This is a genomic window from Streptomyces sp. NPDC093109, from assembly GCF_040701725.1.
Classification (GTDB): Bacteria; Actinomycetota; Actinomycetes; order Streptomycetales; family Streptomycetaceae; genus Streptomyces.
Genome location: NZ_JBFBEZ010000007.1, coordinates 1 through 57,671, shown reverse-complemented (window position 1 = coordinate 57,671; position 57,671 = coordinate 1). Strand labels below are relative to the sequence as shown.

Here is a 57,671-nt window from a genome sequence, read left to right as displayed (position 1 = left end):
GAGCGGGGGAGTACGGGACAATGAGAAAAGCCCAGTTCAGACCGGGCTGGGCCTCGGCTCGCTGCGTGAGCGGTGCGTGAGCGGAGGTCCCGGCGAGTCCCGGAATTGCCGGAGTGAGCCAGAGTGGGTGCCTATGAAACCCCAGGCGAACGGGAGTAACTCGCGGCTCCCGGAGTGAGCCAGAGCGAAAACTATGGACTCATAATCCGTCGGTCGTGGGTTCGAGTCCCACCCGCCCCACCAGATATAGGCGCGCAGGAACGTTCTGACCTGCACGTTAACCGACGTACTGGGAGACCTCCGGGATCCTGACGGCCCGGCGTGTCACCGCTTCACGACTGTCGGGACGGATTCGGGACGCAGGTCACGCGGCGGGACCGAGGTCCGCGTCATGACCGGTCGAATTCGCGTTCGGGTCCGGCGGTGACTGCTCGGGCGACAGGAACTCCTCCTCGGTGTATCCCTCTGGCCGGGCGATGAGGAACCGGAGAAGCGCGACGTCCGTTCGCCGGTCTTCCGGGTACCGCTCGTGCAGGTTCTCCGTCCGCAGGATCTCGTAGTCGTTGGCGGCGCAGTGCTCGCGGATCCACTTCGCCGCGGCTTCGGCGGCCTGCTCCCGGCTCTCGCAGACGGTCCGGATCCGGCCGAGGGGATCACTGTCCCGCCGGATCTCCGCGTTGGCGTTCCAGACGCCTCCGGCGCTGTGGGATCCACGGACGTGGAGTACGGCGACCCCGTGGTGGAAGGCGCCGTCGGGTATGCCCAGCGGGTGGTGGACATCGAAGGGTACGTCGCGCGGGACCACGGCCAGGGTGGACTCGGCTTCCGTGCGCATCAACTCGGGCAGGACGCTCGTATACGTGTCCGAGGTGATCTGGCGCGAGGAGTGCCCCAGGCGTTCCTGGACGACTTTGATGTCGTTCTTCGCGAGCAGTGACAGGGTCGCGGAGATGTGGCGCAGGTCGTGGAGGCGGACCGGGGGCAGGCCGGAGAGTTTCACCAGCCGTTTGAAGCGTCTGCTGACCCAGTCGGGGTGGCACTGCTCCCCGTTCTCCCGGGTGAAGGCCCGGCCGGACTCGACCCATGCCTCCTCGCCGGACCACTTCTCGCGTTCCCGCTCCTGCTGGATCCGCCACGCGGCCAGGGCCCTGCCCGTCTCCTCGTTCAGGGTGTTGGTGCGCACACTGTCGGCCTTGGGGGTTTCCCCGTACAGCCGGTAGGCGACTTCTACGATCTGTGCGGAGATCCGGAGCCAGAGCGCGGTGACGCTGATCTCCGTCCATGGCAGCGCGCACATCTCGCCGCGCCGGGGGCCGTTGAAGATGAAGGTGTGCCACATCGCGTACAGCCGGTCGTTCCGGGTGTGGTCGAGGAAGGCTCCGGTCTGCTCGGGTGTCCAGACCATGACCGGTCCGGGTTTCTTGCCGGTGCGCTTCCACTCCTCGACCCGTTCCGGTGTCCAGACGAGGGGTTTGGGACGCCTGACCGCCGGAAGCTCAACGAACCGGGCCCAGTTCGTCGGGTACTCGCCCCGCTTGATGCCGCCGGTCAGGAAGGAGCCGAGAGTGGCGTTGACGCGGTGCATCGTCGCGGCGCTGGTGATCTTCCGCCTGCCCCTGCTGCCCGTGCGCAGGGCGGCGTTGGCGTCCAGCCAGGCCCGGCGCGTGACACGGCGTTCCTCCTTCTTGCCGGCGGCTCGTACCCAGGAGGTGTGGGCGGCGTCGCGTACCTCCTGCAGTTCGACCACCTTGGCGTGGTGGATGAGCCGTTCGGCGTTCTCCCTTTCGATCGCGTCGTACATGGCCTCGAGGTGGCGCAACTTGAGGTCGCGCCGCTTGATATGGCCGAGGTGGGGCTCGAGGTAGAGGGCGATGTGTTCCTGGTACCCGTGCCGGGTCGTACGGGCCAGCGCCTTCTTGCGCTTCAGCCAGTGCCGCAGGTCCTCTCCTACGGTGGCGTTGCTGAGTACGTCGGTTCCGCCGATGATCTCGCGGTAGACCTTGTCGGCCGCGGCTTTGGCGTTGTCCTTCGTCGTGTGGCCGCCGCGCCGGATTTGTCGACGACTGCAGTCCGGCAGGCGCATTGCCGCTGAAGCTGGGATCGAACACGAGTGTCTCCTTCGTGGGCTTGGCCCACGGACCGGCGGTGCCGGTCCGTGTCGAAGTGCACAAGGCATACAAGTTGATCAAGGTGGGGGCATTCCCTGTGCGGACACTCACTCTGGGCAGCACGGTGAGAGTCCCTACCGCCGCGCTGTGGCGAGTGCTGGGGGTGACGCCGCCGGTGCGGTGATCTCTGTAGCCCGTGGCGCACTGATCAGCCTGGACGGCGGTCCGGCGGTTTTGGCCGTGGCCTAGGATCGGTCGGCTACGGGGGCGCAAGAGAGAAGAACGGACGGGACCGCATGCCACGGCTCTTCGGGTTCGACGACCAGTCACGTCGTCGGCTGCGTGACGACGAAGTGGACCGCCTTCGGCTGATGGCCGGCCGGGCCCTGGCGGGGCAGTCCAACGCGGACATCGCGGGGTGGGCGAACGGTGAGGGGTACCGGGGCACGCTCGGTGGCGAGTGGAAGGACGCATCCGTCGGCCGGCTCTTCCGCAATCCGGCGATCGCCGGACTCGTCTACGACGAGAAGGGTGAGCTCGTCGACGCCGGGCATCCCGGCATCATCGAACGCGAGGAGTTCGAAGCCCTTCGGGAGCGTGAGCAGAGCCGGAAGACGGCCGACGCGGACCCGCCCTACGACTACCTTCTGGTGGCGGGCGCGAGCACGTGCGGCAAGTGCTCACAGGCGCTGCAAGGGGCTCGTACCGACGCGGGGACCCCCGGCTACCGCTGCCGTCCGAAGGACAAGAACGGCCGGGGCGGCTGCGGCGAGGTCCGCATGGACGCCGAACTCCTGGAGAACCACGTGGGCGAGTACGTGGTGGCCGAACTCCTCAAGCCGGGCATCAGGGACCAGATCCTCAAGGCCCAAGCCACCGTGAAGGCCCAGGTCAAGGAGCTGACGGCGATTATCGCCGACCTGGAGGAGCGCCGGACGGACGCGGCGAGCCTCTACGCCAACCGCCGGATCAGCAGTGACGCGTTCGCGACCGCCGACCGTGAGATCACGGCCAACATCAAGGACACCCGCTCGCGCCTACGATACGCGGAGCAGATGACGAACTTCTCTCTGGGAAGCGCCAAGAACCTGGTCCGATGGTGGAACACCGCGCCGCAGGCATCGAAGAGGGCTCTCGCGGTGCTGCTTCTGGAGAAGGTGGAGGTGTTCCCCGCGAGCGCGCGTGGTGTGCGCACCGTGGAGCCGGGCCGGGTGGTCCTGCGCTGGCGCAAGAGGCTCGCGGTGTCAGACGGGAGCTGAGGCGCTCGTCTTGTGGGCCGCGACCCGCTTGCCGACCATCGCCATGGTCAGCCCCGTGATGAGTGCGATCACGGCGAGCCCGGCCAGCAGGGGCGAGGCGATCTCTTCGTAGTGCAGGGGCCAGGGGTGTCCCAGGTAGTGGGTGACCAGGTACGACCCCTTGCTGGCCGCGTAGGCGACGCCGAGCGACCGGCTCGCCTACCCGCAGGGGTACGGCGTCGAGCGGTACGCCAAGGAGCAGGACCCGCCGGCCGATGATGCCCTGATCCGGGCCGCCTGCAAGGATGTCCGCGAAGCCCTGAAGGAACGTACCGTCGCGTTGGAAGCGGAGGCCGACGAGCTTCGCTCCGTCGAAGCCGAGCGACTGGACCGGCTGTTCTTCGTCGCCTACCGAAAGGCCGTACGGGATGGCGAACTCCCCGCCATCGACCGTGCGCTGAGGATCATGGAGCGTCGAGCCCGTCTCCTCGGCCTTGACCGGCCCGCGAAGACTGAGATCACCGGTGCTGCCGGTGGCCCCCTCCAGGTGGAGGCGGTCGACCTTGCCGAGCTGGAGGCGTTGATCGCCGTCACGGAGGGAGCCGCCCGTGGCAGCGTCGGCGAGTGATCGCGAACGCGCGGTGCTGGCCCGGTACCGCACGCTCAGCGGGGAGCAGCGCCGGCAGCTCGCGGCCCGAGCGAGTGCCCGGATGCGTGCTCAACTTCTCGGCGTCGAGCGGCATATCGCCATGGACCGCTCACCCGGCGCGTTGGCCGCGGTGCTCACCGAGCGCCGGGAGATGCAGGCCCGCCACCTGAACCTGATCGACACGGCCTGGATCGACATGGCCGAAGGACGGCAGGACCGCGTCATGTTGACGATGCCCCCGAGGCACGGAAAATCCCGGCGGGCCTCGTGCTGGGCGCCGCTCTGGTACCTGCGGAAGTATCCAGACCGGCGCATCATGATCGCCTCCTACAGCGCAGACCTCGCCGACGACCACGGCCGCTGGATCCGCGACGCCATCGACTCCTGGGGCGATCAGCTCGGCGTCCACCTCAGCCCGGGCAGCAAGGCGGCCAACCGGTTCGACATCGCGGGGCACGAGGGTGGGCTCCTCGCCGCGGGCATCGGCGGTGGCCTCACGGGGCGCGGTGCCACGATCGCGCTGGTCGACGACCCGGTGAAGGACATGACCGATGCCGGCTCTCCGACGATGCGCAAGAGGGCCTGGGACTGGTGGCAGTCCGTCCTCCAGACCCGTATGGAACCGGACGGTGCCATCTGCGTCATCCAGACCCGGTGGCACGAGGACGACCTTGCCGGACGGATCATCGCCGACGCCGAGGCGAACGAGTCTGGTCCGCTCTCTACCAGCCGAAGCCCCGCCCGCCGGAGGGAGGGGTGTGGGCTCGCGCCTGGATCGACGAGAACCGTACGAGCGTCGTCACGTTCGGCGGACTCGACATGGCCCGCATCGTCGTCGCCGTAGACCCCGCCGGCGGCGAATCCGCCGTGGGCGACGAGACCGGCATCATCGGCGCCGCCCGCGGCTATGACGGACACCTGTACGTCCTCGACGACCGCTCAGGCAGCATGGGCGCGAACGACTGGGGCTTGGCGGCCTGCCGCCTCGCCCTGGAGCTGCGCGCCGACGCGATCGTGGTGGAGAAGAACTACGGCGGAGACATGGCGCGCCAGATCGTCCGCCAGGCGTGGGAGCAGCTCCAGCGCCAGGGCGTCACCAAGGGTCTCCTCATGCCCATGGTCCTGGAGGTCACCGCCAAGGTCGGCAAGAGGCTCCGCGCCGAGCCGATGGCGCAGCTGTACGAGCAGGACCTCGTCCACCATGTTGGCCAGTACCCCGTGCTGGAGGACCAGATGGTCACCTGGGTAGCGGGCATGGACTCACCGGACCGTATGGACGCCTGCGTTCACGGTCTCACCGAACTCGCGGACCCGGATCAGCTCGACACCGGCGTCTACCCCGTTAACGACAGGAGGCTCGACGGACGACGTTGATCGCAAGCAGCGGCACCCGGACGGTGTGGCGCTCCGCAGGCTGTCGGATTGCGTGGTGATGCGCTGGGGCCCTATCGCGCGCTTGGCCGGCAGCCGGTTGCGGTGGACTGGTCGTGAAGGTAGCGGGACTGCTCCAGAGCGGTGAGGGTGGTATCGATGGCCTCGCAGATGTCGCGGATCGCGCGGGCCGGGTCGGGCAGGTCTACGTTTCTCAGCTGGACGGAGCTGCCCGTGCTGATCGCCAGGGTCCGTCCGTCCGGGCTGAACGCCAGTGCTGCGGGTGAGCGGGTCGGCAGGGTGATTCTCGGGCGGCTGGTGGCGAGGTCCCACAGCTGGATTCCTCTTACGCTGCTCGCCGCCAGGGTGTGTCCGTCGGGGCTGAAGGCCAGCGACGCGACTTCAGCGCTGACACTGAAGCCGCCCTGGAGCTGACCGGTGCGCACGTTCCATGTCTTTACGACTCCGTTTCTGCTGCTCACGGTCGCCAGGGTGTGCCCGTCCTGGCTGAACGCGAGGGACAGCGGGCTCCGGGTGTTCGGGTTGATGGTGCGCTGTGTGCGGCCTGTCGCGGCGTCGAGCAGGGTGATCTGTTCGCCGTCGGCCTCGATGTCCACGACGGCGAGTGCGCGGCTGTCCGGGGTGAACGCGATGGTCCTTACGGATTGGCCGTGGCCAGTGTGGGTGGTGTGCAGCGCGCCGGTGGAGAGGTGCCAGATCTGTACCGATCCCTTCATGCCGACAATGGCGAGCCGTGTTCCGTCGGGACTGAAGACCGCCGTGTCGACGGAGTCGAGGGCACGGCTTCGGCGCAATCGGCCCGTGGTGATATCCCGGACCTCGATCACCCCGTCCTTGACGACCCGGGCAGCCATGGCGCGCCCGGTCGGGCTGAACCCCACAGCCCCAAAGCGGGTCACCGGGAAGGGCGGCTGCTCCTCCCGGGGTGCCTGGTGGGAGTCGAGCGTCAGTGTGGCTTCGCCATCACCGGTCCTGACGTCCCAGAGCTGTGCCGACCCACGGCCGGGCGGTCCTTGGCGAACCGTGGCCATCGTGCGGCCGTCCGGACTGAACGCCATGTCGGCGACAATAGTGCCGGTTTGGCCCGGCGGAGTGGTCTGCGGGTCATCGGCGGACAGGTCGAGGACGCGGATGGTGGCGTCCAGGTTGCTGCTGGTAACGAGGGTGCGGCCATCCGCGCGGAAGGCCACTTTCATGATCCCCCGTCCGTGGTGGCCGGCGGTCACGGTGGCCCGTGCCGTGCCGGTGGCGGTGTCCCACAGTCGTACGGTGTCCCCAGGGCCCGTGACGGCGAGGGTCCGGCTGTCCGGGGCGAAGGTCACCTCGTTCATTCCGACGGGACCGTCCCTGATGGTGCGTCGGACCATGCCGGTGGCGACCTCCCGCAGTTGCACCAGACCGTCGGTGCGGTTCACCACGTAGGTCCGGCCGTCGGGGCTCAAGGCCACTGTCCTGCACTCGATTTCGCGGTCGTGAGCGGTCCGGGTGCGGCCGGTGGCCATGTCCCATACCCGTACCTGTCCGCCGAGGCCCACTGCGGCGACAGTACGTCCGGCAGGGCCGAAGGCGACCGCCTGCGGGTCGGGGTGGCTGGTGAAGCTGTGCAGGTTGCGACCGGTGGTCACGTCCCACACCCGTACAGTCGCGACGGAGGCGGCGGCTACGGTACGACCGTCCGGGCTGAAGGCCAGGTCGCGTACCGAACCGTCGGGGACGGTGAAGCTTCTGAGCTTTCTGCCGGTGACCGGATCCCACAGGGCTACTGCCCAGTCGGTGTCACCGAGGGTGGCTACAGCCAGGGTGCGTCCGTCGGGGCTGAACGCCGCGGCATGGCTGCTGCTGCCGGCGGTGGACGTGTGTCGGAGCCGGCCTCCGGGCAGATCCCAGATCCGTACCTGGCCGTCTCCGCTGTGGGTGGCAAGGGTGTGCCCGTCCGGGCTGAGGGCGATGGAATCCACGGGTTTGGTGCCGTTGATCAGGCTTTTGCGCAGCGGTAGCGCCGCGGCGGCATACAGGGCGGCGGTGGCTTCGTGGGTCGGGCTCGTTCGGTAGGCGTGGACAGCGAGCAGTGAGGCGAGATCGGGCTCGGAGTCCAGCAGGGCGCCGGACTGGGCGGCCAGTTGCCGGGACTGGGCCAGGTGCTGGGCGGTGACCGCGCTCCGCCACTGCCCCACGGCCAGGCCGGCGGCGATGAGGGCGAGACACAGGGCGGTGGTGACCGCGGTGAGCACCAGCCGGGATCGGCGACGGCCTTTCTGCTCGTGGTCGCGGCTGGCGTCGAGGAAAGCGTGCTCCCTGTCGGTCAGGTCCTCGCGCGGTGCGCCGCCGAAGTGTTCCTGGGCGGCGGCGAGCCGGCTTCCCCGGTACAAAGCTTCCTTTTCGTGTCCCAGTTCCTGCCAGGCGTGGGCGGCTTCTGTCAGATTCCGGTGCACACGCAGGCGTTCACGGTCTTCTTCTGTCCACCCGCGCAGCCGGGGCCAGGCCGTGAGCAGCGCCTCGTGGGCCATCTCGACGGTGTCGCCGTCCAGGGCGAGGAGCCGTGCCCCGGCGAGTGCCTCCATCACCTGGACGGTGTCATCCCTGCCGGTACCGGGTAGTTCCGCGCGCTTGACGGGACGGCGGGTGTCGGGGGTGCCGTCACCGGGGGCGACCAGGCGGAGCAATACCCGGCGGGCAGCCGCCGCCTGGTCCTCGCTGAATCGGCCGTAGACCTCCTCGGCGGTCTTGGCGATCGCGCCGTCCAGGCATCCGGCGGCCTCGTACCCCGCCAGGGTCAGCGTCTTGCCGCGGCGGCGGCGCCAGGTCTCCAGCAGCGCGTGGGACAGCAGCGGCAGCCCGCCAGGCGCGTCGGCGACTTCCTTGACCAGCCGGGTGGTGAGGGCGCGTTCCACGGTCAGTCCGGCGGCCGTGGCCGGTTTGACGACGGCGTCGCGCAGTTCCGCCCGGCTCATCGCGCCGGCCAGCAGGTTGGCATCGCGCAGTGCGTCGGCCAGGTCGGGGTGTTCGGCGCAGCGGCCGTAGAAGTCGCCGCGCACCGCCAGCAGCACCCGCAGGCGGCTCTCGGGCCGCCGGGCTGTCAGCAGCAGGTCGATGAAGCGAGCGCGCTCGGCCGCGTCGTGGCAGAGGGTGAAGACCTCCTCGAACTGGTCGATGATCACGAAGGTGTCCGCTCCGGTGCTGCCGTCGCGGGGAATCGCGGGCGTGAGGAGGGACGCGTGGCTGCGGGCGGGGCGTTCGCCCGGTGTCAGGATCCGGATCGCGGCCGGGCGCAGGTCCGGCTCCTGAGCGCCGCGGAGTACGGGTATCAGGCCGGCCCGCAGCAGGGAGGACTTGCCGCTGCCGGAGGGGCCGAAGACCGCGGCGAACCGCCGACGGCGCAGCAGATCGACCAGGTCGGCGGTGAGTTGTTCCCGTCCGAAGAACAGGCCGCTGTCCCCGGTCTCGAACCGTGTCAGCCCCCTGTACGGCGTGAGTGATCCGCCGTCGTCCCGAGCGCTGTTGCCGACGGACTCCTCCATCGCCTCCGTCCAACGGGCCTGCCATTCCGCCAGGTCTCCACCGCACGCTCCCGCATAGGCCAGGGCCACCGGCAGGGTCGGCAACTGCTCGCCCGCCGCGGCCTGCGACAGCGTGGTCACCGAGTAGCCCGCCCGCTGGGCCAGCGACCGGTAGGTGATTCCGTCCGCCTCCGCCCGCAGCTTGCGCAAGTCGAACGCGAACCGCTGCACCGGACCCGCTGTGGGATCCACCGGCACCTCACGACGCCCCGCCACACCTTCACCCCCTCCGGCCGCCCTGCGTCTCAGCGGGCAGCCAATCCACACATATCTATGACACGCGAAGGGGCGCGGCCCGTTTCATTGTTCGGCCGCCGGGACGGTGGTGCCGAACAATGCTCCGGCCGCTGAAATCGGTGATGTGAGCGGCGCGGGGAACCGCCGCGCCCCTACGGCCCCACTTGCGTCTCGCCGGATCGAAGGCTTGGCGATCTCCCCGGCGATCTTGCCGCCCATTGCGGATCGCGCCGGTGTGCCCCTCACGGCAAGCCCGACGAACACCTCACCGAAGAGGACTCTGGGGCACCGACAGAACTCGCTGATCAGGGCGTACGTGGATGCCGCTGGAGATCGTTTCCCACGCTGTGTCACCGGTTTTCCCACGACCCAGGCCAGAGACCTCGTGCAGGAGTGACGACGGATCGGCGATGCGCTTCCCTCGCCGCCGCAGAGTCTCCGCGACCAGGGTTGTGGGAAACGATCACGGAGAAACCGACGAAACGGGTCTCCACCGGCGACGGAAGTCATGGTGGGGCCCGTTTCTCGTTGTAGTGATGGGCTGCGGCCCGGACGGTGACGCGGCAGGGCCCCGGCGGTGAGGTATCTCACGGTCGGGGCCCTGCTCTTGGTGCTGCTGGTTGTCTTCCGGGGTGGTGCTGGGGTGGTGGTCGGATCAGGCGGTTGCCGCCAGATGACCAGTTGGTGTCCAGGTCCCGGGCTCCTTGGTTTTCCGCCTGTGGTGGGTGCGGCGGCGAGGGCGCTCGCCGCCGAGGGCGAGTGTCTCAAGCCATCTTTTGATCTTGCGGCGGTTGGCGTGAGCGAGTTGGAAGGCCAGCAGGATCGTCTGGGCGGCGATGCCGCGGATGCGGCGGGAGCCCGCCGCCTCGATGCCCTCGGCCAGAGGGTTCTTGGCGTAGCCGTTGTAGCCCTCGACGCTGTTGCGCAGCCGGAAGTAGACCTTCTGCCATTCCGGGCCGCCGTACTCCAGAGCCTGCCACTGTTTGGCGCCGGCTTCCGGGCTCACGGTGATGGCGTTCTGGCGGCAGACCTTGACCGGGCCGGTTGGGCTGGGCTCCGGGTCGATGAGGGGGAGGTGGATGCAGCGGCCCAGGGTGTGGGGCTTGATGAGGCACTGGGCCTTGCCCGCTTCGGCGGGGCACATCATCCGCTGGTAGCCGTCGGTGTCGGGGTTCTGTTTCGGCATGAGGCGGTAGCCGCGGCGGGTGGCGATCAGCCGGACCCACGTTTACCGGTCGATGCGTTCGGCGTACAGGTCGATGGTGGCGTTGATCAGGGGTTTGGCATGGACGGGGATCTGCCACTCCGTGGGCTCCGACCTGGCGGCGGTGAGAGCCGCACTGGTCGGACATCTCCTTGGGCGCCCCGGCGATGTCGAGTCGGGGCTTGGGCGAGGGTTCCCTGCCTTGGTGGCTGGTTTGGCGGAGTGGAAACAGAAATGCAGGAACGCGTGCACACAGTCGCTCGTTGGTCCGTGTGCCCATGGTGAAGTGACGGAGTCTGCCGCAGCTGACAGGTATCTAGCGGCGTCCGGTCACCTGCGCGGGGGCCCGCTCGCGGACGGGGGAGGTGTGCTGTGGTCGTTGTGCGGCCCGATGGTCATGATGCCTTCCTCTGTTATGCGTGGGAGGACAAGGCTCAGGCGGACGCCCTGCGCGCTGCGTTGACCGGGTTCGGCCTGAGGGTCTTCCAGGACCACGACGGCATGCGGGACTACGACTGCATTCCCGACCGCATCGATGCCGCGCTCCGTGGGAGCCATGTCCTTCTGGCCCTCTACTCGCCCGCCTTTCTGGCCAGCGAGTACTGTCGGCAGGAGCTGCACTTCGCGCTCCTGAGCTCTTATCACCTGCACCGCAGCCGGGCCCGGGTCCTCGCCCTCAGCCAGCACCTCGACATCGAGGAGGTCAGGCCGGAAAGGCTGAAGCACTGGCGACTACCGGCGCTCGACCAGTCGTTCGACCGCTTGGCGGCGTCCGTCACGGCTCAGGTGCGCCGACTCGGCGAGCAGGACCGGCGTCGACTCGGTGACGCGCCGAATCCGCCGCCACCGAAGTGGTACTCGGAGCCGATGCCGGACGTCCTGGAAACCTACGGCCGGGAACTGGACCTGTGGAGGCTCCACGACGCCTTCTTCCCCGACGACGCTCCCCATCACGGCGGCCAGGTGGTGGCAGTCACCGGCGTTGGTGGTCAGGGCAAGACGCAACTCGTGCGGCACTACGCCCGGACCTTCGCCGCCGATTTCCCGGCGGGGGTGTTCTCGCTGCGCGGCTCCGAGGGCCACGGGACGGACGGGGGCGGTGACATGGCAGTGCGGCGGGTGGTGGAGTCCCACCTGGCACGTATCGCCGAGGAACTGCCTGCAGGTGACAGTCGGCCGCGCTCTGGTCCCTTCGAGGACATCGCTCGCTGGGTGCGCCGCCAACTGGCCGATCTGGGACCGTACCTGTGGATCGTGGACGACGTACCGGAGGGCGTCAGCCGCCCCGAGTTCAACTCGCTGCTGGCTCCGACGAGCAATGGCCGTACTCTCCTGACGGCCGGGTACGACCTGGGCGGCTGGGTCCACCCCGACCGCCGGCTGGTGCTCCCGCCCCTGGAGCGTGGCGCCTCCGTGGCCCTGCTGACGAGCCAGTGGCCGGACGGCAGACCCAGGCCGGTGACACGCCGTCTGGAAGATCTGCGGGGCGAACGCGATCAGTACGCCGCCGTTCGCCGGATTGTGGACGCGCTCGGCGCGCACCCGCTGGCCCTCGCTCTCGCGGCCGGCCTGAGCGGCTCACCGGAGGCTACCGGGATCGCCGACTTCACAGCCCTGGAGAAGCTGCTCACCGACCCCGACCGTGACGCGCTGGCCCTTGCCGAGCAGCTACGCCCCAAACTGCCCACCGATCACATCACAGGGGTCGCCGCCACCCTGTCGCGTAGCATCACCGCCCTCCCGGAGGAAGGCCTCGACGTACTGCTGCTGTCCAGTGTGCTCGGCGCGGCGCCGCTTCCCGCGGCGCTGGTCTCCCTCGTTCTTGCCGAGGCCGATGGACTGTCCCGTGCGGAGGCGGACGACAGGGCTCGGAAAGGCCTCCGCCAGACCGAAGCGGGCTACCTCAGCCGACGGCACGGTACGGCGACCAGTGATCTCGGCGCCGCGGCGGGGCTGTCGTGGAGTGTCCACCCCCTGGTCAACCAAGCTGTCCGCCGGTCGGAACGCTCACCACACCGCCGTCAGGAATTGCGACTGGCCGCCGTCGCCGCCTTTACCCGCGAGATGGACGACGCCCGCGACAGCCAGCGGTATCCGCTCCTGTCCGGCCATCTGTCCCATATCGAGCGACTGGCCGCCGACATGCTGGACATCGACGAGTGGCACCTCCTCAACGAGGCCGGACGGCTGCACGCCGAACTCGGCGACAGCCGGGCTGCACTGGACCTGTACGGAAGGCTCCACGCACTGTGCCGGTCCCGGCTGGGGGACGATCACCTCACCACGCTCGCCTTCCAGCTCGGTCTGGGAGTCGCCCATGGTCTGCACGGAGACCATGGAACGGCCCGGACTCTGCTGGATACGACGCACACAGCGCTCTGCCGACGGCTCGGTGCACAGCACCCCGACACCCTCACCGCGTGGAACGATCTCGCCGTGGTCTGCGGCGCCGCGGGTGACCACGAACACGCCAGGGGCACCTTCCGGTCGGTGCACGAGATCCGCGTCCGGCTGCTCGGACTGCAGCATCCCGACACTCTGGACGCCCTCACCAACTACGCCATCCACGTGGGCCGGTGCGGGGACCACGCCGAGGCGCACGAGCTCAAGACCGGCCTGTACCGGACGTTCCGCTCCCTGTACGGCGAGGACCATGCCCGTACCCTCGACGCGCTGAACAACCTGGCGGCCACGACACTGCGGCTGTCGGACCCCGCCGGTGCCCGGCGGATGCTGCGCACGGTGCACGAAACGCGGCGGCGTCTGCTCGGGCCGCTTCCGCACACCGCGGACGCGGCGGAGAACCTGGCCGGCGTCGTGGAGGACCCGGACGAGGCCGCCGATCTCCTCACCGAGGCCTACCGCATCCGGTTGCACACCCAGGGACCGCCGCATCCCTCGACCCTGCGCACCCTGCACCACCTCCTTGCCGCGCTGCTCGAACGGGACGGCGAGCAGGCCCCTCCCCTCCAGCACGGCCACCCCGGGACCGTGTCAACGAGGTTTGCGACGACCGACGTGGCCGAGACCCTCCCGGCCGGTCTGACGCCGGGACAGATCCGCCTCGACGACGAGCGCATGGACGAACGGATCGCGGTGCTGGAGGCGGCGATCCGCGTCTACGACGCCCGGCTGGCAGCCCTCGGCCCGGACGACGTCGCGACGATGACCGCCGTCGGTCACCTGGCGCACGCACACGCGGCGCTGGACCAGTTCGACGGCCAGTACGAGGAGGCCTGGGTACTCATCGACGACGCCACCACCGGCTTGGAACTGACCCTGGGCACGGGCGATGCCGCCACGGTCGCGGCCGACGGGGTACGCATCTGGATAGCCGGTCTCGGCTCCGGCTGGGACGCGACCGAGGTGGACAGCCGGTGAATGCGTACGACGTCTTTCTCTCCTTCGGCGGTCATGACAGGGCCAAGGCCGAGCGGATCACCCAGGCACTGCGCGACAGAAAACTGACCGTCTTCCTCGACGAGAGCATCCGCACCGGTGAGGGCGTCACCGAGACTATCGAGCGGGCGCTGGCCTCGTCACGGACGCTGCTCGTGTACTACTCGGCGGGTTACCCGAGCCGGTACGCCTGCCAGTTCGAGCTGACGGCGGCGCTCCTGGCCGGGCAGCGGGAGGGCGACCCCACCGGCCGTATCGTCGTGATCAACCCGGAGCCGGGCGAGGAGCACCTGTTCCCCGTGGAACTGGCGGACGCCTCGTTCGCCCGTGCCCCCAGGTACGGCGACAAGGCCGGCCTCGACGACCTGGAAGCCGCGATTCGACGGCGTCTCGGCTCGGTGCCGGGCACCATCGGCGAGCCCCGGTTCACCGAGCGGCCACGCTGGATCGCCGATCGCGTGGCCGGCGCGCACGGCTTCGTCGGCCGGTACCGCGAACAGTGGCAACTGCACTCGCAGCTCCGTCAGGGTGCCTACCCGATGGTCAGGCAGGTGATGGCAGGCCCGGTGGTGGCGCTGCTCGGCGTGGCCGGCGTCGGCAAGTCCGCTCTCGCCGCCGCCTACGCCTGGCAGTTCGGCGCGGCGTATCCGGGCGGAGTCCACTGGCTGGACCTGAGCGGCGCGACGGCGTCCGACGTAGCGGCCCGATACGCCCACGAGTTGCGCCGGGTCGCCCGCACCCTTCGTCTCGGTCCCGCTGTCGGCCGGGCCGACGCGGCGGAGCTGAGCGCCGCCGTGTCCGATCACCTCTTCACCGCTGCCCGACCTGCCCTGTGGGTGGTCGACGACCTGCCGCCCGACCTGGACCCCAGCGAGGTCCAACGTCTGCTCCTGCCCGCCGGTCCGCTCATGCACACCATCCTGATCAGCCGTCGCGGCCCCTTCGCCGAGTTGATGCCCGTTGTGGAACTGGGCTCGATGAGCGCCGAGGACGCCCAAATTCTTCTGCGCGAACACTGCCCGGTGGACAGCGAGGACGAACGGCAGGCCCTCGGTGCCTTGGCCGAGCGGCTCGGCGGCCACCCCCTGAGCCTGCAACTGGCCGGGCGTCAGCTGCGGGATCGTCAGGGGCTGTGCTCCGTCAGCGACCATGTCCGCCGGCTCATCAAGGATCCGGTGGTCCTCGACCCCGCCATCGGTCTGGTTCGTACGAGTCTCAACCCGCTCACCGCGCAACAGCGGCTGATTCTCCAGCTCGCCACGATGGGTGCGGGCGCCCCTCTGCCCGCCGGGTTCATCGCCGATGTGGTGACTGCGCTGCAACCCCGCGAGGGTGACCTGGGCGACGCGCTGGCCGGCCTGCACGAGCTCATGCTGGCGACCCGGATCGAGGACCGTTGGGAGGTCCACGCCATTGTCCGCGAAGCCGCGCAGCGCTATCTGGCCCCTGTCGTCCCCGAAGCCGAACTCGCCCGGCTCGTCGCGGAGAGGTTGCTGGAGCAGAGGGGAGAACAGGGCACGGAGTCCGACCGGCTCATGCCGTTCGCTGCCGCACTCGCCCGCCATTCCCTCGTCCCCCCGGATGCCTGTCACGCGCTGCACCGCATGCTGAGCGTTTTCCACCAGGACCGTGGCGAGCCGGTCGAAGCCGCCCGGTACTGGGACCGGGCTCTCGCGTCCGGCGTCCCGGCAGTACCCGATCTGCTGCGGAGCGCCCGAGCCCACCTGGACGCGGGCCACTACGAGCAGGCCGAGGAGTACGCCTCGCGCGCGTGGGAAGCCACAGCGCCCCACGATCCGGGCGGGCTGTCCGCCGTCGGCTTGTTGGCTCAGGCCCTCGACGCGCTCGGCCGTCCCGAGGCGGCGGACGCCCACTGGGCGACCGTGAGGGCCACCTTTCCGTCATCGGCCGTCACCGGGCACGGCGGCGCGGACACTCCGGGGAACGATCCGGGCCTCGACCAGGCCCGGATCGAGCTGCGGCTGGGCTATCTGAAAAGCCGCCGGCTCCGCGGCGACATGCACGCGGCTCTGGCCCACGCCGACGCACTCGTGAACCTCCTCGCCCACGAGCCGCCCGAACGCGCGGGGCACCACCTGCAGGCCGCACGGATCGAACTGGCCATTCTCCAGCTCTCCACGAACGCCCAGCGCGAGGCGCGGCTGACGGCCGAGTCCGTCCAACGCTGGTACCACGACCACGGATTGCCCGATCACATGAACGCCGTGACGGCACAAACCGTCCTCGCGCAAGCCTGGCTGACCCTGCATCTGCTGGAACTCCGCCCGGACCCGGCGAACTGGCGGGAGGCCGCCGAGACTCTCGGGCAGCAGCGAGAGCAGCTGCGCCGGAGCCACGGGCCGATGAACGACCGGACGTTGAGCACCGATGTGGAGTACGGCAATGCCCTCCTGTGCCTCGGCCGTCCTACGGCGGCCCGGGAACACCTCACGGAGACGATCTCGCGGCTTGACCGGCGGCACGGCGCGCGGCACCCGATGACGCTGCGCGCCCGGCTGCTGCTGGCCCGCTCACACGCACAACTGCGTAAGTACGACACGGCGAAGGAGCTGAGTGAGCAGGCCTATACGGGGTTGCTGGCCACGCTTGGCCCCTGTCACCCCGACACCCTCCACGCCCAGTACGACCTTGGCGTGGCGTTGGTACTCACCGGATCACATCGCTCGGGCCTTGGCATGCTGTCGGCCGTGCGTCGTACCGCGCCGTCGGCCATGGGCCGCAAGAACGACCTGTACGCACAGAGCGTGGCGGCGACGGCCCTGGGCGTCCTGCCGGGTGCCGTGTGGCGGTTGGTCGACCGCCTGACCAATGACCGACCCCATACCGACGAAACCCCATAAACACCGCGTGGCAGGGTAGACCCCTGGCAGCGGGGGACCGTCGGCTCTGCCAGATCGTTTCTCCTGCTGCGAAATGCGCGTTCTTGATGACCGCGTTCTTGATGATGTCGATGACATGGATGGGTGGGGACATGGATCCGGTGTCGGTGGGATTACTGGTCGCGCTTGCTGGCGGGGCCGGAGGCGAGCTCGGACGAAACGCGTGGGCGGCGTTCTCCGCACTGGTGCGACGCCCCTTCCGCCGTGATGGCGGCGGCGAAGACGGCCCGGCAACCGGTTCGGGCGAGGCGGAACTGGCACGGCTCGCCCAGAACCCCGCCGACCAGGGCACCGCGCAGGCACTCAGCACGACGCTGGCGGTACGGGCCGCTCTGGACGCGGAGTTCCGCACCGTACTTGCAGTCTGGCAGGACCAGGCGCAGCGGATCCCCCTCGACGACCGTGCGGTGCACAACACCATCAGCGGCGGTGTCCAGCACGGTCCGGTACTGCAGGGGCGGGATTTCTCCGACCTCACCTTCACCACGGCCGCTCCGGGGTCAGACAGGCCGGGCGGCTCTGACCGCGGCGGGCAGGGTGGTACGGCGGGCTGAATCCGTCAGAGGCCGTCAGTGAGCTGCTGCATCTGGTCCACGATGCGATTCCACAGCTCCTCGAAGAGCTGCTCCTTCGAAAGGGACCTGGTGCTCGGAACGCTCCCGAACACCGACAGGTCGTGCAATTCCAGCCGGGGCGTTCCGGTGGCGCGGTCGAACACCGGTGTGGCGGTGCCGTTGCTCCTGTTACGGCCGTCCTGCAGACGGTGCCCGACGACGAAGTTGAGCACGTCGTCCCGTCCCATGCCGCCAACGTGGATGTCGATCCCGTACAGGGTCCGGCCGCGCCGCTCGACGCGTACCTGAAGTTCCGAGTCGGAGTTGCGGACCGTGCAGACGAGGCCGGACTCGGACATCCGCGGGGCGGCCCTCTTGAACTGCTCGGTGAGATAACGGAACGAGGACTCCAGCTCCGCGTATCTGCTGAAGCTCTCGGGCGTCGTCCTGGGAGTCCGCAGAACCTGCGCCGTGCTCTCGCTCCGCGTCGGTGTTCCTGCCAGGGGCGCGGAGCCGGAGTCGGGGATTCGCCGGCGGAACGCGCGGGCCAGTTCCTGCGGTGTGTAGTCCTCTGCCCGGAGAAAAGCGACGGCGGGGCTGAGGAGCTCCGCGGGGACGGTCACATCCCCGACCAGCACGGGGAGGATGTACTCGTCCGGGTTGTCCAGGGCGGGCACCAGCATGGCCCTGTACTCGTCCATCGGATAGGGCGTCGACAGGTATGCGTGCGACAGGAAGGGCGCGACGTAACGTGCCCTCTTGCCACCGTAGATACTCCGGAATCCCATGATGAGGTTGCGGCCCCAGAACTCGACGCTGAGATCACGGTCGTAAAGCACGGACAGGCCGTACTCCTTGCAAGCCTCGACGACTTGTTCGACGTACGGCCGCTGTTCGCCGGCGAACGAGACGGCGAGATCGTGGACCTGGATCGGCTCTCCCATGAGGGGAGCTTAAGGCGCGCACGCGACGGACGTGTGGTGTGTGTCCAGGACGGGGAGGAACACTCCGCCGGGCGCCCTGTGCCGGCCCGGCGTCCGCCGTCCGAGCCAGATCGGTGAGAGGTGAGCGAGGTTGACAGGTATGCCTCCCGACCGTCCGGCGCCGCCCGTTCCCAGGGCGGGGACCGCATGACGGAGCCACCTGTGTCCCGCACCGACAACAGCATCAGCGGGGGGAAGTACTACGGCCCGGTGGTCCAGGCCGGCAGCGTCACCATGAACCTCCCGCCGACTCCCGCGCCGCCCCTCGGGATTCTTCCCATGCCCTCCTCCGTCTTCGTGGGCCGCGACTACGAGGTGCAGGGCTTATTGGACGTGCTTGCCCCGGACGGCGGGAACGGGCCGCGCTCCCGCGTCGGGCTGGTGACCGGTCCCGCGGGGATCGGCAAGAGCGAACTGTTCCTGCAGGCCGCTCATCGTGCCGTAGACCGCGGCTGGTTCCCCGGCGGGGTGCTCTCGATCGACCTCGACGGGTACGCGTTGGGCCTGCCACCGCTCAAGCCCGCGGACGCCCTCAGGCGACTGCTGCAACGGCTCGGACTGCCGCCGGACGCGATCCCTGAGCATGCGGAGGACCGGGCCGCGGTTTACCGCGAGTGCCTCAGGGACCGCTCGGTGCTCGTGCTCCTCGACAACAGCCGGGACAGCGCGCAGGTTCAGGCATTGTTGCCGCCGCACGGATGTGCGGCTCTGATCTCCAGTCGCAACCTGCTGCCCGCGCTGGACGACGCACGGCGGTTCTCGCTCTCCGACCTGTCGCCCGACGAGTCCTGTGAACTGTTCCTCGCGGCGGCCGACCCCCACACCGAGACGGACGCCGAAGGAGCCGCCGCCCGCTCTTACGCGCAACGGATCGCCGCCAGTTGCGTCGGACTTCCCCTCGCCCTTCGCGTCGCGGCCGCACAGGTACGGGGGGAAACGACCGACCACCTCGCCGAACTTGCGACATTGCTGGACGACAAACGGAAAAGACTAGTGGAACTGGACGACGGCGACCGCGCCGTGGCCGCCTCGATCGGGGCCTCCTACGACACCCTCGACGAGGGTGAACGACTGCTGTTCGCCCTGTGCGGTCTGCATCCCGGCCCCCGCGTGGGCGTCCATGCCGTCGCAGCCCTGGCCGGCCTGCCGGTGCGCGACGTCCGGCGCCGGATGCAGAGACTGCGGAACATCAACCTGGTCGAGACGGACGGCGTCGGCCACTACAAGTTGCACGATCTGCTCCACGTCTACGCCTGGGAACGGGCACACGAGGACGTGCCCGAGGCCGGTACCCGGGCCGCCATGGACAGGCTGATCGACTGCTACCTGTACACCGCCGACCGCGCGGACTCGGCCGTGGCACCAGGGCGCTACCGTCTGCCCCACACCGTGGCCCACCCGCCGCACAGCATCCCCGACGTCGGGGAACGAGCCGCCGCACTCGCCTGGTTCGCCGAGGAGATGCCCCAACTGTCCGCCCTCCTCAGAGTGGCGGTCACCACCTCGGATCCCTCGCGGTGCTGGATCCTGGCCGACGCGATGCGCGGCTTCTTCTTCCACACCAAGGCCTGGGACAGCTGGCTGGAGACGCTTCAGGTCGCGCTCGACGCGGCCACCGACGCCGGTGAAGTCCGCGTACAGAGCGTCCTGCACAACAGCATGGGAGTCGCGCTCATCGAGCAGGACCGCTCCCAGGACGCGGCACGCCACTACGAGGCGGCGAGGGCCGGATTCGAGGCGGTGGGCGACGCGCACGGGGTGGCGACCGCGGTAGAGAACCGCGCCTGGGTGCACCAGTACGCCGGAGACCACGTGGCGGCCCTGGCCGATCACCAGCAGGCGCTCGACGTTTACGGCGCCCTCGGCGCCCGGCGCAACACGGCGATCGTCCAACGGGGCATGGCGCTGGCCGAGACCGAACTCGGGCGGTACAAGGACGCCACGGCGCATCTGACGCAGGCACTGGACATCTTCGTGGAACTCGGGCTCGACCTCGATTCTGCCATGGCTCTGAACGGTCTGGGCGAGGCGTATGCCAGCGCCGGCCGGGCGGAACCGGCCCGGCGCCATTTCCTGCGGGCCCTGCGGCGGAGCCGGGCTTGCGGCAGTATCTTCGAGGAGGCCCGGGCCCGCGAAGGGCTCGCGGCCCTGCTGGCCGCCACCGATCCCCGGCGCGCCGCGCACCATGGGAAGCGTGCGCTGGCGCACTACCAGACCCTGCGCTCCCCGAAGGCCGAGCAGGTGCGCTCCCGGCTGACCGCACTGGGGGTGCCGACGCCCGAGGCGGACACCGCGCGGAGCTGAGACGGGGGCCGACCGGTCAGTCAGTCGGCCGGGTGGCGGTACGCCACGATCCTCTCGGCGACCGCGGGCGAACACCCGCGCCGCAAGAGGGTGTCGAGGTGTGGGGACGCGGCCCGGCGCACGTCATGGCTCATGACCAACTCCACGGTGACGAGCTGGTTGTCCGGTATCCACGCGGCGCATTCGTCGATTACCTGTCCAAGGTCGAGAACACCTGCCTCGACCAGGTGACCGAGCGCTTCGCGCGCCCACACCGTCGCGTCCTTGTGCAGATTCACATCGACCTGGCGCAGGGTACGGAACAGCCATCCGGCCGCCCGGAGCCGGAGCCGGTGGCCTTGCAGCACGCACAACGTCTTGAGCAGGGCGACCAGTTGGCGGACGACCGGAGTCTCCGCAGGCGCGGTGTACCGAGTCGCCCGCTCCAGGAGACCGATGATTGCGTCCTCGGCCGTCACGACCGAGGCGGCCTCGTCGTAGCAGAAGTTGTTCGCCAGCTGCAGCAGCAGCCGGAGCTCCTCGGTGTCCCTGATCCCCCCGGCAGCCCGTCGGGCGGCTTCGTGCAACCAGGTGAGCACCACATCGGCTGCCTGTCGCCGGTGTGTGCGGACGAGGGGAACGACGATGCCCAGGGCTCGGCGCCGGATCAGCGGATCACGGCAGGAGGCCAGCGGGGTCAGCAACTCCGCGTAGAGCCATGCCCTGCTTCTGTCCGCGGCACCTTCCAACTGATGCAGCGCCTGGTCAGAGGCATTGCGCGAGTTTCCCGTGACGAGCTCGACGAGGCGCTCGCGCGCGTACGGTTCGCTCTCGGCGACCAGACCGTACAAGCGGGCCTCGATCGCGGGAGACAACGGCAGCGAGGGACCACCAGCGTTCGTCCGGGTGACGCTGAGGATCGTCAGGACGATGTCCTTGGCGATCCCGTCACCGTCCCGCGCCAGATTGGCGATCGTCCTCTCCTGCTCGCTCGCCGACAGCTCGGTCAGCTTGCCGAGGGCCCTGGACAGCAGCCCGGGATCGTCGTGCACCAGCCGGAGATACGCGTCCACGGCTGTTCTGGACCAGTCGGTGATCTGTTCCTCCAACCACTCGGCCAGGGGAATCCGGATCGGCCGCGGTGCCTCGGCGAACGCGGTCAGTACTCCGCAGACCTGCCGGATTCCCGCTGAGCGCACCGGTATCGAGGCCGCCTGCAACGCCTCGGCCACCCATGCGGCACCGCCGATACGCGCGGCCTGCTGAAGGCACAGCAGCATGTGGTGGGCCGCGCCATTGTCGTCCGTGGTGAGAAAGGCGTCGGTCAGCAGGGCCGCGATGGTCGGTTTCTCGTTGGCGGCCCGGGCCAGGGCCGTGTATCTCACAGACGTGTTCTGTTTGCGGCCTGTGGTCAGGAAGACCAGCGGATCGTCGAGGTTTGGTAGGCCGGTCGTCGCGCCGTGCGCCCACGGGACGACTTGCAGCACCAGTTCCTCGTCCACCGGACGCAGCTCCCGGTAGGAGCCGCGGGCCAGCATCGAGACGAGCATGAGTACCCGCTCGTCGTGGGGCGTGCCCGGAACGAGGAAGGCGCGGGCCAGTTCACGTACTGCGGGCGCTCCGAACTCCTGCGGCCGAAGCATGTCCCGTGCCGCGCTCAGCGCGTCCGGGGGCAGCGCGCGGCCGCGATCGACGAACGGGGCCAGGAGGTACTTCACCACGTCGCCGACGAGCATGTACTCCAGGGCCGAGGACGGATCGGACATCCGGCTCCGCAGTCCCTCCAGGAGGGTGACGAGCCAGGGCCCGGTCTGCTCGCCGCCGCGCACCACCAGTCGGGCCGCCGACCGCCCGACGGCGCACACCTGGCCCGGGGGGACTTCCTGGAGGAGACGAGAGGCGGTCCGCACCGCCTCCTCCAGCCCGCTGTCCGGCACCGACGGCAGTGCCGCGATCAACTGCTTGCCGAAGACCTCGCCGGCCTGGCGTACGTGCTCGGCCAGGGCCAGGAGCAATCCCTTGCGATGTTCCTCGACAGCGCCGAAGACGACGGAGCGAAAGGCGACGATCTGGTCCAGGTCCAGTCGGCCGAGGAGGTCCTCGGCCTCCTCGGCATCGGCCATCGCCACCAGGTGTCGGACCATCTGCCAGGCGAACCAGCGTTCGTGCGGATGATCACGCAGTTCCTCCAGCAGCGCGTCGCGTTCGGTGCGGGACTGGTGCAGGTGCATCGCGATGAAGTACTCGGTCAGGGCCTGGTGGCGGAAACCGACCTGCTCACCGGCGAGGCTCTCGCGCTGCACCAGGACCGTCTCGCTGAGCAGGTCCTGGTACGCCGGTAATCCGATGCCGTCCAGCGGCAGCGAGTTCTCCGGGGTCCACAGCGACAGAGTGTCCCGCGAGGCCGCCCACAGCAGGCGCGAGAGGGCGGAGACCAGCCGCTGCTTGGCGAAGGACTCCTCGGTGGTGCGTGGATAGCGACGGCTGGCGGTGACCTTCTCCCGGAAGTACCGGCGCATGAGGCGGGTGGCACTGAGATCCGGCGGGAAGCTGTCGGCTCCGGCGAAGAGTTCGCAGAACATGAACAGGTGCAGGGGGTTGGCGATCAGTTCCCTCAGGGCACTCTGGTCCGGGTCGTCGTACGCCGTGACGATCCGCCCCACGAAGTCCCGCCTCGTGTCCTGGAGGCCGTGGGATTCGAGGTAGCCCTGGACGACGAGGACGACTTCCTTCCTGGTGAGCGGCGGTACGCTCATGTCCTCCGCGCGTGACGCCGCCAGGCGGGCGTACCCCGGCGCCAGCCAGGTGTCGAAGTCGTGCTGTCGGCAGGTGAGGACGACCAGGACGCCCTGGGCGTGGAGGGTGTGGAGCAACCCCAGGACCGAGGGGGCCGTCTCGGCGTTGAGCAGGTAGTCCACGGTGTCCAGGACCAGCACGACCTGGCGGTCCTCGTGACCGGTGCACGCCGCGGCGACCGCGGTCAGTGACACGGGCTCGGTCGAGGCGGGGGCGAGCACCGCACCGAGGGCCCGGTCGAGTTCGGCCTGGCTGTGGGCGGCGGCCACCGCGTACTCGCAGTTGACCAGCAGGGCGGTGACGTCCTGGTCCTCGTCGAGGGCCTGGAAGATCTGGGCGCTCAGCACCGACTTGCCGATCCCCGCCTCCCCCAGCAGAGGGACCGGAAGAACGTGGGAGGAGGCGATACGGCGCTGGATGCGCGGCAGGTGACGGCCCTCCAGGGTGGCCCGGGGAACGATCGCTGTCGCGGCCTTGCGCCTGGCGTCCGCACACATCCGTCGGGAGGCGTCGAGTGCGGCCTGCGGTACCGCGTGCTGCCCCTTCGGTACGGCGGGCGGGTACGGCGGCAGGTCAGGTCGGGGCCCCAACGCGGGGCGTACGTAGGGAGGTTGGTTTGTCAACCTCCGCAGGAGGTCTTCCGCGCCCGTGGTATCGAAGTCGGTGACGAGGTAGTGATCGCTGCCAGTGGGCTGGAGAAACAGCGGAATGTCGCTGGTCGAGCCCCCGGGAAGCACCACCGGGAGAATTTTGTCCGTCCAGACTCCGACGCCGACGTTGAGCAGTTCGCGCAGCACGCGCATCTCGGACTGCAGCCCTCGGCGTTCATGTGACTCGACCTCGCCGTTGCCGACCCGTCTGCACTCGGGTGACGCCACCACGATGACGAAATCGGCCTTCGGAATCGCACGGATGGCCCACAAGGGCCAGTCACGTCGCTTGTCCAGATTCCATACGTCCGCCTCCACGTCGATGCTGTTCGCGACGAGGAACTCGCAGAACGCGCGGACGTTCTCCTTGTGCTCCGGCGAGTCATGGGCGTACGAAACGAAGACCTGTGGCGCTCGGGCGGACGCGGGCCCGTCCGAGGACGTCGGCGCGGGCTGCCCGCGGCGAGCGGCCTGCGGCTCGGCCGTACCCGCGCCGTTCTCCGGTCCGAGCAGCAGGGCCGCTGGCAGGTGCGGGTCCGAGAGCAGCAGGCGGAATCCGCGCCCGGTGTCGCGGGCGCGGACGCGGAAACCGTCCGGTCCCACGACCGCGAGGCGGGCCCGCAGCAGACGTTCGACCACATCGGCGAACTCCATGAGGCTCAGCTCCGCACGGACGTCTGCGGGCAGCGTGCCGTAGAGCTCGTCCAGCCGGTGGGCGTCGCCGTCGGCGACCGGGCTGAGCCGCGCGTGGATTACGGCGTCGGACGGCCGGAGTTCGACCCTCCTGATCTCGAACACCAGCGGCGCCACCATGTCGGCCACGGCGACGGGGACCGCGTCGGCGCCCAGCAACTGGAACACGCTCGTGGCTACCACTCCCACGAGTACGGATTTCGCGATCGCCACGGGCAGATCGATGCGCCACGTGTTGGTGCGCATCTCGAACGCCGACACGTCGACGCCGTGCTCGCGTACCAGGGAGCGGACGGTGACCGACACCTCCCCCGGCTCCATGTCGGGCAGGGCCGCCAACCGCTCCAGCACGGCCGCGTCAAGGATTAGCCGGTCCTCCGTGACTTCGGGGAACAGCGAATCGAAACCCGCCGGCCATCGCAGGCTGTCCGTGTCCGTCACGACACCGCATCCTGGTCGAGGACGTGCCAGGCGCCGACGACATGGTTGAGCACCAGGTTGAAGGCCGTGGCGTCGTCCCGGAGGAGGGTTCCGTCCACCTCGACGTGTCCGCCGCGGTCGCCCCTCACGCCGTGCCGCCGGCGCAACTGCTCCGTGAGCATGGACATCCCGACCTTCCCGCCGATACAGATGAACCGGAACGTCGGCTGCCGGTCAAGGGTGAACGCCGCCATCAACAGGTCTCCGGACGCGAGCCCCTCCAGCGGTACCAGACCCATCCGGACGTGCGTACCCTGCCCGCACCAGTCGTCCACATGCCATGCGACCGGCAGGTCCATGAGGACGAAGACCGGCTCCACACGCCCCAGCACGTCGACCGCCGACGGGTCCGTCAGTGTCAGGTGCGAGGTCAGCACCAGCAACGGCGTCTTGCCCAGGAGGGTCTGACACTTCCGTGGAGTGGTCGTCGACGGCAGCAGTCCCAGACGCACGACCTGTCGGCCGTCCGCCGTCCGCGCCACGGCCAGCAGCGCGACGATCAATTCCGGCAACTCCGCTCCTTCGGGGAAGGAGAACTGCTTCCGCGCGACCTCGCGGCTCAGCCAGACGCCGCAGACATGCCTGTGATCGTCCGAGTCACCCACCGTGAAGGCGTCGAGGAGTCCGGGAGTGTGCGTGCTGTCCACCATCTCGACGGGCAGCCGGTCCCGCAGCACGATCTTCTGCCGGTCGTACTCCAGCCCGTCATCGAGTACGGGCCGCCGTTCCGTGACCACGTTCAGGCGTTCCGACAGCTCACCGTCGACCTCTGCCACCGCAGCCTTCAGCGCATGGGCGACGCGGGCCTGGTCCTCCCAGGCCACCGAGGGCATTCCGGCGCCGACGAGGACCTCGCTGACGTACTCGTAGCACCTGCGGAGTACGACCTCCTCCTCGAACCGGCGCAGGCTCTCCAACTCCTCGTCGTCGGGAACGTCCCGGCGATCGGCGTCTCCGCGACGGACACCGCGATCGGGGTGAGCGGAGGCCAGCTCCGACAGGACAGCGCCCCAGCCGTCCGGTCCGCCGGCCGCCTCGAACGCCTTCAGCCGCCGGTCGGGCCGGGCGGCTTCGGTGAGATCGGTCCTCCTCATGGGCGAACCCCGTCTCCAAGATGTCGAAGACGTGCACCGGCGCCATCGAGCAACGCAACACGGAGGCCGCTGCGGTCTCCCGGAAATGCCATGCGATCACACCGGTGCCAGCCAGGCCGAGACCTCGCTCCAGGTATCCCAGGTAGGTAGCGTTGCCGTCGAGCATGGAACGGGTCTGCCGGACGCCTGCCAGCGACGCCGACAAGGTGGTGGCGAACACCTCGTGCGTCTGACGCGAACCCCCCACCATCACATCGAACAACTCCGGAAGCACCAGTGGCCTGAATCCGCGTTTGGACAGCAGCAGCGCCATCGCCGAAATGAGCCCGTACCCGGTGGACGCCTGGAGTTCGTGATGCAGCCCCTCGTGTGTCTCCACCATGAGCTGTTCATCGCCGTCACGGAGGTTGTCCAGTGCCAGCAACCACGCACCGGCACCGTCGTAGCCACCCAGGAGCCCGCTCCGCAGCGTCGCGGCCAACCCGTCTCTCGCGCAGGGGAAAGCCACGGAATTCAGCACGACGTTCGCCCCCCTCGGCCGGCCACGGCGATGCCCCGAGCTTACTGATCTGATTCGGTGACGGGTGAGCGGTTGGGGTAGATGCGGTCAACCACCTGGTCTCGGCTGTATGTCAGTGCCGGGCCGCACCTTCTGGCGACAAGCTCTCGCAGCGGCCGCGCGGCACCGCTTCCCAAGCGTGTGGTCTCGTTGGAGCGGCTCTGATCAGGACTGTGGGAAATGATCATCTAGGTTGCGGGAAACGATCTCCAAGAACCCCGGCATCCTGCCTGACCAGAACATTCCGTCGGTTCCCCACAACTCTGTCCACGCATGGAATCTCCACCCCTCGTCCCTGTTCCACCGGCACATTCAAAATCCGCCGCACCACGATTGCTGTCCGCTGTCGCGACGGCTGGTCCGTCGCGGTTGCCTGGCTGGACGCGTTGCGCGGTATCGCCGCGCTCGTCGTGGTGTTCGACCACTCGGCATACACCTTCATGCCGGACTTCCGGCGGGAACTGATGCCGCAGTTCAACACCAGCCGCTACGGCATCATGGTGTTCTTCCTGGTGAGCGGCTACATCATCCCCGCGTCGCTGGAGCGCCGGGGCTGCGTCCAGACGTTCTGGATCGGACGGATCTTCCGTCTGTACCCACTGTGGGCGGCTGTCGTCACGATGTTCCTCGCCGCCACCCTTCTCGGTGTTGCGGAGTTACGTGACTTCGGTCAGCAGAGCGCGGCCACCGTGGCTGTCGCCCACGCCACCATGCTCCAGGAGTTGCTGGGGACACCCAATCTCCTGCTCATCCTGTGGACGCTCTCCTATGAGATGTCCTTCTACCTGCTGTGCGTTGCCCTCTTCACGGTCCGCCTCCACCAGCGGTCAGCGGCGGTCGCGGTCATCCTGGCCGTGCTCGCCGTCGTGAGCGTGATGGCAGGGGTAGTGCTGCCTGCGTCTGCTCTGTCCGGCCTGGTCGGCACCGGTCCGCTGATCGCGGTTGCCTCGATCGTCATGGTGGTCGCGATCTGCTGCGCGAGCGCCAGGTCGCCCGTACTCCGGGGGTTCGGGGGTGTGCTGGGCGGGGTGCTGGCGCTCGCCCTGGTGCCGCTCAACGGCACGGTTCCGTTGTGGGAGGGCATGGTGATCCTCGCCGTGGTGTTCCTCGGCACGGCCGTCTACCGTGCCGAGAACGGTCAGAACACCTGGCGCTGTGCGGCCGGCACTGCCGGCGTGGTGGTCGCCTGTGCCGTGGGGAGTGCGTACCGGTACGGAGACGGTGACCACTTCACACGGCGCGGCTGGATCGTCGCGTTCCTGCTGGCTGTGCTCACCTTCGGCGCCGGACTGGCGTGGCGCCGGCGTCGCGTACCGCGGATGCTGACCGGATGGGGAACGATCAGCTACTCGGTCTACCTGGTGCATCCCGTACTGCTGGGGGTGATCGACAGCACGATCGGCCGACGGCGGCACGACAACCTCGCACTCGAAGTGGCCCTCTTCGCCGTCCTGCTGCCCCTGAGCATGCTGACCTACCGATACATTGAAGCGCCGGGCCAGACCTGGGGCCGCAGGTTGGCACGCCGTGTGCAGCCACCGTGAGGAGCCGCCGTCCTCCAGCGTGTGTAGCCGAAGGCCGGGCCGGTGCGTGCCGTGCGTCCCAGGTGTCGCGGGCTCGGCGATCGACTCTCCCCAATGCCCGGCCGAGGTGGTGGGCGCAGCAATGGTCACGGCAGAGCTCTGACGGATCGCGCGCGTCTACTCTCACCTGTATGGCGATCGATTGGATAGCGGAAGGCCAGCAATTGGCCAGGGGAAGGCGTTCTGACGAGTTCGGCTGTCCACCCGTGAGGCAGGTCGTCTCCCCGCCGCCGCTGTCCGAAACGGAGATCCGCGAAGCGGAGGCGGAACTGCGCATCACGTTCCCGGACCAGTACCGAGAGTACTTGCTCCGGCGCAGCGCCGGCGGCACGGTGAAGTGCCTGCGCCGATCGTCGGCATGCTGGGGGTGGCACGGGGACTCAAGCACCAATTACGGGCTGCTCACGACTGACTTTCCGCACCCTGACTCCTACCGTGCCTACGAGGATGAGCTGGACGCGCGCGAGCCGCTGGCGCAGGCATTCCCGGACCACAGCGCCTACCGAGCGGCATGGCAGCAGTGGGACGCCGAGTACGAGGTGTTCCAGGAGCGCAAGACGTCCGGCGCTGTATTCATCCAGGACAACGGCTGTGGCTTCTCGACCCTGCTCGTTGTCACCGGACCGTACCGGGGCTCACTGTGGTTCGACGGCCGAGCCACCTGTGACCGGATACTTCCTCTGAACCTCGGCGGTCGCCCCGTGTTGTTCACGGACTGGCTCGCTCGAAGTTCCATGGATCTGGTCGGCTGGTGAACAAGGCGGGTCCGACACCGGGCGGAGCCGGTCCGGCAGTTCAGTCGTAACATCCTGAACTCAACCACCGAAGAGCGCCTCGGACCGGTATGCGCGGGTTGGGCTGTCGTGATTGCGGGCTCATGGTCGACGGGCGCGATGGACGTTCCCCTCTGTCAGCAGGAACGCCGCGACTACCTCTGCGAACGTCTCCGGCGCTGCTTGGTGGATAGGTGCCCGACCGGAATTGTGATCATGCGCCCGCCGGGAATACGACGGGCCAATTCGGCGACGCCGTCCTGAGGAACATGGCTGCGTGGGCCGCCAGCCACCACGAGGGTCTCGGCGGTGATCTGGCTGAGCCGCTCCAGCCACCGGGGATCCGGCTGGTCGATCCGCTGCCTGACGGCCAGCACCATCTCCCAGTCGAAGGCCAGATCGCCGTCCGGCCGGTTCGGGGTACTCGGCGCCCTGGGGCGGGGGACCGGTACGTCCTCCAGGACGAGTCGGCGCACCCGCTGCGGATGGTCTTGTGCGAGCAGGTAGGCGACGATCCCGCCCATGGAATGCCCGATCAGGTCCACGTGGTCCAGTCCCAGTGCGTCCAAGAACTGCAGCACATCGGCCTTCATGAGTTCGAGCGAGTAGTCCCCCGGCCAAGTCGCTTCGGCCGTGCCCTCGCAGGTCGAGGGCGTACACCCGTCGGCCGCGTCCAAGGGCGGCTATCACCGGCTCCCAGTCAGTGGCATTCTCGCCCAGGGCGTGGACCAAGACGAGCGGTGGAGCGTCCCGTGGCCCCGACACCTGATAGGCCAGGTGGATTTCTCCCACGTCGACCGAGCGGTGATCAACCATGTCCGGAGGATAGGCGGTAAGAGCCTGCTGGCGGGCTGGCGTTCACCAGGGCCGAACCACCACTGCAATCACGGGCCCGATCTTCCATAGCCGACCACGTCGTTACGCTGATCAGTTGCCGGCGCGGGGTGTCGGAGGTTCCGGTGCGCGTTCGCGATGTGCTCATCGATGTGTGGAGCTGGCTCAACTACAAGCCGGTGATGACGAACCCGCGCAGACCGGGCGGCGCTCTTGCCGAGCTGGCGCCGTCTTGGGTGCCGGACGAGGATCTGCGGCGTCTGACCGCGTACAAGGTCCTTGCCGCCTACGACCAGGGTCAGGTCGGCCAGCTGGCAGCCGCCACGACCGGCGACGACGAAGCGCTGGACCGGCGCGAGCTGGGTGACGCGCGCCGAAGCTGATCGACACCGTACTCGGCTACCTGCTCGGTGCGGAGCAGACGATCACGGTGCCCGCCGGGAACATCGTGACCGCGCCGGTGCCGTGGTCGGACGATCCGGCGTTACGTGCGATGTACTTCTTCACTGAGGTGGGCGCGGCCGGCGCATGGCGGATCCCCCACGTCCATGTCCTCGGAACGGGGCAGTACCTCGTCATGCCTCCGGCGTACCGGCAACGACCCCCGGGGCCGTACTGGTTGATCTCACCGTCCGTGCCGCCACGGCTGACGGCGTCCGGACTGTTGTGCGACGCCGTCGCTCCGCTTCGGGGTGCGGCGTGCTGATTCCCGAGGGCGAGGTCCGGTACCACCCGGCCGGCTTCGACGCCGAGCTGGGACCCGTACTGGATGACGTACGGGCCGGACGGTGGCGGTCGATGCGCGAACTGCTGGGGGACAACCCCAGCTGGGCGTCGCGGACCGCGCGGAGTCAGGTGCTGGCGGCGGCTGCCGCTCAGGGGGACACCGTCGAGGCGTGGTGTCAGGAGGAGCCACACCACAACGCGGTGATGATGCGGGCCAGGGTCGCGGTACAGCGCGCGCTCAACGCTCACCGCGCCGGCCGGCGGGATGACACTGCCGGCCTGGAGGATCGCGCACGGATGGCATGCGCGGCGGCGGTACGCCGCTGGCCCGCCGATCCGGTGCCGTGGGTGTCCCTGCTGGCGCTGGCGCAGGTGGACACGGGGGAGCGCCACCGGAGGCCGGAGCACCGGGCGAAGCCCTGGGAGCAGCTGCTGCCGTACGGTCCCTGGGGGCTGCTTCACGAGGTGCGACGACGGGATCCGCTGAACCGGGAAGCGTGGCACCGGATGCTCCAGGCGCTACAGGCGTACGGAGAGCACACCTCGGACTTTGTTCGGTGGGTGTCCTCCTGGGCTCCGGAGGGATCGGCGCTCGCGGTGCTGCCGCTGTACGTCTACGCGGACCTCTTCCGGTCGCGGCAGGCGCGCGGTGAAATCACCACCCTGTACTGGACCAGCGACCCGGTCCCCTACTACACGCGCTCGGCGCTTGACAGGTGGTTCGCGCACGCGGATCCGGGGTCGTGGTCGGCGCTCGATCTGAACTACCTCGCACAGGCCCTGTGTTCGGGCGGGTTCGCCGAGGGCGCCGAGGTGTTCTCGGCGATCGGTGACCGCCCAACTCCCGCCCCGTGGAAGTACGTGGCGCCCGTGCCGGAGCGGTGGGAGGAGTCGTTCCTGATCGCGCGCGGCCATTACCTGCCGCATGTGGTGGACAGGCCGACGCACGCGCGCCCGCGCCGTTGACCGGCTACCGGAGCACCTGCCGAGCCATTTCCGAGCAGACGTGACGTTCCAATCCGATGTGCCACCCGCTTTGAACTTTCTGTTCTTTTCTTCTGGAGGTACGTCCGTTGTCCCCCGTAAGATCCCCCAACAACTCCTTGCTGTCTGATGACGAGGCGACGCTGCGACGGCTCGGCTACCAGCCCGAACTGGCGCGCCGAATGGGGCCGTTCGGTAACTTCGCGCTCAGCTTCTCCATCATCTCCGTCCTGTCCGGGTGCATGACTCTCTTCGGCTTCGGGCTGACCACCGGCGGTCCGGCCGTCATGTTGTGGGGCTGGGTCTTCGTGGGCCTGATGGTGCTGGTCGTCGGCGCCGCGCTCGCCGAGGTCACCTCCGCCTACCCCGTCTCCGGGGCCCTGTACTTCATGGCCAGCAAGCTCGGCGGACCCCGCTGGGGCTACGTCACCGGCTGGTTCAACCTCCTCGGCCTCCTGGGCGGGATGGCCGGCGGCTGCTACGGAACCGCGCTGTTCACCGGCGCCCTGCTCAACCTCCAGTGGGGCGTCACGCCCACACCGGGGAGAACCCTGGGCATCTTCGCGGTCATCCTGCTGCTGCTCGCCACACTGAATCTCTTCGGTGTGCGGGTGGTCAGTGTGCTGAACTCGATCAGTGTGTGGTGGCATCTCGCGGGTGTCGCGGTGATCGTCGGGGCCCTCGTCCTGGTGCCCACCCACCATCAGTCGCCCAGCTTCGTCTTCACCGAGTTCGTGAACGGCACCGGCTGGAACAGCCCCCTCTATGTGGGCCTGCTGGGGCTGCTCCTGGCCCAGTACACCTTCAGCGGATACGACGCCTCGGCACACCTCTCGGAGGAGACGACACAAGCCCAGGTCAGCGCCGCCCGCGGGATCGTCCGCAGCATCTTCTGGTCGTGGATCGTCGGGTTCATCCTGCTCGCGGGGATGCTGTTCGCGATCCAGGACTACGCCGGCACTGTGGGCAGCGCGACCGGTGTCCCGCCCGCGCAGATCTTCCTCGACGCCCTGGGGCCCACAGCGGCCAAGCTCCTGCTCCTGGTCGTGATCACGGCCCAGCTCTTCTGCGCGAACGCCGGGCTCGCCTCGGCGTCACGGATGATCTTCGCGTTCTCCCGGGACGGCGCCCTGCCCTTCTCCCGCACCTGGCGACGCCTGAGCGTGCGGACGAAGACTCCGGTCCCGGCGGTCTGGCTCGCTGTCGCCGTTCCCTTCGTCCTCGCCCTGCCCTCGCTGTACTCGACGACCGCCTACTCCGCGATCACCTCGATCAACGTCATCGGGATCACCCCCGCGTACGCCATCCCGGTCTATCTGAAGCTGCGGGCCGGGAACCGCTTCGAACCCGGCCCGTGGAGCCTCGGCCGCTGGAGCAGACCGGTCGGGTGGACGGCGGTGGTGTGGGTCGGGTGCGTCACCGTGCTGTTCTGCCTGCCGCAGGTCAGCCCCGTCACCGTCGACAGTTTCAACTACGCCCCGCTGGCCCTGCTCGCGGTCCTTGTCCTGGCCGCCGTCCTGTGGGCCGTACGAGGACACCGCCACTACGGCATACCCGCCCACGGCGCCTACGGCACGGCGACCGAGCGCGCGCAGATGGCGCAGGACGTCGTATGACCCGCATCTCCCCCCATGCCGCCACCCCGCCGGCCATCGGTGTCGTACAGCGGGCCACCGGGTTCGACCAGTTGCGCCTTCTCGTGGAGCGCGGCTCCGTCACCGCCGTGCTGCTGGCCGTACCCGACATGCAGGGGCGGCTGAAGGGCAAACGGTACGACGCCCGCCACTTCCTCGACCGCGTCGTCCCCGGCGGGGGCGCCGAGATGTGCGCTTACGTCTTCGCCACCGACATCGACATGCGCCCGGTGGACGGCTACGCCCTGACCTCCTGGGACAGCGGATACGGAGACGTGAGCCTGCGCCCCGCCCCGCATACCGTCCACCTGCTGCCCTGGATGCCGCGCACCGCCCTCGTCTACGCCGACGCCTACTCGCACGACGGACAGCCCGTCGACGTATCCCCGCGCCAGGTCCTGCGCCGGCAACTCGACCAGCTCTCCGCTCGCGGCATCACCGCGCAGGTGGGGCTGGAGACCGAGTTCGTCCTGTACGCCGGCAGCTACGCCCACGCCCAGAAGACCGGCTACCGCGAGATCAGGCCGACGGCGACCGCCAACCTGGACTACGCGCTCGACCACCCCCTGACGATGGACGCCTTCCTGCGAGACCTCCAGAAGGGCCTCGCCGGAGCCGGGCGGCCGATCGAGGCGATCAAGACCGAGGGAGCCCCCGGACAGGTCGAGGTCACCTTCCCGTACGGCGATCCGCTCTCGGCGGCCGACACTCATCTGCTCCTCAAACACGCCGCACGCACCATCGGCGAACAGGCCGGCCTCGCGCCGACCTTCATGGCCGCGCCCGCGACCGGTGTCGGCAGCGGCTGCCACCTCCACCTCTCGCTCCGACACGGCGGCACACCGATGTTCGCGGAGAGAGAGGGCCGGATGCCCGACGCGGCGCGCCACGTCATCGCGGGACTCCTCGACGCGCTGCCGCACTTCACCCCGCTGTACGCCCCCACCGCCAACTCCTACAAGCGCTTCGTCCCCGGAACCTTCGCCCCGGCCAACTTCACCTGGGGGCGCGACAACCGCACCTGCGCCGTACGGGTCATCGGCCGTGGCGACGCCCTCCACCTGGAGATCCGCCTCCCGGGAGCCGACGCCAACCCGTACCTCGCGCTCGCCGCTGTCCTCGCCGCCGCCCAGCACGGTCTTGACCACACCCTCGGACTCGGCCCACCCACCATTGGCAACGCGTTCCAGGACACCTTGGCACCACCGGTTGCCCGAACGCTGGACGAAGCCCTCGCCGATTTCGGCATCACCTCTCTCGCCGCCGACCTGCTCACCCCCGCTGTGGCCGAGCACTACGCCCATGCCGCCTGGCAGGAGATCACCGCGCACCGCACGGCCGTCACGGATCTCGACCTCCACCGGGGGTTTGCCACGGCCTGATGCCTCGGGGCGCCGACTCCGCGCCGACTCCGCGCTGACTCCGCGCCGGGATTCAACCTTGATCACATTTTCTGGAGACTCATGTGAGTGACCACCTGGAAGTGCCCCGTGACCACGGGGTTCATGTGGGGATATCTCCGTCCGTGAACCGGGCCGCTGACCTGCGTCTGGAGCCCCGATACCGACGCTGCGCGCGTCGTTACGCTGCCATCCACACCATGGAGAGGAAGACCTCGTGACCCACCGTTCCATCGGCGGAATTGCGCCACCGTCCTTACACGACGCCTGGGAGGCGCTGGCGGACGGCTTGCACGTTCAGCGCCTCATGCTGCATCTGGCGCAGTGGAGGGAAGTCGCGGACGGTGCGCCGTCCGGCGTCCAGCTGTTCGCCGAGACGAGCGCGAGCGCGCTGGCCGCCCGTCCCGAGGCGCTGTCCGATGCGCCGGCGCGCGGTGTGGCCGTCGGCGCCGGTTTGACGGCGTGGCTCGACCTTCCGGCCCGATACGGTACGACGTCCGGGCCGAACAGCCCGTTGGCGGCTACCGGCGACAGCGTTGCCGACGACCTGCTCGACGGAGTCCGGGACGATGTGTGCCGGGCGGCGGTTGCGGCGGTGTGCGGCGCCTCCGCCTGGTGGGTGGGCGTCTTCGCGACCATCCGTCATCTGGGGGTGCACCACCTCACGCTGGAGCCCGTCACTGACGATGTCGGCCTCGATGTTCTCCGGACCGCCACCCGTACGGTTGCCCTGGGCGCCGCGACTCGCGTGCTTCAGCAGAGGCTTCGTACTGCGCCTTCCGACTCCTCCGGCCTTTCCGAGGAGAGCGTGCGTCTCGCGTACTGCCGGGCCGTCACCGGCGGCGTCGTCGCCGAGGGCGGCATGCCGCAGTTGCTCGAAGCGCTGGGCGAGCTGCGGCTGGTCGACCTGGTGGCCACCTCGATCCCGTGGCGCGGCCGTTTCACGAAGTACGCCGGGGGCACTGGCGCCGGGCAGGTGGAGTAACCGATGAACCGCTATCCCTTTATCGTTGTAGAGGGTCTGGACGGAACGGGGAAAACCACCCTGCGCAAGGGCCTGTTCCGGCTCTTCGAGGGCCTGTACGGGGTCACGCCGTTGGCCGTGCTGACCACCAACTTCCTCGACGCGTCAGCCGCTGAAGACCTGGTGGACGGCAAGTACCAGCCCAGCAGCGGCAATCGTGACCGGTATCTGGCTGCTCTGGCCGCCGACAAGCACGCGACAGCCACGCGGCTGATCGGCCCTTCGCTGCCCGGCCGGCCGGTCATCGCGGACCGGTGGCTGCTGTCGGAGCTGGCGTTCTTCGCCGTGAAGCACGGCGTACCGCCCAAGGACACCTACCCCGGGCTCACCGAGTCCCTGGAGATCGTTCCGGATCTGACGCTGGTGCTGGACATCACGGCGGAGGTGGCGATGGACCGCGCCGCGGCCCGATCCGGGGACGCCACTCGCCCGGACTGGGACGTGCTGGGGATCCAGGCCAGGGTCCGGGAGATCTACCGGACCGTCACCGAGGCGCCCGCCGCCTTCCCGGCCCTGGGCCCGGTGGTACGGATCAACGCCGCCCAGGACCGGGCGACCGTACTGCACACCGCGTGGCGCGCGCTGGACGAGCGCGGACTGATGCCCGACCGCATCCACCCGGGAGAGAAGTGACCGTCCACACCGAAGAGACCGTGGCGACCATAGCCTCACCGCTCCGTCGCGCCCTGTCCCGCGCCCGAGCCGAGCGACGGGCGCTGGCGGACCGCGCCGAAGCGGCGGCGAGCCTGGCGGAGGATCTGGTGGGGCTCGTAGAGGCGGGTCTGTACCCGCACGCCGATCTTGTACGGGACCGGTTGGCCCTCACGCTCGCGGCGGCAGAGGCTGTCGCGGCCGGCTCGCCGCTGCTGGGCGAGAAGTGGCTGCCCAGCCTCTTGGGGCGCGCGGCCCACTCCACCACGGGCTTTACCACCGGCTCCACCACCGGCTTCTGCCCGGTACCTGCCTTGCCCTCGGTCGACTGGACTGTCCTTTCCTCATGGTCTCCGTGGTTCGCCACCGCCCAGGTACGCCTTACTGACGCCCTTCTGACCTGCTGGCCGACCTCCGCCGAGCCCGCTGCTGAGAGCGGCAAGGAACTGTTCGGCTTCGGCTGGCTCCCACAGCGGTACAGCGACGGCTGGTTCCTGCGCCGAGGTGATGTCCGTGTGCCGATCTCCGACGGCCGCCTGCTGGCGTGGCGCGAGCGGGCCGCCCGACTCGCTCGTCCCTGACCTGTTCCGCCCTTCCGCGTCTCGACTCCTCGACTCCTCGACTCCTCCGCAACGAGGGAGGCACTGTGCTGCCGCACACCGTCACCACCTCCACGTCCACCTCCGCGACCGCCGAACTCCGCGCCACCGACCTGGACGCCCTGTGGCTGCCCCTGGAAGCCACGGCCGCCGACACGGCCGCCGTGTCCGTAGTCCTCAAACTGCGCGGCGAAACCTGCGACATCGACTGCCTGTACTGCTTCGAAAAGCGGAAGGAAGCCCCCGGCGGCGCCGCGATCACCCCTGACCAGGTCAGGCACCTCGGCCGTCTCTTCGGCAGTCGGCCGCTGGCCGTTGAACTGCACGGCGGGGAGCCCCTGACCATCGGACAGGACGCGATGGCCGCACTCCTCGACGAACTCGCCGCCCAGCCCGCCGTCACCCGCGTACAACTCCAGACCAACGGCCTTCGGCTGGACGAGCGATGGCTGGATCTGTTCGACGCGCACTACCCCAAGCTCACCATCGGCATCTCGCTCGACGGCGACGGAGCCGGCAACTCCTGGCGCGTGGGCTACGACGGCCGCCCTGTCTACCCGCGCATCGCCGCTGCCCTGGACCTCCTCGCCGCTCGCGGCCGTACCTGCGGCATCGTCACGGCGGTCACCCCCGCCGCCCTCGGCCGGGCGGAGGAAGTCATCGACCACCTTGCTTCCTTCACCGCCGTGCGGGCCGTCAACCTCGTTCCCGCCTTCGACGCCACCGTCACGCGCCCCACGCGCAGCACCACCGTGCGGACACCTACGAGCCGCCGCCTTCAGCAGCGCGCCGTCACCGGCACCCGTACCGCCGTCCGTAGGGCTGTCCGTACCGGCCCGGCCTGGGCCGTCACTCCCGCCGAGTACGCCGACTTCGTGCTCGGCGCCACCGCCCGGTGGATCGCCGCCGGGCACTTCCGCCGCATCAAACTCGACCCGGCGGTTGCCACCATCCGCCGCCTGCGCGGTCTGGACAGCGCACACTGCCACTTCTCCAACCTCAAGTGCTCCCACGTCTTCACCGTCTATCCCGACGGGCGTCTGGGTTCCTGTGACGAGTTGCCGTGGCCGGCAGCCCGCCTGTTGCCCCTGACTACGGCCTCCAACGAGACGGACGTGACCGCCGCCCAGCGCTCCAACACCCTGCTGACCGGCGGCCGGGACCTGATGGCCAAGTGCACGACGTGCCCGTACCGGACCGTCTGCGGTGGCGGCTGCACTGCCACACGCTGGCGCATGCGGCAGGCCACCGGCAGTGACGACGCGTACTGCGATCACCGCATCCGTCTCATCGACGGCATCGCCGCCCTCCTCGCCGCCCCCGAACACCCGACCGGAATCCATTGCCGCCGAGCCCACTGGCGCCCGCGCGTTCCCAACGAGATGCACGACGCCGACGCCTTCCTCGCCCGCTGGGACGATCCGGCGGCGGCACGGGATCCGGTCCGGCTGCACACCAGCGATCACGGCAACATCAACGCCACCGGCCTGCCCGGAGAACAGCCCGCCGACGATCTCGACCCGCTTCACCCGAGCTGGCCCGAGGGCATCGAACCCCGGGTCCGGCCACTCGTCGGAACGGTCACCGCAGGCTGGAGGGCGGTCACGTACGACAGTTGCGCGGGCCACGCCTACACCGGCGCGGACCTGCCTCCCGCTGTCTTCCGGATCGGCCTGCTGCCCCGTGACCGTACGGAGTACGCCGCCCTGGCGGCCCGCGCTTGCGTCGCGCTGGCCCGCGCTGAGCCGTACTTGCCGCGAACCGTGACGGCGTTCCTCGCGCGTACCGATCTCACCAGCACCGCGACCGGCCGACGGCGTCCCGTCCTCGAAATCTGCCTCGTCCCTGCCGTCGAAGGCGCCTGGGACGACTACTTCGCCGACCTCGACCAGGCATCCCGCGTCCTGACCCACGCCGCCCGCCACACCAATGCCACAACGGACTGCGGGTGCACCGATACCGGCGTACCCGCCCCGGCCTCAACGGAGACACGATGATTCACATCGCCGAGACCCTGAGCACCGGCAGTGTCGAGGGCTTCCTCACCCCGGGCGAGACCCGTAGCCTCCTCGGCGCCATGGACGCGGCGATCGCGCTCGGCGGCCCCCAGCGTTTCGACACCGACCGCACCGCCACCTTCCACTCCATCCCCGGCCACACTCCCGAGCAGGCGATGGCCGTCTATGAGCCCGCCGGCCGACTGGAGATTCACGACCTGCCCCAACCCGCCGCCGCCCTGCTGGCCGCGGCCACCGAACGCGCCATGCCCGTCCTCCGCCGAGGGATGCCCTCCCTGACCGCATGCCGCCCCTGGATGTACGTCGAGTACGGGCCCGGCCAGCACATCACCGCCCACGTCGACGGCATCGCACCCGATCCCGGGCTCTGGCCCCGGCAGATAGCCGGCATCAGCGTCGTCCTCCAACATGCCGAGGACGGCGGCGACTTCTACGTGGAGACCACCGGTGCCCCGGCTCTGTGGAGCAACGAAAAGCCGGGGGAGGGCTACCACCAGCCGATGGCGTTGGCTCACGACGGCGCCGACTCCTCGGCCGACTGGTTCCGCACGATGCCCCGCACCCGGTGGCGCGTCACCCCGCCGCCGGGCACCGCCCTGCTCTACGGGTCCCAGCTCGCCCACGGCACCGAGCCCGTACGGACCGGCCGCGAGCGCAAGTTCATCAGCTGGCTCATCGCCGAGGGGGCCTGAACCGCCATGACCCTCCGCAGCCGCGGACCTCCTCCCCACGCGCCGCGACCGCCCGACACGTCAACGAACAGCCCGCCATTGGAAGGGACCAACACCATGGACACCAACAGCACCGACACCGAGCCGTACGACGAATTCCTCGACGCGGTGGAGACCCTGCGCGACGACAATGCCACCGTCCGCGTCTCCGCCCACACCTCCAGCGTCTCCGCCGAAGCCTGGACCGACCCGGCCGAGACCGGTACGCCGGCCAACTCGGAGACCGACGCCGACTGATCCGGCCAGCCGTTGCATGAAACACGCAGCACGCCCCGGTGCCGGAAGACGCAGCCTCCCGCACCGGGGCCCCATCCAGAACGGATGTCCCGCCATGAGCGATCTCTCAGCAGTCCTCGACCTCGAAGCGATCACCACGTACAGGGCCGCCAGGATCCGAGCCATCCACGACGTCCTCCAGCCCGGAGCTTCCGGCGCCACGCCTCCGCCCTCGTACGACGCACTGGATTACGCGCTCGCCCACCACCTCCTGGAGGGCGCCGAGACGGCGGCAAGAGATGCCTCCGCCTCCGCCCTCCACTGGCACCGAACCGGCCCCAGCCGCGACTGGTCCGCCCTGACCACACCAACGGCGCTCGGCCCCCGCATCATCCTGGCGCCGCCCCCGGACCGGATGATCCGCTCGTTACGGTCCGAGACCCCGTACTACGTCCTCGGCCCGAACACGCCCCGCGCCGACGCCGCGCTCGAGGACCTGGCCGCCACGGCCTTCGCCCACACAGCGACAGCCGGACTGGGCACCCTGACAGGCTCGCACGCGCCGGTGGTCGTCCTGACGGGCCGCCGCCGCCCCGATCAGATCCTGCGCAACTTCACCATCACCAGCCTGCCCGGAACGGTCTTCACCGACCACACCGGCGACCCCGTCGCCCTCGGCCGGGAGATCGTCCACGAGGCCGCCCACAACTGGCTCAACGACGCGTTCACCGCCCTGAAGATCACCATCCCCGACGACGCGATGTTCCACTCGCCTTGGCGCGCCACGAACCGCCCGGCCTTCGGCTTCCTCCACGCCTGCTTCGCATTCCCACTGACCGCCATCTACGCGGCCCGCGCGCTGCCCAACGCATCGGGCAACACCCGCACCGTCCTGACGGACCACCTCCGCCAGCAACGCGAACACCTCACGCGCACGGGCCGCGACTTCGACCGGGCCCTGAGGCTCATCGACAATGAGGACCTTCGGGCCCGGCTGAATGCCGTCTACCGTGCGGCCCCTCTCACTCGACTGCGTTGAGCTTGGCTTTAAACCCCACCAAGATCATCTTCTTGGTGGGGTTCGTCGTTCGCCTGACAGTTGGGCGGCCTTTGCGTGATCGTGTCTTCTCGCTGAAGTCGACAGTCGATCAACCCAAAGGCCGTGATGGACAGTCTGCAAGACGACGCTGCGCGCGTCGAGTCCCTGACCGGGTTGTCCCGGTTCCGCCGCGAGTTCTACGAGTGCCTGACCCTGCGAGGGGATGCCCTGTTCGAGCTGACGGACGCGGTGCTGTGCGCCGACGGGCCGGTGGTCTCGCTGCCGGAGCTGACGTTGGAGGCGGTGCACCGGCGCGGGCACGGGGCGATGTACGACGCACTGGCCCGGGGCCACATCAACGTGTCCCGCCTCCGCGTGGCGCTGGCGGGCTTGGAGCTGCCGCGTGGGGCGGACCGGCAGCTGTCCATCGCGCTGGACGTCACGCCCTGGCCCCGGCCGGACGCCGAGTGCTCGCCCGAACGCCTGCACTGCCACCGCCCGTGCCGTTGCGACGGCGTGCGCCAGACCATCCCCGGCTGGCCCTACCAGATCGCCGCCGCCCTCGGTGGTGGCCGCTCCTCGTGGACCGGCCCGCTCGACGCGGTGCGACTGGGCCCCGAGGACGACCCCACCGAGGTCACCGCGGCCCAGATCCGTGAGCTGCACGCCCGCCTGGAAGGGGCCGGGCAATGGCAACCGGGCGACCCGCCGGTCCTGTTCGTCATGGACTCCGGCTACGACCTGGTTCGTCTGACCTGGCTACTGCGCGAGGAGCCGGTACGGCTGCTGGGGCGGATCCGCGCGGACCGGGTGATGTACGCACCGGCCGGCAAGCGCCGCGGAACCAACCCCGGGCGCCCGCCCCGCCACGGAGCGGAGTTCCGCCTCGCCGACCCCGCCACCCATCCGGCCCCGGTCCAGGAGTCGACCGGCATCCACGACCGCTTCGGCGAGGTCCTCGCCCGCTGCTGGGGTCAGATGCACCCCAAGCCGGACCGCCGTGGTTCCTGGGCCGACCACGAAGGCGAACTGCCCCTCGTCGAGGGGGCGTTGGTCCATCTGGCCGTCGAGTACCTGCCCGGCAACCGCGACCCCAAGCCGCTGTGGCTGTGGCACGGCGACCCGGACGCCACCGCCCACGACGTCAACCGCCTCTGGCGGATCTTCCTCAGAAGATTCGACATCGAACACACATTCCGCTTCTTCAAGCAGACCCTCGGCCTGACCCGCCCCCGCCTGCGTAACCCCGAACAGGCCGACCGGTGGGTGTGGCTGATCCTCGCCGCCTACACCCAGCTCCGCCTCACCCGGCCCCTGGCCGAGGACCTGCGACGCCCCTGGGAGAAGCCCCTGACACCGGATCAACTCACCCCCGGCCGCGTCCGCCGCGGCTATCCCCGCATCCGGCGGACCCTGGGCACTCCAGCCAGCACGCCGAAAGCCACCCACCCCGGGCCCGGCCGCCCCAAGGGCCGCACCTCCACCCCCGCACCCCGCCACCCAGTCGGCAAGAAACAGAAAAAAGTGGACAGGCTCCGACGTGGCGGAGCCGAGGAGGAGGCTTAAAGATCAAGTTGAGGCAATGGGCACTTGTGGGCCAGTTGCGGTCGCCTCCTCCGTCCCTTATTCGCGGTATGTGAATCTTTGCGATTCCGTTACCCTTTCGCTTACTGTATTCACACCCTCCCAATGCGTGATGATGATCACCATTGACAACCCTGTGCGATGGATCTTGACTCTGCGGAGTTGTGTGTTTCCTGTGAGGTTGGGGCGGGTCCATGGGTGGGGTGCGGGGGATTCGCGATGTCTCCGTGAAGAGACGTCGTGTTCGACGGTTGGCCGTCAGCGGTCTGGTGTGTGGGCTTGTGTCCGCGCTGGCGGTGGGGCTCGTTCCAGGTACGGCTCTGCCTGCGGTCGCGCAGCAGCCGGTGCGGGAGCCGAAGGCGGCTCAAGCGTCCGAGGGTGATACGGCTCAGGCCACGACGGCCGATGCGCTCGCCGAGGCGAAACGTACCGGCAAGCCGGTTGAGATCAGCTCGCTCCGTGGCGAGCACAGTGACGTGTACGCCCAGCCGGACGGCTCGCTGGAGGCGCGAGAGTATCTCCGTCCCGTGCGGGCCCGGGTGGACGGTGAGTGGAAGCCGATCGACACCGACCTGGCCAAGGCCGCGGACGGAACCGTTGCCCCCAAGGTGAGCACGGTCGGAATCCGGTTCTCCGGGGGCGGCAATGGACCCCTGGTGCGGATGGAGAAGGCGGGGCGCGAGGTAGCGCTGTCCTGGCCCGGCCCACTGCCCACGCCGGAGCTCGCCGATGCCACGGCTACGTACCGGGAGGTCCTTCCGGGGGTCGACCTGCGGATGGGTGCCCAGGAGGACGGCTTCACCCAGCTGCTGGTGGTCAAGTCGGCGGAGGCGGCGGCGAGCGAGAAGCTCGCCGCGCTGCGCCTGGACCTCGCCACTGAGGGCGTGAACGTACAGGAGACGGCCGAGGGCGGCCTGGAGGCCGTTGACCACGGGGCGCAGGGTGCGGTGTTCGAGGCGCCCAAGCCGATGATGTGGGATTCCAGTACGCCGTCGGGAGCGGTGGCGAACCCTGCTCGGTTGCGGGCGGCGGCTGCGGAAGCCGGGGTCGCGGAGGCCGAGGCCGACACCAGGGAGCCGGGGGCCGGGGAGTCCGGCAAGTTGGCGCCTGTGGGTGTGGAGTTGCCGGCGAGCGGTGACGCGCTGGTGCTGAAGCCGGACGCGGATGTGCTGGCGGGCAAGGACACGGTGTATCCGGTGTTCATCGACCCGATCTGGTACACGCCGCGCGCATCGGCGTGGACGATGGCCTCGAAGTACTGGGCCTCATCGCCGCAGTGGAAGTTCAACGGTGACTCGGACGCGGGAATGGGCTACTGCAACTGGTCCTACTGCCAGCCGAACGACACCAAGCGTCTCTTCTACCGGATCCCCACATCGAAGTTCGCGGGGAAGACCATCCTGAGCGCCGAGTTCACGGTGCCCAATACGTGGTCGGCTTCCTGTTCCGCTCGGAGCGTCGAGCTGTGGCGTACGAAGGACATCTCGTCGTCGACCACCTGGAACTCGCAGAACGCTTCCGGTTTTTGGACGAAGCAGCTGGCCTCGAAGTCGTTCGCCTACGGCTTCAACGGCTGTGCCGCGAAGGACGCGGAGTTTGACGTGAAGGCGGCTGTTCAGGATGCCGCGAACGACAAACTGTCCACGATGACGTTCGGATTGCAGGCCGCCAGCGAATCGGATGGCTACGCCTGGAAACGCTTCTCGAGCCAGGCTTCCCTTCGCGTCAAGTACAACCAGCCGCCGCCGCAGATCAAGATGTCGCAGCTGATGATGGATTCCGGCGGGACGTGTAAGAAGCCGGATGCAGCTGCCCGGGTTCGGTCTCTGGGGATAATCCGGGCGATCAATGTGACCGACCCCGACAAGGACAACGTGGCTGTGCAGTTCCGGGCCGCCTGGAAGGCCGACGGGGATAAGGATCCGGTGGCTCACTGGACTCCGTCGCTCACCACGTCGAAGCCGTCTGGTTCCAGCTTCTCAATAAGTCTGCCGTCCTCCATCCCGGCGAACAAAATGGTGCATTGGTACGCACGCTCCTACGACGGGACGCAGTACTCGCCGTGGTCGACGGCGGGTACTCCGACCGGCTGTTACTTCGTTTACGACACCAGCGCCCCCAAGGGGCCAACGATCAGCTCGGTAGACTATCCGAGCTCTGATCCCTCAGACGCGGAGGCGCCGTGGCTCGACGGTATGGGCAAGTACGGAGCTTTCACGCTGAAGGCGTCGGACAATACTGCTGTCAAGTACTGGTACGGGATCAACGGTGACCCCACGTCGAAGAACACTGTGACAACCAGTGCGGGCGCGGCGAGGACCCTTCAACTGCTGCCGTCCAAGCCGGGACTGAACTACATTATGGCCCAGTCGTTCGACGCTGCTGGCAATGCCAGCGATACCACTCCGTACTGGTATCGAGTCAAGGTCGGCCAGCCGGAACGTGCGATGTGGCAAATGGATGAGCAGGCCGACGCCAAGGAAGCAGCAGGTACTTCGGGTGCCCGTGTCGCCACCCTGAATGGTGGGACGACGCTGGGGGCTGCCGGCAAGTCCGGCACGGCTCTCGGCCTGGACGGCACCAGTGGGTACGCGGCGGCGGACATTCCGACGGTCAACACATCCAACGGCTTCAGTGTGTCGGCGTGGGTGAAGCTCGACCGGCTGCCGAACGGCGCCGCAGTGATCGCGGCTCAGCCGGGCAACAACTCGCCCGGTTTTGAGCTGTATTACTCGCAGGGATACGACCGCTGGGTGTTCAACCAGTACACGTCCGACACGTCCGGTGCTTCCATCGCACGAGCCATGGCGCCCGCCGCCGGTGGTGTGTCTGTGAACAAGTGGACGCATCTGGTGGGGGTCTACTCCGGAGGCGCCAAGGAGCTTCAGCTCTATATCGACGGGAAATTGGTCGGCCAGACTCCGTACTCCACGGCTTGGGACGCGCGTCGCGGCCTGCGGATCGGAGCCACTGAACTGAGCGGCACGGTGAAGAATTTCTTCCCCGGCACCATCGATGATCTGAGGCTGTTCGACAAGCCCGTCTCTGCCACGGAGGTCGGCAACCTCTTCCGACAGGAGTCGATCGGCAACGGCCGTACCGCCCGTACGATCTTCTCGCTGGACGAGGCGCCCGGTGCCACAGAAGTCGTCGGGTACGCGGACGCGCAGCCCCTCTCGCTGATCGGGGACGCGAAGCTCGGCGACCCCGGCATGGCCGGCAACTCGTTGACGCTGGGCGGTAATGGCTATGCCCGTACGGCAGCACCGCATGTGGACACACAGCGGCCCTTCGCGGTGTCGGCGTGGGCCAAGCTGGACAGGATTCCCGGGCAGGCCGCCACAGTCGTCGCTCAGATGGGTTCCAACCGGCCGGGCTTCCAGCTCTACTACTCCGGGACGTTCAAGCGGTGGGGCTTCATGCAGTACGTGACGGACACTGCGGACTCCAGCCAGGTCCGGGTGCTGCAGCCCGATACGGCGCCGGATCCCCGGCCGGGGGACTGGGTGCATCTGGTCGGTGTGCACGACCCCACCGCCGACACCCTGACGCTCTACGTGAATGGCGCCAAGGTCGGCAGTGTCGCCCAGTCGAGTCCGTGGTACGCGGGCGGATCGGTGCAGGCCGGTGCGCTGACGACCGGTAGTGGCAGTGTCAGCCAGTACCTGCCCGGGCAGATCGACGACATTCGTGTCTACGACCGGGTGATCGGCGACGCGGAGGCGCAGCAGTTGTTCAAGCAGCGGGCGGTGCTCAAGGGCCGGTGGAACTTCGAGGAGACCAACGGCACATCAACGGTGACCACCCCCGATCTCTCCAACCAGAGGAACGCCATGACTCTGTCCGGAGGCGCGAAGCGCGGTGCCGGATGGGTCGATTTCTACGGTCTGGAGCTGGACGGGATCAACGGTTCCGCGGGCACCAGCACCATGCCCATCGACACCGGTCTCAGCTTCACGGTCACTGCGTGGGCCCAGGGCGCGGCAACCCCCGCGCGTTCAGTAGCCGCGGTGAGCGGTGAGGGTGAGAGCCAGAGCGCGTTCAACGTCCGCTTCGTACCGGACGCGAAAGATCCCAACGGCCTCGGACGCTGGCAGCTCGCACTTCCGGACACCGACGCCACGAAGACATCGGTGCAACCGGTCAGCAACACCGAGTTCTTCGACGTGCGTGACTGGAACCATCTCGCGGTCGTCTACGACGGCTTCGCGAAGGAAGCCCGGTTGTATGTCAACGGCACGCTCCAGGAGATCGCGTGCGGCGATGGCGATGGCGATACGGATGACGCCGCCTGTGAGGACCTCATTTCGTGGGCCGACGACGTACTGACGTTCAAGGCAAGCAAGTCTCTCCAGGTCGGACGGGCGAAGACGGCGGGCAAGTGGGGCGAGTACTTCGCCGGCTCGATTGACGACGTATGGGCCTTCCAGGGCGCACTGAGCGACGGTCAGGTACAGAGGCTGGCCACCGCGCGGTTCGGCCTTCCAACCGAGGTTCCAGAAGGCGACTAGCGTCCGGCAGCCGTGTCCGGCTCATGAACCCGGACACGGCTCCGTAGCCCCCTTCCGTCCTCTCTTCTTCTTTCATCCCAGTCCGCGCCATCGCTGCCCACCGGCAGTCGGCGCCCGTAGCGATGGATACTCCATATGAGACCCCGCTTCGCTCACTTCCCCGGAGTGCTGCTCCGGAGAACTTCCCTGATTTTGTCGGCTGTGATGGTCGGCACCATTCTGCAGAGTGCCGCCGCACCCGCTGTGGCGCAGGAGTACAAGCCTCCGGTCATGGCCCAACCGGACAAGCCGGTCGCCGGTACGTACGGCGGCAAGAGCGTTCCTCGTGCGACGTCCAAGGATCCGAGTGGTCCCGTACGGGCGCCCAGGGCATCGTGGCCCGACGCCGTCACGCGGACGGTCACCGTTCCGGGCGCTGAGGCCACTGGTGCGAAACGCTTTGCCAAGGCCAAGGGCACACCGATCGGTATCGCCGGGGCGCGGACGAAGCGGGGCGGAAACGTGCCGTCCGGTGTCGAGACCCGGGTGCTCGACCGGAAGCAGGCAGCACGTGCCGGGGTGAACGGCCTGCTCTTCACTCTTGAGGCGAAGAAGCCGACGGCCCAGACGGATGCCAAGGGCACGACCGCGACTGCGGCGGCTGATTCGGGGACCGTCGCACTGAGTGTGGATTACGCGGACTTCGCCGATGCCTTCGGCGGCTCGTACGCCTCCCGCATCGGTCTGGTCGAACTGCCGGCCTGCGCGCTGACGACCCCGGCGAAGGACAGCTGCCGTACGTCGACGCCCGTGGCCGTGACCAACGATGCGACGTCGCAGACGCTGACGGCGAAGTCGGTTGCTCTGCAGGCCGGTTCGGCGACGGTACTGGCCGTAGCCGCTGCTGCGGAGGGCGAGAAGGGCGACTACAGGGCCACCTCTCTGTCTCCGTCGGCCTCGTGGGACACGAGCCTGAACACGGGGGACTTCGGCTGGTCGTACGACATGCCGGTCCCGGATGTCCCAGGGAGCCTCACGCCGAACGTCGGCCTTTCGTACTCGTCCGGCACGATCGACGGACGCACCGGGGGCACCAACAATCAGGCGTCGTGGGTGGGCGACGGTTTCGAGATGTGGCCCGGTTCCATCGAGCGCCGCTACAAGCCGTGTGCCGATGACGGCGAGAAGAACGCGGACGGCAACAAGCCCGGCGACCTGTGCTGGGCCTACGACAACGCGTTCCTCAGCTTCAACGGCAAGGGCGGAGAACTCGTCCCGGTCAGTACGAACGAGTTCAAGCTCAAGCAGGACGACGGGACGCGGATCACGCGCCTGAAGTCCACGGACCGGAGCAACGGCGACAACGACGGAGAGTACTGGCGTCTGATCACGCCGAGCGGCACCGAGTACTACTTCGGCTACAACCGGCTCCCCGGCTGGGCGACGGGCAAGGAGACCACCGACTCCACCTGGACCGTTCCCGTCTTCGGCAACAACACGGGCGAGCCCTGCAACGCGGCGGCCTTCAAGGACTCCTGGTGCCAGCAGGCATGGCGCTGGAACCTCGACTACGTCGTCGACCCGCACGGCAACGCCATCGCGTACCACTACACCAAGGAAGCCAACAACTACGGCCGCAACCTCAAGGCCGACGACAACACCACCTACACGCGTGGCGGCTACCTCAAGCGCATCGACTACGGCCTGAACAAGGCCCGGATGTTCACGGACAAGCCGCTGGCCCAGGTCGTTTTCTCCAGCACCGAACGCTGCCTCCCGGTAACTGGGGTGACCTGCGCCGAGTCGACCATTGACGACAAGGCGTCCTACTGGTACGACACGCCCTGGGACCTGAACTGCAAGTCCGGCGCGAAGTGTGACAAGGGCCGACTCTCGCCCTCCTTCTGGACGCGCAAGCGCCTGACCGATGTCACCACCCAGACGCTCAAGACCGACGGCACTTACGCCAAGGTCGACAGCTGGAAGCTCGCCCACCGCTGGGGTATGGCCGACGTCGACTACCAGCTGCTGCTCGACAGCGTTCAGCGCACGGGCGAGTCAGCCAGCCCGGTTGTCACCCTTCCGAAGACGACTCTCACCTACACGCAACTACAGAACCGGCTCGACAAGACCGGCGACGGCTACGCGCCCTTCATCAAGGCGCGCCTCTCCAGCGTCGCCGACGAGGCGGGCGGCCAGATCGATGCCAACTACTCCGCGCCGGACTGCGACTGGAACGCGCTGCCGACGCCGCAGACGAACACCACACGCTGCTTCCCCCAGTACATCGGTGGCGACAGTTCGAGCGACCCCGAACTGAACTGGTTCAACAAGTACGTCGTCACGTCCGTCACTACGACGGACCGCACCGGCGGTGCGCCCGACGCGGTCACCCGCTACCAGTATCTCGGTGGCGGCGCGTGGCACTTCGACGACGACGACGGTTTCGCCAAGGAGAAGAGCCGGACCTGGTCCCAGTGGCGCGGTTACGGCCAGGTCCGCGTCCAGAGCGGTGGCCAGGGCGGCGCCGACGCCATGAAGTCCCAGCAGGACTCGTACTTCCTGCGCGGGATGGACGGTGACCGCAAGGCCGGCAGCGGCGGTACGAAGTCCGTGTCCGTCTCCCTCGGAGACGGCGAGGGCGACCCCATCACCGATCACGAGTCGGCGGCCGGCTTCGGATACAAGTCGGTCACCTTCGACAAGCCCGGCGGCAAGGTCCTCGGCAAGTCGGTCAGCCGGCCCTGGTACCACGAGACGGCGAAGAAGGTACGTGACTGGGGCACGGTGACCGCCAACTTCACCGGCACTTCCAGCAGCAGGAGCTGGACCTCCCTCGATGACGGGGCCGGCGCCAAGTGGCGCACGACCTCGGCCGCCACCAAGTACGACACTGTGGCCGGCCGCGTCATTCAGGCCGACGACTTCGGCGACGACAGCATCGCAGCCGACAACCAGTGCACCCGCACCACCTACGCCTCCGACTCGGTCTTCCTGGAAGCCACCTCGCGCGTCGAAACGGTCGTGAAGTCGTGCGCCGCCACTGTCGACCGTGCGAAGGACGTCCTCTCCGATGTCCGCACGGCCTACGACGGTGGGGCCTATGGAGTGGCGCCCGCCAAGGGCGATGTCACGGCCACCGCGACGCTGAAGGAACACACCGGAACCAAGGCCACCTACCTTGAGACGGGCGCCACCTACGACAGCTACGGCCGCGCGCTGACCAGCACCGATCTGACAGCCAACGTCACCGTGGACGGTGACAAGGCCCCGGTACGCACCGCTCGCGCCGACGGCCGGACCAGCACGACGGTCTACACCCCGGCCACCGGACTCCTCACCCAGCTCAAGACCACATCACCGCCTGCCACCGCCGGCGTCGCGTCGACGGTGCAGACCACCACCCAGGACGTCGGTATCCGCGGTCTGCCGGTCAAGGAGACCGACACCAACGGCAACGTCACGGAGAGCGCGTATGACGCGCTCGGCCGTACGACCAAGATCTGGCTCGCGGACCGGCGCAACACCCAGCTCCCCAACTACCAGTTCGCCTACCTCATCGAGGACGGCAAGCCCACGGCGGTCTCGACCAAGATCCTGAACAACGAGGGCGGTCAGATCACTTCGTACGCCCTCTACGACGGCTTCCTCCGTGAGCGCCAGAGCCAGGTTCCGGGCCCCGAGGGCGGCAGCCTCCTGGCGGACATCTTCTACGACGAGCGCGGCCTGGCGGCCAAGACCTTCGCTCCGTACTACACGACGGGCAAGCCGTCCGCCGCGCTGTTCAAGCCGGAGAACGCGCTGTCGCTCGAGACCCAGACCCGCACCACGTTCGACGGGCTGGGACGTCCCACCGAGATCCGCAACGTCGCGGGCAACGGCGACGGCGGCAGGGTGTTCAACCTCACCACCACCCTCTACGGCGGCGACCGCACCACCGTCATCCCGCCGGTGGGCGGCACCGCCACCACCACCGTCACCGACGCCCGCGGTCAGACCACGGCGCTCCTCCAGCACCACGAGCGCAAGGCGACCGCCTCGTACGACACGACCTCCTACGACTACACGCCCCGCGGTGAGCTGGAGAAGGTGACCGGCCCGTCGAAGAGCGTCTGGAGCTACACGTACGACCAGCTCGGCCGGCAGACCGAAGCGGTCGACCCCGACAAGGGAACGACCAAAAGCTACTACGACGACCGCGGACAGCTGACGTACACCGAGGGCGCCCGCAAGATCCAGCTCCACAACATCTACGACAACCTCGGGCGCAGGACCGCACTGCGCGAGGGCTCTGCGACCGGCACGATACGTGCCAAGTGGGAGTACGACTCGGTCTCCGGCGCCAAGGGGCAACTCGCCAAGTCGATCCGGGTGGTGAACGGCAAGGAGTACATCGCCGGTGTCGTGAGTTATGACCGGCGCTACCGCCCCACCACGACCTCCGTCGTCATCCCCGACAGCGAAAGCACCGCGCTGAGGGGCACCTACCAGACCGGTACGACCTACCTGACGTCCGGTCTGGTAGGCGGAATCAGCTTCAGCCCGGCGGGCTCCCAGCCCGGCGGTGCGTTCAACTACAGTTTCGAGAGCGAGACCCTCCGGCCGACACGCGTATTCGGTGAAGGAGCGAACGCGACGGTCCAGTACTCGCACACCGGCAAGCCCATGATGTACACGCTGAGTCCGTCCAGCGGCGGCAACAACCAGACCTACGTGGGCAACACCTACGAGTGGGGCACGCAGCGGCTCGCCACGACCCGTGTCGACCGCTACAACCAGCCCGGCGTCGACCGCCATGTCACCTACGGCTACGACGACGCCGGCAACGTCCTGTCCATGGCCGATGTCTCCCGCACCGGCACCGACAACCAGTGCTTCACGTACGACTACCTCGGCCGGCTGACCGAGGCGTGGACCCAGTCCACCACCACCTGCGCCACCGCCCCGGCCACCGACAAGATCGCCGGCCCCGCCCCGTACTGGCACTCCTACGCCTACGACAAGGCCAGCAACCGGACGGCGGAAACCCAGCACGCCACCGGCGGGGGCGCCGGGCAGGACATCCAGCGAACCTACGCCTACCCCGGAGCCGGCAAGCCGAAGGCCCACTCGCTGACCTCCGTCACCACCACCGGCCCCGCGGGCACCAGTACGGACGCTTACGAGTACAACGAGGCGGGCGACACCATCACCCGCCCGGGTCAGAAGCTCGACTGGGACGCGGAAGGCCACCTGGCCAAGGTCACCGAGGGCAGCAAGACCACCGAATACCTCTACGACGCCGACGGCAACCGCCTCATCGGCCGCACCGCCACCGAAACGACCCTCTACCTCGGCCACACCGAAGTCACCCTCGCCAAGGACGCGACCAAGGCCAAGGCGACCCGCTACGTCGACCTGGGCGGTGGCCAGAGCGCGGTCGTGAGCGACGACCGCTCGGTCTCCTTCACCATCGCGGATCACCACGGCACCGGCCAACTCGCCATCAACGCGGCCACCCTCGCCCTGACTCAGCGCCGCACCCTCCCCTTCGGCGCGATCCGCGGCGAGACCCCGCAGAACTGGCCCGGCACCAAGGGCTTCGTAGGCGGCACCGACGACACCAAGGCCACCGGCCTCACCCACCTCGGCGCCCGCGAATACGATCCCACCACCGGCCGCTTCCTCTCCGTCGACCCGCTGTTCCAGGGCAACATCCCGCAGACTTTCAACGCCTACAGCTACGGCGCCCAGAACCCCCTGAAACTCTCCGACCCCAGCGGCCTGGGCGTGCCGGAGTGTCACACGGGTGAGTACACAGGCTGCCACAACGGCGTTCCCGGAAAAGGAACCAAGCCGGCGAAAACCAAGCCGGTCACTGAAGCGCCTAAAAAGTCTAATTCGGGCGATACTGTTTGCTACGTATGCAATCCGGACAATAATGGAGCGGGGGGTATAAGTTATGTCAAGCAGCCACCGCAACACGCACCAAATGAACCCATACAGGTTTTGTTGCGGGGGGAGGCGCTCTACGGGCCGCAACCCAAGATGGGGTTTCGGGAGTTCATAAGAAAGGCTATCGAAGGGCCGATCTGTAATATTGGGTACCCTTGCGAGGACCCCGATAACCTTCCGCGGCTCGGCATGGTCCCCATCGTCCCCGGCCCGCTAATTGGGCGCCCTGGACCCATGCCTGGCCTCCGGGCGGGGTTGCCTGCCCAGGGTACGATCTCACCCAAGGGTGTGCGATTCACACAGGACAGCATAAAAGGTAAATACAGTGACGGGAGGACTGTTCAAAACACAATTGACGATCTAAAGTCGGGGAAATTGAAAGCAGGCGACGTGCCACCGATTCGAGTGTTCGAGAGAAATGGGAAAATTTACTCACTCGACAATCGTAGGCTGCACGCTTTCCGGGAGGCCGGCGTGGATATTCGATTCAGGAGGGCGACGTCCGACGAGGTGAACAGGGAAATCGTAAGGGGCGACAAGTTTTCAACTAAGAATGATGGAGTATCGATCAGAGTGAGAGGGGAATAGTGATGGACCTCGTCGATCGGCTCGACGCCGTTAGAACTCGCGATGATCTGGTCGGGTTCCTGGGGGAAGCTCTTGCGGATCTCTCGCGAGGCGGACCCGGCTGGGAAAATACCTCGCTTGAAGAGTTCTTGGAGGCTCTGGCAGCCTGGCTGCATGACATGCCTGGGGTATTCGCTAATCGGGGCGAGTCAGTGCCGAATCAGCCTGACTGGAACTTGGTGGCACGCATGATCATGGCAGCTAGGATGTATGAGTGATCTAATGTGCTGAGGGTTTCCCCGGATCGCCCGGAATGCTGCGAATAGCGGCATAGCGGGCGATCCGCATTTGGGCTGGGCTTCATGGGCGCCGCGCACACGTGCTATCCGTGCGCCGAGACATTGCGCTTACGTAGATCCGAGCGTCAGTCATCGAACCCTGCCCCGAAAGTGTCTCCTTCGGGCAGGGCAGCTGACGGGTGCCCACAGGGCCCCGAGTGGGGGTAGTTCTGGGACTCGTCAAGGACGGTGACAGACGCGGGCTGCGCGGAGGTTTTTTCGCGGAAGGTGCAGCCACAGCCGAGGTCGTGCCATAGCGCCGGGCTCCGTTCGCGGCAGCCTCCCTGACCGTGGCGAGGGCGGCGACGGCCGCGTATGACACGACTTCCTACGACTACACGCCCCGCGGTGAGCTGGAGAAGGTGACCGGCCCGTCGAAGAGCGTCTGGAGCTACTCGTACGACCAGCTCGGCCGGCAGACCGAAGCGGTCGACCCCGACAACAGGGCCCCGGGGAGAGTTCCGTAGGTCCCGGTTTGGCCGGTTGATCACCGGTGGCCGGACATGAGGCGAGCACGGCTCTTGTGGATCATGGAGTTCTCTACGCTCTCAGATCAGCAAGGCTGCCGTGCTCGTCGCTCCATCCTCCCTCATGTCCGTGTCCGTCGGCACGGCACCCTCCTCGTCCGTCGGCCAGACCGGGAATGTGTCTCCGGCCGGTCTGTTGCAGGCGCTGGCCGGGGTGCCCGATCCCCGGGATCCACGGGGAGTGCGCTACCAGTTGTCCACGCTGCCGGCGATCGGGGTGTGCGCGATGACGGCGGCCGGTCACAACTCCCTGGTCGCGATAGCCGAGTGGGCCCGCCGCTGTGATCAGGCGATACTGGCCCGGCTGGGCTGTCCCTTCGATCCGTTCGCCGGCCGCTTCCGGGCGCCGGGAGAGCGGACCTTGCGGGACATCTTCGCCCGGGTCGACCCCGGCGCCCTCACATCGGCCGGATTCGCCCGCCTCACCGTTCTGACACCGGCCATGGTGGGGCCGCTGAGCCCGGACGGTATTGCGGAGCGCGAGCAGCGCCGCGCCCACCGGGCCGCCGCGCGCGGGCAGGATCAACGCCGGCGTCGCCGCGCGTTCGCGGTGGACGGCAAGTGCCTGCGCGGAGCCGTCCGCGCCGACGGCAGCCGGGTGTTCGTACTGACCGCCGTCCGTCACGATGACGCGCTGACCGCGGCCCTGCGTGAGATCGGCGCGAAAACGAACGAGATCCCCGAGTTCGCACCGCTCCTGGACACCATCGACGACCAGGACCTGGCCGATGCAGTGGTCACGGTCGACGCTCTGCACGCCCAGAAGGATCACGCCCGCTACCTCGTCGAGGACCGAAAAGCGCACTACCTGCTGTCCGTGAAGAACAACCAGCCCTCCCTGGCACGGCAGTTGAAGTCGCCGCCCTGGGCGCAGGCACCGGTCCTGGACCGTTCCCGTGACCGGGGACACGGCCGCGAGGAGGTCCGGGAGGTGAAGGTGGTGTCCGTGGACGGACTTCTCTTCCCGCACGCCCGCCAGGTCGTGCGCATCCACCGCAAACGCCGCCGCATCGGCGCGAAGAAATGGACCACCGAGACGGTCTACGCCGTCACCGACCTGCCCGCCCACCAGGCGTCCGCCGCCGAACTCGCGGCCTGGGCCCGCGGCCACTGGATCATCGAGAACACCGTCCACTGGACCAAGGACGTCACCTTCGCCGAGGACACCAGCCAGGTCCGCCGCCACCACACCCCGGCCGTCATGAGCGCCCTGCGCGACCTGGCCCGCGCCGCCCTGCACCGCAACGGCTGGACCAACACCGCCAGCGGCCGACGCGCCCACACCCACCCCGAAGCCGCCCTCACCCTCCACGGAATCCCATGATCAAACCGGACGAACGCGACTCTCCCCGGGGCCCTGGGGAGTCGGCCGCTTGGTACCAGTTCCTGACACCGTTGTCCGCGCGGGTGGCGGAGCCGGGGGACCGGGCGGTGGCGGTGGTTGCTGATCGCACCTGGTACTGCGAGGCGCGTACGCAGGCGTCGACGTGGGAGCTTGTGCGGGTGACGCGGCTGGACGAGCAGGCGGGGAGTGTGGGCTCGCTGTGACGGCGTTCGCCGACCAGCCGTCGGATGCGGATGCGGATGCGGATGCGGACCCGGGCGCGGGTTTGGGCCAGGACTTGTATCGGGTGCGGATCGTGCCGCGCGGGCGGATGGCGCTCGTCGAGCTGGACGGCGTGGACGTCTCGCGGGACGTGACCGCGTACTTCGTTCAGCAGGTCGTGGGTGAAGGGCCGCAGGTGGTGTTGCATCTGGCCGGGACAGCGGGTGCCGCGTTTGAAGGGGTGGCTCGGGTCGCCGTTGGCGAGCCGCCCGACTCCGGCCCGGCGGCCGTCGCGTTTCTGGAGGCCATCGACGCACGGCAGTTGGAGCAGGCGGTGCTGGCTCGCCATGATCTACTGGACGGGCAGCCGCACGAACTCACGCGGGGAATGCTGAAGCTGCTGATGGAGTGGGCGCGCGGGGACTGAGCCGGATGGGAGTCCGCTGATGCCGTCACCGCCGAATCGCCGCCACAACACACCTACTGACGCCGGGGCCTACAGCAACGCCGGGCCGATCGCCGCTGCCTTCGACCGGCGTGCGGCTGCCGCGTTGCCGCAGGCGATTGCCGCCGTCCGTCATTACGCGATGCTGCTGGAGACCCGGATCAAGGCGCATGCCTCCGGACGTCCTGGGCCGAATGCTCCGACGGGGGAGTACCGGCGGAGCTGGACGCACTCGGTGCAGATTTCGGGGGCGACGGTGACGGGCCTGGTCACCACCGACAAGCCGCAGGCCAGAAGGCTGGAGTACGGGTTCGTCGGTACGGACTCGCTCGGCCGCCGCTACAACCAGCGCCCCTACCCGCACGTCGCGCCGGCGCTGGAGGACATCCGGCCGCTGTTCCTCGACGGGGCGCGACGGATCGCGGAAGGGGCCGGAGAGTGACGGTCTCGGGGCGCCAAGTAGCCCTGGCCGCACAGGCGATGATCGTGGTGGCCACGGGCCGCTCTTGCGGTTACGGCACGATCCCCGTCGCCGCGTCCCAGCCGACCGGCGCGGCGCTGCCGTACACCGTGCTGTACGAGTTGGGGCAGGCCCCGTCCGGCCCGCCGTTCGGTAAAAGCCCAAGCACCTTGAGCGGCCTTCATGACTGACCGAGTGGTCGTCCTCATCCTTGTTGGGGCCCTGAGTGCTTACGTCGCTCTGAAACACCCTTCTTTGGGTACGGCAGTCCTCGTGGGCGCAGCCGTTGTGACTGTGCTCCATCTTCTTTTGCAGGAGCGGGAGTAGGCGACGTGTCTTGGGGCTGGCCAGGTCGCCATTTGGTCTCTGTGCGGGACCATCCCCGCGCGGGCGGGGAGCAGATCGTCCGTGACCTGTGCGCGAGCCCGGACCGGGGACCATCCCCGCGCGGGCGGGGAGCAGATCGTCCGTGACCTGTGCGCGAGCCCGGACCGGGGACCATCCCCGCGCGGGCGGGGAGCAGACAATGGCCAATGCCGCGTACTTAAGGCGTTGGCCCGCTTGTCAACCGGGGGCATACCGGGCGTCCCGGCGCCGATAGGTCGGCTCCTGCAGCCTGACGGACCTGGACAAACCATGGCGCTTGCCACTTGGCGCTGGCCCCCGCCGCCTTCTTGACAGGAGCCTGGGGACCTTAAGAGGGTGTCTCACGTGGCTTGAGGGTTCGTACGGCATGATGTCTGTCGTGGGTGCTGATCTGTCGAAGCGTCTGGTTCCTGATGAACTCTGGGA

General features: G+C 68.5%; 37 protein-coding genes and 1 pseudogene. 31 read left to right on the top strand and 7 right to left on the bottom strand.

Going from position 1 to position 57,671, the window contains the following annotated elements:
* Window positions 1–364 precede the first annotated feature (364 nt).
* Entirely contained in the window at window positions 365–2,083 is a 1,719-nt protein-coding gene (locus AB0389_RS09645) for a site-specific integrase (protein ID WP_366394777.1), read from the bottom strand.
* Between the two features lie 321 nt (window positions 2,084–2,404).
* Between AB0389_RS09645 and AB0389_RS09640 the strand changes: the two genes are divergently transcribed.
* The 4 genes from AB0389_RS09640 (at window position 2,405) to AB0389_RS09625 (ending at window position 5,369) form a co-directional block, all read left to right on the top strand.
* Window positions 2,405–3,367, top strand: a complete 963-nt coding sequence (locus tag AB0389_RS09640; protein ID WP_366394776.1) for a recombinase family protein — start codon at window positions 2,405–2,407, stop codon at window positions 3,365–3,367.
* 319 nt (window positions 3,368–3,686) lie between these two features.
* Window positions 3,687–3,974 (top strand): hypothetical protein, encoded by a 288-nt coding sequence (locus AB0389_RS09635; protein ID WP_366394775.1) that lies wholly within the window; start codon window positions 3,687–3,689, stop codon window positions 3,972–3,974.
* Entirely contained in the window at window positions 3,955–4,839 is an 885-nt protein-coding gene (locus AB0389_RS09630) for a terminase family protein (RefSeq protein WP_366394774.1), read from the top strand. The genes AB0389_RS09635 and AB0389_RS09630 overlap by 20 nt, the downstream gene beginning before the upstream one ends.
* Entirely contained in the window at window positions 4,815–5,369 is a 555-nt protein-coding gene (locus AB0389_RS09625) for a hypothetical protein (RefSeq protein WP_366394773.1), read from the top strand. The genes AB0389_RS09630 and AB0389_RS09625 overlap by 25 nt, the downstream gene beginning before the upstream one ends.
* Window positions 5,370–5,440: 71 nt before the next feature.
* Here the strand turns inward: AB0389_RS09625 and AB0389_RS09620 are convergent, their stop codons facing one another.
* Both AB0389_RS09620 and AB0389_RS09615 read right to left on the bottom strand, forming a co-directional pair.
* Window positions 5,441–9,136, bottom strand: a complete 3,696-nt coding sequence (locus AB0389_RS09620; RefSeq protein ID WP_366394772.1) for a helix-turn-helix domain-containing protein — start codon at window positions 9,134–9,136, stop codon at window positions 5,441–5,443.
* A 700-nt stretch (window positions 9,137–9,836) separates the two neighbouring features.
* Entirely contained in the window at window positions 9,837–10,367 is a 531-nt protein-coding gene (locus AB0389_RS09615) for a hypothetical protein (protein WP_366394771.1), read from the bottom strand.
* Window positions 10,368–10,757: 390 nt separating this feature from the next.
* Here AB0389_RS09615 and AB0389_RS09610 point away from each other — a divergent pair, with 390 nt between their 5' ends.
* The 3 genes from AB0389_RS09610 (at window position 10,758) to AB0389_RS09600 (ending at window position 17,238) form a co-directional block, all read left to right on the top strand.
* Window positions 10,758–13,766 (top strand): toll/interleukin-1 receptor domain-containing protein, encoded by a 3,009-nt coding sequence (locus tag AB0389_RS09610; RefSeq protein ID WP_366394770.1) that lies wholly within the window; start codon window positions 10,758–10,760, stop codon window positions 13,764–13,766.
* Window positions 13,763–16,645, top strand: a complete 2,883-nt coding sequence (locus tag AB0389_RS09605) for a TIR domain-containing protein (protein ID WP_366394769.1) — start codon at window positions 13,763–13,765, stop codon at window positions 16,643–16,645. Before AB0389_RS09610 ends, AB0389_RS09605 begins: the two co-directional genes overlap by 4 nt.
* Window positions 16,646–16,776: 131 nt before the next feature.
* A complete protein-coding gene (locus tag AB0389_RS09600; protein ID WP_366394921.1) occupies window positions 16,777–17,238 on the top strand; it encodes a hypothetical protein in 462 nt (153 codons plus the stop codon).
* A gap of 5 nt (window positions 17,239–17,243) precedes the next feature.
* Here AB0389_RS09600 and AB0389_RS09595 read toward each other — a convergent pair whose 3' ends face one another.
* A complete protein-coding gene (locus AB0389_RS09595) occupies window positions 17,244–18,182 on the bottom strand; it encodes a toll/interleukin-1 receptor domain-containing protein (protein ID WP_366394768.1) in 939 nt (312 codons plus the stop codon).
* A gap of 201 nt (window positions 18,183–18,383) precedes the next feature.
* On the opposite strand from AB0389_RS09595, the gene AB0389_RS09590 reads away from it, so the two are divergent.
* Window positions 18,384–20,525, top strand: a complete 2,142-nt coding sequence (locus tag AB0389_RS09590) for a tetratricopeptide repeat protein (RefSeq protein WP_366394767.1) — start codon at window positions 18,384–18,386, stop codon at window positions 20,523–20,525.
* 20 nt (window positions 20,526–20,545) lie between these two features.
* On the opposite strand, the gene AB0389_RS09585 is transcribed toward AB0389_RS09590, so the two are convergent.
* Window positions 20,546–25,084 carry an SEFIR domain-containing protein gene (locus AB0389_RS09585; RefSeq protein WP_366394766.1) on the bottom strand — a complete coding sequence of 1,513 codons (4,539 nt, stop codon included), beginning with the start codon at window positions 25,082–25,084 and terminating at the stop codon, window positions 20,546–20,548.
* The gene (locus tag AB0389_RS09580) at window positions 25,081–26,217 is read right to left on the bottom strand and encodes a hypothetical protein (protein WP_366394765.1); all 1,137 of its coding nucleotides are present in this window, start codon (window positions 26,215–26,217) and stop codon (window positions 25,081–25,083) included. The genes AB0389_RS09585 and AB0389_RS09580 overlap by 4 nt, the downstream gene beginning before the upstream one ends.
* 945 nt (window positions 26,218–27,162) lie before the next feature.
* Between AB0389_RS09580 and AB0389_RS09575 the strand changes: the two genes are divergently transcribed.
* Window positions 27,163–28,320 (top strand): acyltransferase, encoded by a 1,158-nt coding sequence (locus tag AB0389_RS09575; RefSeq protein ID WP_366394764.1) that lies wholly within the window; start codon window positions 27,163–27,165, stop codon window positions 28,318–28,320.
* 170 nt (window positions 28,321–28,490) lie between these two features.
* Window positions 28,491–29,114 (top strand): SMI1/KNR4 family protein, encoded by a 624-nt coding sequence (locus AB0389_RS09570; RefSeq protein WP_366394763.1) that lies wholly within the window; start codon window positions 28,491–28,493, stop codon window positions 29,112–29,114.
* Between the two features lie 173 nt (window positions 29,115–29,287).
* Here the strand turns inward: AB0389_RS09570 and AB0389_RS09565 are convergent.
* Window positions 29,288–29,948, bottom strand: a pseudogene (locus AB0389_RS09565) (alpha/beta fold hydrolase).
* Window positions 29,949–30,091: 143 nt separating this feature from the next.
* Between AB0389_RS09565 and AB0389_RS09560 the strand changes: the two are divergent.
* The 21 genes from AB0389_RS09560 (at window position 30,092) to AB0389_RS09460 (ending at window position 57,070) form a co-directional block, all read left to right on the top strand.
* Entirely contained in the window at window positions 30,092–30,349 is a 258-nt protein-coding gene (locus tag AB0389_RS09560; RefSeq protein WP_366394762.1) for a hypothetical protein, read from the top strand.
* Between the two features lie 316 nt (window positions 30,350–30,665).
* Window positions 30,666–31,658, top strand: coding sequence for a hypothetical protein (locus AB0389_RS09555; RefSeq protein ID WP_366394761.1), 993 nt, complete (start codon window positions 30,666–30,668; stop codon window positions 31,656–31,658).
* 200 nt (window positions 31,659–31,858) lie between these two features.
* Window positions 31,859–33,292 (top strand): amino acid permease, encoded by a 1,434-nt coding sequence (locus AB0389_RS09550; protein ID WP_366394920.1) that lies wholly within the window; start codon window positions 31,859–31,861, stop codon window positions 33,290–33,292.
* Window positions 33,289–34,692 (top strand): glutamine synthetase family protein, encoded by a 1,404-nt coding sequence (locus tag AB0389_RS09545; protein WP_366394760.1) that lies wholly within the window; start codon window positions 33,289–33,291, stop codon window positions 34,690–34,692. Before AB0389_RS09550 ends, AB0389_RS09545 begins: the two co-directional genes overlap by 4 nt.
* A 235-nt stretch (window positions 34,693–34,927) precedes the next feature.
* Window positions 34,928–35,695 (top strand): hypothetical protein, encoded by a 768-nt coding sequence (locus AB0389_RS09540; RefSeq protein ID WP_366394759.1) that lies wholly within the window; start codon window positions 34,928–34,930, stop codon window positions 35,693–35,695.
* Window positions 35,696–35,698: 3 nt separating this feature from the next.
* On the top strand, window positions 35,699–36,367 hold the full coding sequence (locus tag AB0389_RS09535) for a thymidylate kinase (RefSeq protein WP_366394758.1): 669 nt from the start codon (window positions 35,699–35,701) through the stop codon (window positions 36,365–36,367).
* The gene (locus AB0389_RS09530) at window positions 36,364–36,966 is read left to right on the top strand and encodes a hypothetical protein (protein ID WP_366394757.1); all 603 of its coding nucleotides are present in this window, start codon (window positions 36,364–36,366) and stop codon (window positions 36,964–36,966) included. Before AB0389_RS09535 ends, AB0389_RS09530 begins: the two co-directional genes overlap by 4 nt.
* A gap of 65 nt (window positions 36,967–37,031) precedes the next feature.
* A complete protein-coding gene (locus tag AB0389_RS09525; RefSeq protein WP_366394756.1) occupies window positions 37,032–38,981 on the top strand; it encodes an SPASM domain-containing protein in 1,950 nt (649 codons plus the stop codon).
* The gene (locus AB0389_RS09520) at window positions 38,978–39,694 is read left to right on the top strand and encodes a 2OG-Fe(II) oxygenase (protein ID WP_366394755.1); all 717 of its coding nucleotides are present in this window, start codon (window positions 38,978–38,980) and stop codon (window positions 39,692–39,694) included. Before AB0389_RS09525 ends, AB0389_RS09520 begins: the two co-directional genes overlap by 4 nt.
* A gap of 96 nt (window positions 39,695–39,790) precedes the next feature.
* Window positions 39,791–39,970: a hypothetical protein gene (locus AB0389_RS09515; protein WP_366394754.1), complete on the top strand. Its 180-nt coding sequence runs from the start codon at window positions 39,791–39,793 to the stop codon at window positions 39,968–39,970.
* Between the two features lie 94 nt (window positions 39,971–40,064).
* Window positions 40,065–40,988 carry an HEXXH motif-containing putative peptide modification protein gene (locus AB0389_RS09510; RefSeq protein ID WP_366394753.1) on the top strand — a complete coding sequence of 308 codons (924 nt, stop codon included), beginning with the start codon at window positions 40,065–40,067 and terminating at the stop codon, window positions 40,986–40,988.
* Between the two features lie 126 nt (window positions 40,989–41,114).
* Window positions 41,115–42,554 carry an NF041680 family putative transposase gene (locus tag AB0389_RS09505; RefSeq protein ID WP_366394752.1) on the top strand — a complete coding sequence of 480 codons (1,440 nt, stop codon included), beginning with the start codon at window positions 41,115–41,117 and terminating at the stop codon, window positions 42,552–42,554.
* A gap of 299 nt (window positions 42,555–42,853) precedes the next feature.
* Window positions 42,854–47,083 carry a LamG-like jellyroll fold domain-containing protein gene (locus tag AB0389_RS09500; protein WP_366394750.1) on the top strand — a complete coding sequence of 1,410 codons (4,230 nt, stop codon included), beginning with the start codon at window positions 42,854–42,856 and terminating at the stop codon, window positions 47,081–47,083.
* Window positions 47,084–47,287: 204 nt separating this feature from the next.
* Complete coding sequence (locus tag AB0389_RS09495) at window positions 47,288–53,584, top strand: RHS repeat-associated core domain-containing protein (RefSeq protein WP_366394748.1); 6,297 nt, start codon at window positions 47,288–47,290, stop codon at window positions 53,582–53,584.
* A 2-nt stretch (window positions 53,585–53,586) separates the two neighbouring features.
* A complete protein-coding gene (locus AB0389_RS09490) occupies window positions 53,587–53,841 on the top strand; it encodes a hypothetical protein (RefSeq protein ID WP_366394747.1) in 255 nt (84 codons plus the stop codon).
* 350 nt (window positions 53,842–54,191) lie between these two features.
* Window positions 54,192–54,368: an RHS repeat domain-containing protein gene (locus tag AB0389_RS09485; RefSeq protein ID WP_366394746.1), complete on the top strand. Its 177-nt coding sequence runs from the start codon at window positions 54,192–54,194 to the stop codon at window positions 54,366–54,368.
* A gap of 124 nt (window positions 54,369–54,492) precedes the next feature.
* Entirely contained in the window at window positions 54,493–55,752 is a 1,260-nt protein-coding gene (locus tag AB0389_RS09480; protein WP_366394745.1) for an ISAs1 family transposase, read from the top strand.
* On the top strand, window positions 55,749–55,976 hold the full coding sequence (locus AB0389_RS09475; protein WP_366394744.1) for a hypothetical protein: 228 nt from the start codon (window positions 55,749–55,751) through the stop codon (window positions 55,974–55,976). The genes AB0389_RS09480 and AB0389_RS09475 overlap by 4 nt, the downstream gene beginning before the upstream one ends.
* Complete coding sequence (locus AB0389_RS09470; protein WP_366394743.1) at window positions 55,973–56,401, top strand: hypothetical protein; 429 nt, start codon at window positions 55,973–55,975, stop codon at window positions 56,399–56,401. The genes AB0389_RS09475 and AB0389_RS09470 overlap by 4 nt, the downstream gene beginning before the upstream one ends.
* Before the next feature lie 19 nt (window positions 56,402–56,420).
* Window positions 56,421–56,861 carry a hypothetical protein gene (locus AB0389_RS09465; RefSeq protein ID WP_366394742.1) on the top strand — a complete coding sequence of 147 codons (441 nt, stop codon included), beginning with the start codon at window positions 56,421–56,423 and terminating at the stop codon, window positions 56,859–56,861.
* A complete protein-coding gene (locus tag AB0389_RS09460) occupies window positions 56,858–57,070 on the top strand; it encodes a hypothetical protein (RefSeq protein ID WP_366394741.1) in 213 nt (70 codons plus the stop codon). Before AB0389_RS09465 ends, AB0389_RS09460 begins: the two co-directional genes overlap by 4 nt.
* Window positions 57,071–57,671: the final 601 nt, after the last annotated feature.

What these genes read in the sequence shown, in the direction of transcription:
- AB0389_RS09545 (WP_366394760.1), top strand. Translation starts at nt 33,289, where the DNA reads ATGACCCGCATCTCCCCCCATGCCGCCACCCCGCCGGCCATCGGTGTC.
- AB0389_RS09645 (WP_366394777.1), bottom strand. Translation starts at nt 2,083, where the DNA reads ATGCGCCTGCCGGACTGCAGTCGTCGACAAATCCGGCGCGGCGGCCAC.
- AB0389_RS09520 (WP_366394755.1), top strand. Translation starts at nt 38,978, where the DNA reads ATGATTCACATCGCCGAGACCCTGAGCACCGGCAGTGTCGAGGGCTTC.
- AB0389_RS09625 (WP_366394773.1), top strand. Translation starts at nt 4,815, where the DNA reads ATGGCCCGCATCGTCGTCGCCGTAGACCCCGCCGGCGGCGAATCCGCC.
- AB0389_RS09515 (WP_366394754.1), top strand. Translation starts at nt 39,791, where the DNA reads ATGGACACCAACAGCACCGACACCGAGCCGTACGACGAATTCCTCGAC.
- AB0389_RS09640 (WP_366394776.1), top strand. Translation starts at nt 2,405, where the DNA reads ATGCCACGGCTCTTCGGGTTCGACGACCAGTCACGTCGTCGGCTGCGT.
- AB0389_RS09490 (WP_366394747.1), top strand. Translation starts at nt 53,587, where the DNA reads ATGGACCTCGTCGATCGGCTCGACGCCGTTAGAACTCGCGATGATCTG.
- AB0389_RS09495 (WP_366394748.1), top strand. Translation starts at nt 47,288, where the DNA reads ATGGTCGGCACCATTCTGCAGAGTGCCGCCGCACCCGCTGTGGCGCAG.
- AB0389_RS09595 (WP_366394768.1), bottom strand. Translation starts at nt 18,182, where the DNA reads ATGGGAGAGCCGATCCAGGTCCACGATCTCGCCGTCTCGTTCGCCGGC.
- AB0389_RS09505 (WP_366394752.1), top strand. Translation starts at nt 41,115, where the DNA reads ATGGACAGTCTGCAAGACGACGCTGCGCGCGTCGAGTCCCTGACCGGG.
- AB0389_RS09465 (WP_366394742.1), top strand. Translation starts at nt 56,421, where the DNA reads ATGCCGTCACCGCCGAATCGCCGCCACAACACACCTACTGACGCCGGG.
- AB0389_RS09600 (WP_366394921.1), top strand. Translation starts at nt 16,777, where the DNA reads ATGGATCCGGTGTCGGTGGGATTACTGGTCGCGCTTGCTGGCGGGGCC.
- AB0389_RS09550 (WP_366394920.1), top strand. Translation starts at nt 31,859, where the DNA reads ATGGGGCCGTTCGGTAACTTCGCGCTCAGCTTCTCCATCATCTCCGTC.
- AB0389_RS09535 (WP_366394758.1), top strand. Translation starts at nt 35,699, where the DNA reads ATGAACCGCTATCCCTTTATCGTTGTAGAGGGTCTGGACGGAACGGGG.
- AB0389_RS09580 (WP_366394765.1), bottom strand. Translation starts at nt 26,217, where the DNA reads ATGAGGAGGACCGATCTCACCGAAGCCGCCCGGCCCGACCGGCGGCTG.
- AB0389_RS09570 (WP_366394763.1), top strand. Translation starts at nt 28,491, where the DNA reads ATGGCGATCGATTGGATAGCGGAAGGCCAGCAATTGGCCAGGGGAAGG.
- AB0389_RS09510 (WP_366394753.1), top strand. Translation starts at nt 40,065, where the DNA reads ATGAGCGATCTCTCAGCAGTCCTCGACCTCGAAGCGATCACCACGTAC.
- AB0389_RS09475 (WP_366394744.1), top strand. Translation starts at nt 55,749, where the DNA reads ATGATCAAACCGGACGAACGCGACTCTCCCCGGGGCCCTGGGGAGTCG.
- AB0389_RS09615 (WP_366394771.1), bottom strand. Translation starts at nt 10,367, where the DNA reads ATGCCGAAACAGAACCCCGACACCGACGGCTACCAGCGGATGATGTGC.
- AB0389_RS09480 (WP_366394745.1), top strand. Translation starts at nt 54,493, where the DNA reads ATGTCCGTGTCCGTCGGCACGGCACCCTCCTCGTCCGTCGGCCAGACC.